The sequence below is a fragment of the Candidatus Neomarinimicrobiota bacterium genome, assembly GCA_016784545.1.
In the GTDB taxonomy this organism is placed as follows: domain Bacteria; phylum Fidelibacterota; class UBA8477; order UBA8477; family JABMPR01; genus JABMPR01.
Map to the genome: position 1 here is coordinate 1 of JADHUM010000029.1, position 47,303 is coordinate 47,303.

Genomic DNA, 47,303 nt, shown 5'->3' on the forward strand with positions numbered 1-47,303 from the left:
TTGGATATTATGCCTTAGGTGATGGTATTTCGGCCATTCTGACCAGAAATCCTGGACAAATCAACCCGATTTACACCAAGAAACACCGATATCGACAACTTGACCTAAATTTTAACTGATATAACGGGGGAACTTCAATTTGGGATTAGGCTTTCACCGCTATGGTTTTTCCTTAATTTTCACGCTATGGCAAATACACAAAAACTCAAAGCCGGTTTAATCGGTGCGGGCCATATCGGCCGCTTTCACACGAGACATCTCAGCCAACATGATGACTGGGACTGTCAGGGTATTTTTGACACGGATGCAGACCGAGCTGCTTTAGTCGGCTCAGAATTTGGGGTTCCTGTAATTGGTGATCATCTCGAGCTGATTGATGCTTGTGATGCTCTCTTTATCACCTGTCCAACCAAATTTCACTTTTCCTATGCTAAATCAGCTCTGGAGGCTGGGAAACATGTTTTTATTGAAAAACCAATTTCTGCCACGCTTGAAGAGGCTGAGGAATTGGTTACTCTGGCTGAAAAACTGGGCCTGAATATTCAAGTTGGACATGTCGAACGTTTTAATCCAGCCCTGGCGGCTTTGGATGACGTGATTCTGGAACCACGCTTCATTGAGGCTCACCGACTGGTGAGTTTTGTCCCCCGGGGAATTGATAATCCTGTGGTTCATGAGAACATGATTCATGATATTGATATCATTCTGTCACTGGTAAAAAGTCCCGTCACTGATATTCAGGCTAATGGCCTGGCCGTTATTTCTAAGTTGGCCGATATAGCCAATGCGCGGCTCACTTTTGAGAATGGATGTGTGGCCAATGTCACCGCCAGTCGGATTTCCCTGAACCCCATGCGTAAAATGCGGATCTTCCAGCCTGAGCACTATATCACCATTGACTTCCAGAAGGGCTCCACAGAGATGTACGCATTGAAGAACCAGGGGTCAGATCTATCTGGAGATCGTGTGATCCCCATGGAGGGTTCTGATAAAGTTATCGTGTACACCAATCAGGAGCTACCCCAGCTGGACGCCATGTATGCTGAGCAGGCTGCTTTCGCCAGGTCCATCAGACTTCAGCAAACACCTGTCGTCAGTGGCCGTGATGGTATGGAAGCCCTGCGAATCGCCGATTTAATTAACGAACAACTCTTGGTTCAAGTATAGCACTCCAGGCCAAAAACTTTCTCCTTGTCGCTGGAGAGATCTCCGGTGACCATCACGCAGCGCCGCTTATGGCTGCCCTGAAATCCCAGAATCCGGACCACATCTTTTGGGGGCTGGGTGGTGATTTAATGGAAACTGAAGGCCTTGAACCCCTGTATCATGCGAAAGATTTATCAGTCACCGGTTTTATTGAGGTATTAAAACATCTCTCTTTTTTTAAGCAGGTAATGGCAGATGTGTTGACTCAGTGCAATATCCGGAAACCTGATGCAGCCATTTTATTGGACTATCCCGGTTTCAACATCCGGCTGGGGATGAAACTAAAAGCCCTTGGTATTCCTGTCTACTACTACATTTCTCCCCAGGTCTGGGCCTGGAAAAAAGGTCGCGTCAAGACCATGCGCAAATTCATCAGGCGTATCTTTGTTATTTTTCCTTTTGAAGAGGATTTCTATAAGGAGCAGGGAATCCCTGTCACTTTTGCTGGTCACCCCGTGGTTGAAAGAGATTTTAATCTACCTGAGCGATCACATTTTTTTAAATCACATGGCCTTGATGAGAGCAAGCCGTTAATCGCCCTCCTCCCTGGCAGCCGGCGTAACGAGATGGAAAAACATGTCAAGCCCCTTCTGGATACTATTAAACTACTCATTAGTCAAGATGGCGAGCTCCAGTTTACCCTTGCCGGACTATCCTCGCTTTCCCAATCCTACTATGAGCCATTTTCACAAATAGAGCATGTTAAAATCATCAATGATGATCCCTATCCCATGATGGCCCATGCTGATGTGGCTATTGTTGCTTCTGGAACTGCGACACTGGAAACGGCTTATCTGGGAACCCCCCTGGTGGTTATTTATAAAATGGCTCCTGTTTCTTACCTCATTGGAAAGCTCCTCATAGACATTGAACACATCGCCATGCCCAACCTGATCCTCGGTGATAGAGCTGTCCCTGAATTGATCCAAAATCAAGCCAGTGGACAAATTATCGCCGCTGAGGTCATGCAGTTGATTTCAGATGCTTCAGTCAGAGAGACCATGTTGACCAAGCTGGGCAAGCTCAAAGAATTGTTGGGTCAACCAGGTTGTGCAAAGATCATTGCTGCATCTATTGAAAAGGATTTGGAATAAGGCATGGGCCTCGATCGAAAAACACAGGTTTGCATCTCGCGGATTGCCCGACGGATCGGTGGGAATATCGTAATTCTCATTGGTAAAACCCTGAGACTGGAAGTCCGGGGTTGGACCCGAATTCAACACCTTGCAAAGAAGGGGTCTCCCCTGGTGTTTCAATTCTGGCATGGCGACATGTTTATCGCCTGGTATTTAACTGCGCCTCTGAAGCCTGCGGCAATCGTCAGCCAGGCTGGTGATGGTGATATCGCCAGTGCCGTTCTGGAGGGATTAAACTATGTTACTTTTAGGGGATCAAGCACAAGGGGTGGGCGAAGAGCTTATCAGGGAATGCTTAGATATTTACGCAAACAGGATATAAAAATTTCTGCCTTTGCATCAGATGGTCCACGAGGACCTCGCCGGGAAATGAAACCAGGAACTTTTGTGGCGGCCCAGCATCTGGATGGATACATCATTCCAACTGCCACGATTTCCAAGTGGGCACTTCGGGCCAAAGGCTGGGACAAATTTGCCATCCCGCTTCCCTTTTCAAAAGCTATTGCCAGTTTTGGTGAACCCATTAAAGTGAATCCAAAACTTCGTGGAAGGGATCTGGATGAGGCCCTCAGGGCTGCCAGCCAGCTATGTAAAAAGCACCAGGATGAACTGGATAATTATTATTAATTGGTCCTGATGAGTCTCTCACATTATCTATATACCGCCCCCTGGTTTTTGCCTGTCCGAATTGTGCTGTCGATTAAATATGGCTTCCTTATTTGGCTTCGAAATCGGGCTTACGATTTTGGTGTTTTTAAAACTCTCTCTGTTAAAACTCCCATCATTTCAGTGGGCAACATTTCTACAGGAGGCAGTGGAAAAACCATCCTGGTTCAAGCGCTGGTTCAGTACTTTTTGGGCATCCAAAAAAAGCCTGCTGTTTTATCCCGGGGCTATGGAAGGTCGTCAAAAGGTCTTGAGGTTGTGGCGGATGAAAATGGTCTCAAGGCGACCTTAACTGACTCAGGAGATGAGCCCTTTTTGATTGCTGAAAATTTTACTGGAGTTCCCGTTGTTGTCTCTGAAAACCGAGTCAAGGGAGCTCAATATATTGAAAATAATTTTGACCCGGATGTCATTATTCTGGATGATGGATTTCAACATCGTCGACTCCACCGTGACCTGGATATTTTGATTGTTGATTTTCAATCTTCTCCAAAACCCCGCCTATTGCCATGGGGTAATTTGAGAGAAGGAATCCAAAATACTTCCCGTGCAGACCTGGTGGTTTTCAGTAAAAATGGCCACCAAAAAGCCCGCGAAAATAACCTTGTTTTTGACATGGATAATTGGGTCCATGACCACCAGAAAAAACGGATCGACCTTTTCCAGTTAAAAGGCAATTATGGGCTCTTCGCTGGCCTGGGTAATCCAGATCATTTTTTTAAGCTGGTGGAAGCGTGTCACCAACCCGCAGGTGTTAAAATCTCGTTCCCTGACCATGCCAGTTACTCCACATTACAGCTCGCTGAAATCAAGGATAATTCCTGTGATTACTGGATCACTACCCAGAAAGATTTTATAAAGCTCAAGCCTGCTTTTTGTAAGGAGCACAGGATTTATTTTATTGGGGTTAAAACAACACTTCCCGCTCCTCTTGCAGCTCACTTAAAGCAACACTTTAACTGAAATACACCTCATTCATGGTGACGTTTAGACTAAGATATATGCATGTTAGACCTCATAAATACCTCCATATTGATTCATATATCTTAATTACATGCCATTTTTATGGATTTTGCAAAAATTCAACCGTTTTTCTTAAACATGCGATATAGATGAAAAAAGCCCTGGTAAAAGTTTGTTGTATAAACTCTTTAACTGAAGCAAAACTGGCGCTGGCAGCAGGTGCCGACCTGCTTGGGCTGGTCTCTGAAATGCCCAGTGGTCCAGGTGTTATTCCTCTTGATAGAATTGCTGAAATTGTCCGTGCGCTTCCCCCTGTAACCAGGACGGTTCTCCTCACCAGCAAACTCAACTGCGGAGATATTTCTGACCAGTTTAATGCGGTCAAAACCTGGGGCATTCAGATCGTCGACAAGCTACCGATAATTGAGCTAAAAAAGCTGCGGAAATTACTCCCGAAAACGCGTCTGCTTCAGGTTGTACACGTGCAGGATAAATCGTCTGTTTCCGAGGCCTTGAGCTATACGAAATTTGTCGACTTCATTCTCTTGGATTCAGGAAAACCCAGGGCAAAACTGAGAACACTTGGCGGGACGGGAGAGACTCATGACTGGAACATCAGTCGAGAGATTTGCCAGCAGAGCACCCTTCCAGTTTTACTTGCTGGTGGATTAAATCCCGATAATATTATTGATGCTAAAAAGGCAGTTCTTCCCTCTGGTTTTGATCTCTGCAGTGGTGTGCGTACTGATGGAAAATTAGACCCAGAGAAACTAAAAAAATTTATGGGACTCGTTCATCACCGCTAAGGATAACAAAATGAAATATGCTGAACTTGAAGCGATTCTGCTCGGGTTCAATGACACATCATTAAGCTTCCCTTTTGATGACAAAACGGCTGTTTTTAAAGTGGCAAAAAAGATGTTCGCCCTGGTTGGTCTGGAGTGGAACCCCCTTGGAATAAATCTTAAATGTGATCCTGATGATGCCCATATTTTAAGGTCTCACTTCGATGCTATTATCCCCGGCTATCACATGAATAAAGACCACTGGAATACGGTTATTCTCGATGGCAGTCTTGACGCTGATCTCGTGAAAAAACTTATTGAAGATTCTTATGTCTTGGTGGTGAAAAGCATGAGTAAAAAAGAGCAGAACCGTCTGGGAGTCATTTAGTTTTCGTGTGGGTTTTTTAAAGCCTATGCTCTACTTTTTTATTGCTTGATTTTCCTTCCACCCATCGGTCCCTTCATTGATTTCTCCAGAATAGATTCTCCTGCTTTTTGCCCCTGGCGCCTCAAGAATCACCATTCTTCAATTGCTTGCCTTTGTCATTTACTGTCTCCATAATATTACATTCCCCAAAAACTCGTCAGATATACTTAACACACTGCTTTAGTTATGGCTAGGATAATCCAGGCTTATCGCCCACATTATTAAACACTTAAGGGATGTGTTTTCTACTGGCACGACCTTTGACATATATAAAGGAACCTATGGAAAGAATATTTAACAAAACTGTTTTTGTTTTTCGCCCTGTCGCGCCAAGCTATACACATGACGCGGTTCACTTGTTACACGACAGTTCTCATCAAAAATACATTCTCAGTAACGAAACTGGATCCTGAATAATATGACTCCTACTCAAGCCATTCATTCAAAAAACGCTGCGCCCTCATTCAGCTCAGTGACCAACTTCACCAGTACCAGATCTTTTTACAGACTGTCTTTTCTGTTCCTGTTTGTCATGTTTGGAACCAGTACTGAAGCATCTGGACAGTGCGCGTCAACAGGTGATGCCACTGACGGTTATTTCACTGGAATTAGACAGGTCGTATTTAATACCCTGGATAATTCAACAATACTTGAAGACAATGATTATTCAGATTTCACAGCCATGTCAACCACGGTCTCCAGAGACTTCACCTATGACCTGAGCGTTTATGTAAATACCGATGGAAACTATACCGTTAACACCATGGCATGGATTGATTGGAACCAGGATCTGGATTTTGCCGATGCTGGCGAGGCCTACACTCTGGGTACAGCAACTAATGTTGTAAGTGGTCTCACGGGAGCATCTCCCTATTCTATAACCATACCTGCAGGAGCAACTCTGGGTACTACCACTATGCGTGTTTCTACCAAGTGGAATGCCTACCCTGGAAGCTGTGACAACGGCTTTGATGGTGAAGTTGAGGATTACAGTGTAACCGTCGTTTTAGCTCCAGAAATAAACATCAAGGGGAATGCTGTTGATATAGCCGATGGCGATACAAGTCCCTCCGTTTCAGATGATACTGATTTCGGTACTGTTTACAATGTCTCTGGCTCTAGCTCCCATACTTTTACCATCTATAATAATGGTGGTGGTGATTTACTCCTGAGCGGAGCTCCCCTGGTTAACATAACCGGAACCCATGCCAGTGATTTTACAGTGACGTCCCAGCCGGGGAATACCATTGCAGGCAGTGGTGGGAACGAGAGCTTTATTGTTTCATTCGATCCCGGCGATCTTGGTCTTCGCAGCGCCACCGTCTCAATTGCCAACAATGATCTGAATGAAAATCCATATACTTTCAATATTCAGGGCACGGGTTCCGGTCCTCCTGAAATGGATATCTCAGGGAAGGGCATATCCATTTTTGATGGGGATACCTCTCCCAGCGTCACAGACAATACGTATTTCGGTACCGCTGATATTGTCACTGGTTTGGTAAATCATACTTTTACTATTTCTAACAGCGGAAGCAGTGCTCTTTCATTAAGTGGTTCTCCAGCTGTGGTTGTTTCAGGTTCCCATGCTGCGGATTTCTCGGTAACAACCCAACCAACAGCAAGCATCAATTCTGGTGGGGGAACCTCTTTCTTTGTGGTCCGCTTTGACCCCAGCGCTTCAGGTAGCAGGACGGCATCCATTTCCATCTCAAATAATGATCCTGATGAAAACCCCTACACTTTCGATATTCAGGGGACTGGTTCTGCAACTCCGGAGATGGATATCACAGGGAATGGCGCTTCCATTCCCGATGGAAGTACAACACCAGCCCCAACCAATGACACAGAATTTGGCAATACGGATATAAACTACGGGTCAGGCATTCATACTTTTTCAATCAACAATTCAGGATCTGGGAATTTAACCCTGAGCGGTTCCCCTCGAGTGACTGTCTTTGGCACCCACGCCTCCGACTTTACGGTTAGCCAGCAACCCGCCTCAGCCACAGTTACGGCACAAGGTGGAACTCAAACTTTTGAAATCACTTTCAACCCTCCGGCGACAGGATTGCGTCAGGCAACAGTTTCTATTACGAATGATGACGCCGATGAAAACCCCTACACCTTCAATATTCAGGGCACAGGAACCATTAATCCCGAAATTGATATACAGGCTACTGGAACATCTATTGCAAGTGGAGATCTAACGCCCTCCCTTAATGACTCTACTGATTTTGGAGCCTCTGTGGTTGGTGGAAGTTCACATATAATCACCTATACTATTTACAATACAGGCCCTGCCACATTAAATCTCACTGGTGCCTGGCCATTGGTAGCCATTAGCGGTGTGCATGCCGGAGACTTCAGTATTTATAGTGCTCCAGCCAGTACGGTTGCATCTGGAGCAAACACCAGCTTTCAGGTTGCCTTTGATCCACTGGCATCCGGGACGCGTTCAGCCACGCTAACGATTAGTAATAATGATCTGGATGAGGGTAGTTACTCCTTTGCCATACAGGGCACGGGGAACCTTGATGGCAGCATCGATTCAGAGATTGAGGTCCAGGGAAAGTTGACCTCTATTACCTCTGGCGACAATACGCCTTCCCCCACTGACGGCACCTATTTGGGTGAGGTTTCGGTTATAGGTGCATCCCGTAGCCAGACATTCATGATAAACAATTTAGGCACGGAGGACCTGGTTTTAGCAAGCACTCCATTGGTTATTATTTCTGGTACTCACGCCTCTGACTTTTCAATAACCCTGCAACCCAGTACACCTGTAGCGCCTGCTGGAAGTGTTCCTTTTAATGTGTCTTTCAACCCTTCTGCTGCCGGCACAAGGACTGCAGTCATCAGCATTGAAAACAATGATAGTGATGAGAACCCCTACACCTTCACAGTAGAAGGCTTTGGTTTAACTTATCCAGAGATTGAAGTTCGAGGTAACGACAACAATATTTCAAACGGCGATGCCACTCCATCTCTCTCTGATAGCACTGACTTTGGTGATGTTCATCCCATATTGGTCACAGCATATGCAACCTACACAATATACAACACTGGTGACTCAACACTGGCTCTGACAGGCAATCCACGGGTAGAACTGAGTGGCGATGCCGCTGGAGAATATTCGGTTACGAGCATGCCATCAGCTTCCATTCCCGCTGGAGGGAGTTCTGATTTTACGGTACTGTTTGATCCCGCCCAAACAGGCGTCCGCAATGTGTCTGTTTCCATTGAGAACAATGATAGCAATGAGTCTCCTTACACCTTCTGGTTGACAGGATATGGCAAGGTGGAGGGAACACCCTTTCCATGTATTTCCCGGTTCTTCCATATCTGGGGCAATGATGGTGATATTGCCGCCATGGACGCCACAGTGAACCCCTATGTATATGATATTGCAAGTACGGTTGGGTATCACATTAATGGCGTAGGATATAACCTTGAAGATGGAATGCTCTATGCCTTTGAACAGGATGGAGATGTAGCTGGGAATAAAATCATCCGAATTGATGGAAATTATACCGTTGAAGTGTTATCTGTAACCGTACCTTTTTTATCCTGGAGAGCAGATTTTGATGTTTTGGGGAACATGTACTTTTGGGATGCTGCCGGTACAACGGTAGGTATTTTTGATGCCAGTACAGGAACCATAACAACCCAGTCAACCAGTGGGACTGCCTTTGTTCCCATTGACATGGCCTATCTGGATGCTGATGGATATTTTTACGGTATCCATGGGTCCACTCTTTATAAATACAACTCTGGTTCACATGTTGTCTCAACAACAGCCATCACCGGAAGATTGACTGATGATTATAACAACAGTATCAATAGTGCTTATTATGGCGCAGCCTGGACTGCAGATGATGGATACATTTTCACCACCAACAGCCAAAGTGGTAAAATGTACAAGATCGAACCTTCTGGTTTAAGCATCTACGTGGGACAGGGTGAAGCTGACTTAAACAAGTCTGATGGTGCGTCGTGTCCTCTGGTTCCCGCGCCTCTTCCTTCAACTGGTTCCATCGGTGATTTTGTCTGGGTTGATGACGATGCAGACGGCATTCAAGATGTTGACGAACCTGGTATGGCCGGTGTGACTGTTGACCTCTACGGTATTGATAACAGCTTGCTTGCATCTACGATCACAGACGCAAACGGTGCATATGCTTTTACCTCTTTAGACCCTTCTGAATATTACCTCCAGTTCTCAAACCCACCTTCAGGTTATATGCTAACCAGCCAGGACCAGGGTGGAGATGATGTTCATGACAGTGATCCAGATCCCATCACAGGCAAAACCGCGAATTTCTTTGTTGGCGTTGGCCTCATTGAAGAAGGTAAAGATGCTGGATATCAAGCAACAGGTGTTGGTGACTTTATCTGGAATGATCTCAACAACAATGGTGATCAGGATTTTGGGGAGCCTGGTGTTCCAGGTGTGACCGTTCAGCTGGTTGATGCCGCTAACACAAACAATATTATTGATGCAACGTCCTCAAATGCGGATGGCGCCTACAGCTTTTCTGCTGTTACGCCAGGTAATTATAGAATCAAAGTTAGCAACCTGCCTGGTGGTTATCAATTTGTCAGTCAAAACGCCGGAGCTAATGATAATGTTGACAGTGATGTAAACACCACGACAGGAATCTCTGATCAATTCACCATAACCACCGCCACCTTCAATAGCTCAGTTGACGCTGGTCTGACACAACAAAGTTCACCTGAGATCAGTATTTCCGGCAATAGTGTTGAAATCGTGGATGGCGACACCTCTCCAGGGACAGCCGACTCCACCAATTTCGGCTCTGTGTCCGCCGCCAGCGGCGATGTGACAGTAACCTACACCGTCGCAAACACCAGTGGAACCACAAGCTTAACCTTAAATGGCTCACCTAGAGTTGTGATTTCTGGAACACATGCTGCTGATTTTACCGTTACTTCGGCACCATCCACAACTATTGCTCCCTCAAGCACCACAACCTTTACCATAACGTTTGACCCAAGTGATAATGGACTCCGTTCAGCCATTGTCTCGATTTCAAACAACGACCCCAATGAAAACCCCTACGATTTCGATATCCAGGGAACAGGTCTTGCTCCAGAAATTGTCGTTCATGGGGGCGAGAAAGATATTCTGGATGGTGATACGACACCATCGACCTCAGATGATACTGACATGGGGAGCCATGACATTGATACTGGCTCAAACAGCTCTGTTTTTAAGATAAAAAATATTGGCGCTGCAGCCCTGCTCTTAACCGGTAGCTCTCCTTATGTGGCCATTAGCGGAACAAACGCTGCAGACTTTTCTATTTCGGCAAATCCATCTGCCTCCATTGCTGCTGGAGACTCAACCAGCTTCACTGTTCTTTTCAATCCAAGTGCCGTGGGATTAAGGGTTGCAACGCTTTCTATTTCAACAAACGATGCGGACGAGAACCCCTTTACTTTTGCCATTCAAGGAACAGGTACCGCCGTTCCGGAAATTGCTGTTCAGGGGAATCTGCTTGACATAGTTGATGGAGATGTCACGCCTTCAACCTCAGACTTTACAGATTTTGGAAGTCGTGATATTTTTGATTCAGCACTTGCTCACTCATTTACCATTCAGAACCCAGGATCTGGTGCTCTCACACTGACAGGTCTACCCTATGTTCAAATATCTGGTGCCAACGCAGGTGACTTTGTTGTATCACAACAACCCTCTGGCTCAACAGTTTCTGCTGGAGGATCGCTCACTTTCCAGGTTGCCTTTAATCCAACAACTACTGGAGTGAGACAGGCCACCGTACTTATCTCAAATAATGATTCTGATGAGAATCCCTTTAGCTTTGCCGTTAAAGGTTTGGGAACGTCCACTCTCGATGAAGAAATTGAAGTTCTTGGAAATGGTCTGGTGATTGAGTCCGGTGATATTTTCCCCACGAGCGGTGACTTTACTGATGTGGGTTCAGCTGAAATCTCAGGTGTACCGGCGACAGCAACTTATGTTATCCGCAACATTGGATATGCCGTGCTGAGTTTGACCGGCCCCCCTCCATATGTGGCTTTCACTGGCGCAAATGCTTCGGAATTTAGCATCTCGTCTACACCATCCAATTCTGTAGCCATCGACAGCGCAACAACCAGCTTTGAAGTCACTTTCACACCTGCTGGTCTAGGAACGCGCCAGGCCACCGTTACTATTCAAAACAATGACTCTGATGAGAACCCCTATACTTTCACTATTCAGGGAATGGGTGTTTATGATCCTACATCCTTATCTGAGATCAATGTAACGGGAAACATGCTTGACATCCTTGATGGGGACACGTCTCCACTTGTAGCCGATGGTACAGACTTCGGTTCTGTTGAGGTTATCGGCGGTCAAACCGCTACCCAGGAGTTTGTCATACACAACACAGGAAGTGATGATCTGGTTCTGGGATCCAATCCTATTATATCTATTTCTGGTACAGAAGCCGCCGACTTTACTATCATTTCCAATCCAGCCACCCTGGTGGCCCCCAGTAGCTCCGTGGCCTTCACCGTTGAGTTTAATCCTTCGGCAACAGGACTTCGTGAAGCGACCATCAGCATTGGAAACAGCGACCTGACTGAGAATCCCTACAACTTTGACATTCTGGGAGTTGGCGTCACAACACCAGAAATGACTGTCTCTGGCAACAGTGTGACCATCACCAATGGTGATACATCACCAGGTTTATCCGATAGTACCCAGTTTGGTGATGTCGACATAACAACAGGCGCCCAACTGGTGACATATACCATTAGCAATAGCGGCAATGCCGGCCTGACTATTGGAACCATTTCGTTTTCTGGAGCCCAGGCGTCAGAATTTTCAGTTACAACATCACCTGCAGCTTCCGTGACTACAGGAAGCAGCACAAGCTTTGTTGTTCAGTTTGATCCCTCCAGTATTGGTCTTCGTACCGCAACTATTTCCATAGCCAATAACGATCCAGATGTGTCACCTTACGTGTTTGATGTTCAGGGTAATGGCACCAGTCCATCAGACGGTGTAATTGGTGATATGGTTTGGCTGGATAATGATGGCGACGGTATTCAGGACGCCGGTGAAGAAGCCATGCCTGGAATAACCGTATCCCTATATGATTCTGGCGACAACCTTCAGGGCTCAGCCGTAAGCGCGGCTGATGGCTCCTATTCATTCGAGGGTCTTGCCTCAGGAAATTACTACCTCACCTTTACTGGTGCTCCTGCCGGTTATAGCTTATCGCCCCTGGACCAGGGCGGAGATGATGCCCTTGATAGTGATGCCGACCCGGCAAACAGCGGAAAGACATCAACCTTCTTTCTAAACATTAGCGGCGTAGATAATACTCGTGATGCAGGGTTCAAAGCAACGGGGGTTGGAGATTTTGTCTGGCTTGATGTGAATGAAGACGGCATTCAGGATGTGGGAGAGACGGGTGTTCCCGGGATTGACGTAGAAATCAAGATTGATGGCGGTACCAGTGTTGCAACCACAACCACGGATGCCAATGGGTATTACTCCTTCACCAGTCTAAGCCCAAACACATATCGACTATACTTTACCAGCTTGCCTGCTGGTTATGTTTTCTCAACTCAGAATGCTGGGGGTGATGATACTGTTGACAGTGATATTAATACTGGCACAGGCGAGTCTGATGCCGTTGTTGTTGGATCGGGTGCCTTTGTTTCCAGTATTGACGCTGGTGTTTATCAGCAGTCTGCACCGGAAATCAGCATTAAAGGCAACACCGTTGACATTGCTGATGGTGATACTTCACCGTCTCCACTGGACCATACCGATTTTGGTTCCGTTAACGCACAAATTGATACGGTAATCTATACTTTCAAAATCTATAATGGCAATGGTGCCACACTCACCTTAAATGGCACCCCAAAGGTTTCACTTTCTGGAACCAATGCAGCTGACTTTTATATTAACGTGCAACCCGCTGCTACAGTGCCCTCAAATGACAGCACCAGTTTTGATATTCGTTTTGTCCCGGCTTCAGAAGGTTTGAGATCGGCAACCGTCAGTATTTCCAATACCGACCCTGACGAAAATCCATTTACCTTTGATATTCGAGGGTTTGGTCTTGCTTCAGAAATTCAGGTCAGTGGAAATGGGAATGTTATTGCTGATGGCGACATTACACCTACTGCTTCCGACTTCACTGATTTTGGTTCAGAGGATATTCTTACAGGAAGCCAGGCCCAAAGCTTTTCTATCCTTAATACTGGAAATGCAAATCTAATTCTCTCAAATCCATCTACTTATGTTGAGATAACGGGAGATCACGCTGCTGATTTTTCTGTCACAAGTGCACCATCCTCACCCGTTGCCACCAATAACTCCACCACGTTTACCATCACTTTTGATCCAAGCGTGGCAGGGTTAAGAGAAGCAACCATTTCAATCGCCAATAACGATCTGGATGAAGATCCCTCTACTTTCTCGATCCAGGGTATTGGTCTGGCAACTCCTGAAGTGACAGTTATGGGAAATGGTGCATCCATTTCTGATGGTGACAGCTCTCCTATTGTTACGGATAATACAGACTTTGGGAGCAGGGACATTCTGGCTGCCACACAAGTAAACACCTTCTATCTGAAAAATATCGGTAGTGGTACGCTCATTCTGACCGGAACTCCGCTGGTAATCCTTACTGGAACCCATGCTGGAGATTTCCTGGTTAGTAGCCAACCCGGCGCATCATCGATAGTCCCGGGTGATTCACTGGCCTTTACGGTCACCTTTAATCCAACGGCGGTGGGCTTGAGGTCAGCCAGTTTGAGTATTGCCAATAATGATGATGATGAAAACCCCTTCAATTTCAGTATTCAGGGTACCGGTATTGCCAGTCCGGAAATAGACATCCTTGGTAATGGCGTGTCTATCGCCAACAGCGATGCAACACCCAGTGTTGCTGACAGTACAATCTTTGAGGATACCATACTTGACTCAACCAGTTGGGTTACCTACTCCATTGAAAATACAGGAAGTGCCATCCTCACGTTGACAGGCGCATCTCCCTATATTGTCATTTCTGGAGCACACGCCAGTGATTTTGCTGTAACCCTCATACCACAATCAACCATTTCAGCTGGAGGTGGAACCACCGACTTTACCATCCGCTTTATTCCAAGTGCTGAGGGTGTACGTACGGCGACCATTAGTGTTGCCTCAAATGATAATGACGAAAACCCCTATACCTTTAGCATTAGCGCAACCGGTCTTCCAATGCCCTTGCCTGAGTTATTCCTGGTTGAAACCGTAGATCTCACGACTGCATTGCCTGGTGATACCCTGACCTATACGGTTACCTATTCCAACGTTGGTGTAGGCGTCGCGAAAAATGTTGTGGTTGATCAGGCGATTCCAGAAAATGCAACCTATGTAGAAAACTCTGCTGCAGGTCTTGGTATGACCATCACCTTTCAGCATGAAGTCGCAGGTGGATATGATGCCTCGCAAGCTGCGCCCGTCACGGATATTAAATATGAAAGGGCTCTTGATTTAGAGCCTGGCGGAAACGGCACCATTACCTTCAGGGTCGTGATTGATTAATTTCCCTGGAAGATTCTAATCGGTTTTGAAAAGGCCAGTGTTTAGCTGGCTTTTTCTTTTTGGGGTCTTTTATCCATTAGGTGTGCTATATCTTGAGGGCGTTTTTCATAGAAACAACCATAACATTCTTTATAAAGGAAATAGACATGCCTAAAATGCCGACTCTGCTTATTGCCATATTGCTAAGTATTACTATTGCGGCACAGCCACAGACTGGAGATACAATGTCAGGATTCAAGCTTGTTGAAAAACGTTTTGTAAAAGAAGTGGATGCTGAATGCCTCTTGTTTCAGCATAAGCAATCTGGTGCTCGATTACTAAAGATTTCAAATGCCGACTTGAACAAGACCTTCTGCATTACCTTTAAAACCGTTACTGAGTCGGATGCCGGAACCCCCCATATTCTAGAACACTCTGTACTGAATGGGTCCAAAAACTTTCCTGTAAAAAGCCCCTTTGATATTTTATCCAAGGGTTCTTTAAACACCTTTCTCAATGCCATGACAGGCAGTGATATCACACTTTATCCTGTTTCCAGCATGAACGAAAAAGATTTCCGCACGCTCATGCATATCTATCTCGATGCCGTTTTCAATCCACTCATTTATGAAGATCCTCGTATTCTGGAACAAGAAGGCTGGCACCACGATCTGGAACATGCCGACTCAAGCCTGACCTACAAGGGTGTGGTTTATAATGAGATGAAGGGGGCGTTTTCAAGTCCAACCCGGGAGCTGGGTTACCTCGTGGACCAACAGCTTTTTCCTGATACCCCCTACCGATTTTCATCAGGAGGATATCCTGCGGCCATCACCACGTTGACCTACGACGATTTTATTGATTTTCATCGTACCTATTATCATCCCTCCAACTCTTATATATTTCTGTATGGAGATGGTGACACAGAATCAGAGCTGGCCTTTATAGATGAACACTATCTTTCAAAATATACATCCTCTGATCAAGTCGTAGATATCCCCTTGCAGCCACCCTTCGAAGCGCTGCGCTCAGCCTCTGGGGTCTACTCAGCCACGGAAGATTCGGAGCTGGAAGGCAATACATATCTCTCGCTTTCTTTTGTCATTGGTTTGAGTACTGATCATCAGCTTGGTCTGGGATTGAACGTTTTAACCCAGGCTCTGTTTAACAATGAGTCTGCCCCTGTTCGTCTGGCACTCCAGGAGGCTGGAATAGGTAAAGATGTGGGTGCGTGGGTTGACGATCTAAAGCAGAATGTTTTGCATATTCAGGTCCAAAATGCCAATCCCGGCGATGGCGAGAGGTTCAAAGAGGTCGTTTTTGAGACCCTGGAAAAAAATGCCCGTCAAGGACTGGACAAAGACGCCATAACTGGAATATTGAACCGCATCGAGTTCAGTCTCCGTGAAGGCAACACGCCCCAGAAGGGACTATACTACAATAGACAAGCCCTGGGCAGTTGGTTCTGGTCAGACGACCCCTTTATTGGCCTTGAATATGAAAAGACCCTGGCGGATTTTAAAAAGGCTCTGCCTCTGGGGTTTCTTGAAGGACTCATCACCAAGTCATTTATCAATAATCCCCATGCCTTGCTGTTTACACTGAACCCACAGCCGGGACTGGAGGGTGAAAATGACGCCCGTACCGATACCGAGCTGTCTGCCTACAAAGAAAGTCTTTCGTCTGAAGAGGTGACACTGCTGGTTGATCACACTGCCATGTTGGTTGATTATCAAAAATCTGAAGATACGCCAGATGCCCTTGCTACTATTCCTCTATTGGATCTTGAGGATATAAATCCAGAGGCTGATTGGTTTATTGCAGACGAATCAAGGGTCTCACGAATTCCGTATTTACATTTCGACACCTTCACCAACGACATCAGCTATATCCGCTTGTTTTTTGATCTCCGGGTATTGACCGAAGAGCAGCTGCCTTATGCCTCTTTATTGGCCACCCTGCTGGGGTCTATCGCTACTGAGAACTACACCTTTGGTGAGCTTGACAAGGCCCTGGATACCCACCTGGGTGGCTTTAGCACCTACCTGACCAGTTATCTTCAAAACCGAGATGATGATCAACTAATACCAAAGTTTGTGTTATCAACCAAAGTGATGTCACCTGACCAGGGAAAGGCTTTTGACTTCGCCGAAGAAATCTTGAGACATTCTCAACTGAACGATATTGAACGAATAAAAGATGTGCTGACTCGACATAATTCACGCTTGTCGGCCAACGTAAAGCGCGATGGTCTGGGATATGCCAGGACGAGACTCTTCTCTTATACAACCAACGCGGGTATGTTTGATGAATTGACTGGCGGTCTTGAGTACTACTGGTTTATCAAAGACCTGGTTGACAATTTTGATGAACGGCAGGCAGGTCTAATGAATGAATTGTCTGTAGTATCCGAGCTCCTGTTTAATAAAAAGAACATGGTCGCCTCCACGACGTGCTCTGATGATGCAATCGGCGTCTTCCGGAAAGAGCTTAAGGGATTCTCCAGGGGTCTAGGGAAGCAGAAACCTGCTTTTCGAGATTTGGCTCTTAAATCCAGTATGAAAAACGAAGGTCTCATGGCTGCGTCAAAAGTTCAGTATGTGCTTCAGGGGACTGACTTTACTGATCTGGGTTATTCTTGGGACGGTAAAATCCGTGTGCTGAATCAGATAATTTCAAGGGAGTGGTTAAAGAATCAGGTCCGTGTCATTGGGGGAGCTTATGGAGGCTTCGCCCGCTTTTCTCCAACGGGTCAGGTATACTTTGGTTCCTACCGTGATCCAAATCTTAGAAGTACTCTTGAGAATTATGCCAAGACACCGGAATTCTTATCAACCCTGGATATTGATCAAATGGAAATGACACGTTTTATTATTGGGACCATCTCAGGTATGGATCGACCAGAGACAGCCTCACAGCGAGGGAATACAGCAGTAGCGCGGTACTTTACCAATCTCACTCAAGAACAACTTCAACGTGAGAGAACGGCAGTTTTAACTACAACCCTGGATGATGTGAAGTCTTATGAGAAAATGGTTTTAACTATTCTTGAAAACAGCCCGATTTGTGTGTATGGAAACGAAGAAAAATTAAAAGAAAATAAAGATCTCTTCGAAAAACTAATCACTCTGGATTAAGAATCATAATGCTTTGGGGTCGGCATCACTACGGGCCCCTTTTTGTGTTCTCGGACACCCCGGTTTCGACAATAACGCCAAACCCGTAGATCCCCACTGCTTGACCTTCTCACGACAATTACAACAAGAAGATATTAACTTGGTTGTATAAGGCATGCTAATAGCTGCGCTAGTGCGTCGCGTCGCCTATAAAAAGCGTACGCCTGTTTTTATACAGAACGATCAAGCCCGTCATGATGATGACCTTTTGAGTCAGCAATCCATACTCATTATCGCCCAGTAATCCACACCCACATTCGGACTGGACTTTAAAAGCAATGAGTGCAACGCTGATTATTATCCCGAATAATGTCAACACGCCGGCAACTACAATAACCGGTCGAAATACTTTATCAATCCACACCCCCACTGCAAAGCAAAACTCTATAATGACGGCCACGATTCCGTAATAACTAAATATTTTGGGAAGACCGGCGGCTCCAGTAATGACAACATACGGATCCAGACCGTGTTTCAGAATTAAGCCAGCTTTGTTAATTGCCAGGAAAAAGAAACCGATGGAAAACAACCACCTCAGCACACCCGCAAGAGCTTTCCTGTCTTTCATCGTTCTGATCCATCGTCATTCAATATTTTTATAGTTTTCAATGCTGGCATCGATACTGGTCTTTGAAACCAATCCCTTCAATAGATCATCGGTGGTAACACCCACCAGAAAATGCAGGTCATCCTCAAACCAGCCGCCCTCCTGCTTCACATAGAAAAACACTTTGTTTCCATCATCCTCACACAGGACAGGATAATCAAGCACTCCTGAGTGCATTGTCTCTCCAGCAACCGTCGAGATATCATAATAGTATGGTGGGTCTATAGGGTCAAAGTACTCTGGAGCCTGAAAAAAACAGGTCATCAAGAATCCATCTTTTTCGTATAACGCATAGGGCACCGAATATGCTCTGTTCTTGGCTCTGAAATCATCCAGATCCTTCATTGTCATAAAGGCCGGTAACTTTTTAAAGCTAGAGTTTTTAATTTCAAAGCTTGAGTCAAACTTTGTGAGGTTGGTATATTTCTCTACAACATAACCCTGGTCATTATCAATAAGATATAAGACATTATCCTTGGCTAAATCCACAGCAATTGTCAAAAACAGCCCTTCAAAAGCCCGGGCATTATCTCCTGTCCGATCTATTACATTTCCAGAATCAATTTCATTTAAATCGTTATCATAAACTGATATGGTGTACGCCTTATGGTTTTCGTAAAGCGGATCGTATTTCTCTTTTGCATTTTTTCTTTGCTCTTCAATTGAACCTTTCATGTATCGATCCAAAAAACCCATTAACTCCGGTCTGTATGCACCGGTAGCCACAAGATTGTTCTTCTCAAGCAAGAACATCCTTTCTGCTACCAATCCATGTCTTAATACAGGACCCTGAATTTCTCCTGTTTTCTTTTTACGCTCAAAGATATACCTGCGACCATCACCACCTAAAACAGAATATGCATATATATTATTGTTGGCTGTGACTTTATATACTATAAAAGAATCGGACTTGTATCGCCTCAAGTCTATCCTCGTGTAATCGTGAGGGGCGGACCTTCCTTGTAAAAACAAGCTACTTTTGTCTGGTATGATCACTTCCGTGTTGTTAATTATAATTGCTCCGCTTTTAAAAACATGCCAGAGGCTACTTCTTGTCTGCCCAGACAATTCCTCTGAAATTCTTATTACTTCAAATTGACCAAAAGCGAGTACTGCCAGGAACATAAAGCACAAACTCTTTTTTATCATGTGAACACCCTGTATGGGGCGGGTTTTACCCCGCCCTGTTGTTTCTTTGTTAATTAAACAGATTCTTCAGCCATTCAAAATCGATGCTGATACCGATCTTTAAACAGTTCGATGCTGTGCTTGAGAGGCATTGAGACGTATTGGCGTCCCATGTTCCAATATAGATATCTATACCACCATCTACGTCCACCGGCCGAGTGCCCTGGTCAACATCACCTGCATTTACAAACCCAACCATCAAAAGCGCCACCAGCCCACTTAAAAGGATGCTTCTAAAACGATTCATAATCGTTCCTTTCTTTTTGGATGAGTTTTAACCTATAGATAAAACTCTACCCTGTTCGCTTTTTGATTGTTTACCCCAACATGATTTATGGGGTTTTGTTTTATGTAAAGAGGCCCTGTGTCTCCTTTTTTGGGAAACAGTTTACCATAAACCAACAACTGGTTTGTAGCTACACAATAACAATGTTCTTCTCATGGTTTGTTTGAAGATGGTTGCCTCTCGACGAAGCTATGTTAATCGAAAATGCTTTGGGATGCAAATAAAAAAAGCCCACCATCAGGCGGGCTTTAAAAACTGTAAGGCCTGTCTATATAAAAGTGTAGTTTACTCCAAAAGCCATGGATTGTTTAATCTGACGCTTCTCGGAAACGTCTTTATCGTAAACCATCTTGAAGTTTACATTCATGTTGATATACTCAGAGACTTTTACCGTGAGTGTATTATCCCAGTTCACATCCATGTTGCTAAAGGATGAGAAGGCGGAAAACAATTCCAGTTTGGAAACGTATTCTGTGTTCTCAGAAACATTGTATGTGAAGTCAGTGACTGACTCTGCACCAATCTCACTTCGCAAGGTTTCAATCTCAGTCGTCTTGGGGTCATCAGCGTAGGGCGCAGGATAGTCAGAGGTAACTGTCTGTTTGAACGACAAGCCAAGACGTGTTCCCAGGTTTTCATTGATGGCATACCCCACACCAATACTCTCTCTGAAATAACCTGGATCCAGGAAGGCAGAGATCTGAAATGATGAATCCGTGCTATAATCATAGCCCGCATCAAATTGTGTTTCTCCCGTGACGGCGACAAAGGGATTAATCTTTGAGCCCAGCTTATAAGTCAAAACGCTTTCCATTTTGATTTCATCAACTGACTTGCGTAGTTCCTTGTTACCCGTTTTTGTGGCCCCATACAAAAACTTGCCCTTGTGGGACCAGGTGGTTTTTTCCAGGTTCTGTACAAAACTGTAATTCAGATTCATTTGCCAGGCAAAGGCATTCTGGCCACCGGCAGACCAGTTGTCAAATCCCGTTTGAGTCAGATTTAGGCCCCCCTTAACAGAGTTTTTCCACGGGGATGGCGCTTCATCCTGTGCTAAGGCCAAGCCAAGCATTAAAATTGTTAGTATTAGTATCGCTTTTATTGGTGTTTTCATATTTCCCTCTTTTTGTTTTCCCCCTCAATTAAGGATGAAAGCCCCTTTTTTCAAGCCAAATTACGCGATCTGGATACACTGCTCCTCAAATCGCTTATTGGTTTGCATTAAATGACCCCCAAGGTGAAATTTGCCCTTCATACTGGAGAACCTTTTTATGTCTGACGACCACCGTTTTATTCACTTACTTCTGGATTTCGACCAGGCCATCTCATGGCCTGATATAAAACGAGTTACCAGCAAAGCCCTATCCTTCTTTGACACCAACTTCAAGCTGGAACGAATTTCCATAACGCTCATAGATCAGACTAACCAACAATTTGAAGTCTTCACCCGTGATACCTCCGTCTTACATCTTTCAACTGGTGACAGGCATCCCCTTTCAGAACTTCACAATGCCCCCGGGTCCAATAAAAACGAGCCAAAATACTACAGCCATATATCATCCCTCCCCAAGCCAAGCTCTGTTATTCTTTCCCTTCTGGAGGCTGGGATTCAATCTTTCTTTGATGTCCCTTTGATAATAGGGGACGAAGCCATTGGCTCCATAAATATTGGATCTCGCCAACCGGGCGGAATCCCCGCAGAGACCCGTGAGATAGTGGTGCTGCTGACATCCAGACTTTCCCTGGCTCTCTTTCATGCCCGGCTTCACGATGAGCTGAAAATGAAAGAGGCGGCCCTGGAGGCCAGCGAGAGAAGCTATCGGGAACTCATCGACCAGGCAGCCGATGTGATTCTAAAAGCCACGTTTCAGGGTGAGATTATTCAGGCAAATGTGGCAGCCACACGCCTGCTTGGATATTCCAACGATGAACTGCTCAAAATGAATTTATCGGCCTTATTTGAACCAGATGTTTTGGTGAGAAAACCCCTGCGCTATGATCTCGTGAATGAGGGACTCACCGTGCTTTCGGAGCGAGCTTTTCGTACTAAAGCTGGCACCCTCATCCCTGTGGAAATGAATTCCAAAAAGCTTTCCGATGGCACCCTGGTAAGTATTGTTCGTGATCTTACGGAACGGAATAAAACCAAAGAACGCCTCCTTGACCAGAAAAACCAGATCACAGCCTTGTTTGATGCCACGCCAATACTCATGTATGCCAAGGACCCTGATGGTCGCTACACCATGCTAAATGATGCCTACTTGACATTCTTTGGAAAAGAGAGGGGTGATATGTTGGGGAAGACGGTGACTGAGGTTTGGAAGACCCCTTCAGCGCGGCAGGTTGAAAAAGATGACCTCAAGCTTTTCCAGAACAATGAACTCCAGGCCCACGCCACTGAATTTAAAAATGCTTCTGGCATCACACGACAAATGCTGTCACGAAAAGCGCCTTACCTGGATGCCCAGGGCGATCCCGCGGGGTTTGTCGGCACTCTGATAGATTATACTGATCTCAAAGAGGCACAGAGTCGTTATCAAACCCTTTTCAACAATTCTCCTGACCCCATCGTTGTTCATGATGGAAAGGTGATCTTGACGGCCAATCGGGCTGCCCTGGACTTTTTCAAGGCAGAAGACCCAGACAAATATGTTAAAAGTCCTGTCTCGGCATTTATACATCCAGACTCTGTGGGCAATTCGAGAAAACGAATAAAAGCGCTGCTCGATTCCAAACAGCCTAACAATATCGTGAGTCAGAAGTTTGTTATTGCCACCGGTGAGGTGCGCGATGTAGAGGTCATGTCAGTACCGATTGAGGATCAGGGACGGATTGTTATCATGTCATCGTTTCGGGATGTTACTGATGAGCTTATCACTCGCAAGGCCCTGCTTAACAGTGAGGAGAGGTATCGCCGGGCATTCAATTATTCACCGACTGCCATGGTACTTCATGACAAGGGGGTCCTTTTGGATGCGAACCAGGCAGCCCTGGATTTTGCAGGAGCTGAAAGCCTTGAGGAAGTGCTGGGAATGGACCTTTTTAAGCTGGTCCATCCAGATTTTCGTCAGGCTGCTCACGAGGGGATTGAAAACCTGCTTAAAACCGGAAAACCTGTCGCAGGTGTTAGAGAGCAAAAATATCTCACCCTGTCTGGCGAAGAGCGTTGGGTCGAAATAAAAGGTGTTCCGGTAGACCAAATCAATAAAACCCTCATCCTGCTCTCTTTTAATGATATTCATGAAAGGGTCTTGGCCCGCGAGCAAATGAGAAAAAGTCGTCAACAACTGGAAGTCATCACAGGCCACTTAACCAGTTATCTTTTTCTGGTCGACACTAACTTGTCACTCCTGTACGTAAATCAGACCACTGCAAAACTTCTGGAGGCCAAAAGTGAAGATGTCCTTGGGGAACCTCTCAAAAAATTTGTTCCAGAAGGAGCCCTGACTGCTGGCTTAGAATACCTGCCCCGCTTATTAAAGGGCGAGGTTTGTAGCTTCCCGTATCACCACAAGTCAAAATCGCGAGGAGCGTTCGTTTATGTCCTGACCCTGATACCTATTGAGGCCGAGGATGGAGATGTTATGGCTTTTTTGGTGCAAATGGATGATGTGACTGAGATAGCCTCTGCTCGAGAAGAGATAGCCGAAAACAAAGAACTCCTGGAGTTGATCGTTGATACGATTCCAGGGCTTTTTTCTTATTCAGATATGAATGAGAAATATCTCTACGTAAACGAAGCCTATGCAAACTGGTATGGCTATAAGAAGGCCGATGTCATCGGAAAATCTTTCAACCAAATCATTCCGGCGCACACGTATTCAGAAATTCAACCCTATCTATCCAGAATCTCTAAAGGGGAGGCGTTCTCCTACTCCAGGACGACTACAGGTCCCGATGGCCGGGCTCACGATTTGGAGATCCGCTATCTTCCACATTTTGACACAAACAAACAGCCCAAGGCCTTTCTGACCTCACTCCAGGATGTGACTGAGCTAAATGAGTATGAGCGGTTTCGTGATTCCCTGCGTCGACTTGCCCGCCAGCTTACCGTTTCCCTCAAACCGCGAGAGGTGGGAATCCTTGCCGCCTCCTTGCTTTATGACCTCTTTGGTTATGATGCCTTTGCTTTATATCGCATCAATCTCGAAAAAAATGAAGCTGCTGGATTGTTTTCCCAGGATACCTTTTCCGGACAGGATACACCGGTTGAGGTCGAGAACGGCTCCTATATTATGGATGTAGAAAATATTGAGAATACCTTTATTCTTCCCTCGCCACTCCTGATCAATCGCAAGAAGTCCTCAAAAGAACAACCCTTGTCTCCTTTTGGTGATGCATCTCGACTTAGCCTGTCGCTAGTGTTTGTACCCATCTTCTGGGAGGGGATCCAGATTGGATTGTTCACCCTGCAAAGTTATATCGCTGAAAAATTCCAGGACGATGATCTGCCCAAACTGAAAATTTTTGCCAACCAGATTGGTGGCGCCCTGGTTCGAGCCCAGGCAGACGAACTCATCCAACTTCAGACCGACGAGCTAAAAGTAAGGGAGCTTGAGCTTCAGGCCAGCGTGAAGGAGAAAGACGTTCTTCTACAAGAGGTCTATCACCGAACCAAAAACAATATGCAGGTTATTATCGGCTTACTGGAAATGCGTGGCCTGAAGGCTAAAAATGACGAGACTCAGATTCTGGTCGAAGAAATGACCAATCAGATATATAGTATGAGTATGGTTCATGATCTTCTGTACAGATCCAAGAGTTTGTCAGAGATCCAACTGGATGAGTATTTGGAAAAGTTGGTTGAGCGGCTCATTCTGGCATATAAAACCTCGCTTGGGAACATCACCCCGGATTGTCTCCCCGAGGCAATTACTGTGAATATTCAGACTGCCATTCCTTTGGGCTTGGTGATAAATGAGATAATCAGTAACGCCTTGAAGTATGCTTTCCCAGATCATCGAGATGGGAAAATTCTAATCAGGACCAGGAAGCTTGGAAAAGGTGGCCTGTCCATAGAAGTCGGGGATGATGGCGTGGGGTTGAAGTCTGGGGTGGATTTAAACACTACAGACACATCTGGGGTGAAGATTATTCACGATATTGTCGAGCTACAGCTTCTGGGTACCTTGAAAATATCTACTGCTAAGGGGGTAAAGTATTTAATTACTATCCCCAGCCTGAAGTTAGATTAGTAGCCTGAGTTCAAAAGATTCTGGGGATATTATGGTAGAACAAACACGCATCCTGCTGGTTGAAGACGAAGTTATCACCGCCTCCTCCCTGAAGCTGGGGCTGGAAGCCGCAGGCTATGGGGTTTGCCCCCTGGCCACCCGTGGCGAAAGGGCCATAAAAATTGCCGCGGAAGAAAAGCCGGATGTCATCTTGATGGATGTTAACCTGCCTGGCAGCCTCAATGGCATTGAAACTGCCCGGGTCATCCTGAAAACACTTGATACCAAAATACTTTTCCTTACTGGCTATCACGATGATGACGTTATTGCTCAAATAAACTCCCTGAATCCTCTGGGCTATGTGATCAAACCTGTCAGCGTCGAACGCATCCGAGACATTCTGGATGCAAATCTTTAAAACACCTCACACCTTTTTATAGAAAAGAGGAACAAATGAAGCGCTTTCTTCTCCTCGCCCTTTTTGTATGCTCTGGCATGGCTCAGCATCTATTCAATCAGGAGCCAGAGGTCAGGGTTAGAATCGTCAATACCCTGGATACACTCAACATCTCCCTCAGGGGTGAGTGGTTTTTTCGAAACACATCAGCTGCAAAAATGACACTACCCGTAAATTCTCAGATTCAACTTATTAATAGTGGCGGACAAATCTCTGTTTTTGACACCTCGGGCACCTTGCTGGCCAAGACCCCATCCTTTATGTTTAGATCAAACAGCGACACCGCTTCAGTTAAAATTAAATCTGTTCCCTATGGGGTTGGTTGGTGGTGGGCTGGTGTGGAAGACCGGATTTATGAAGGTGCCTTCCATATATATATCGGGACACATCAAGAAATGGATGTTGTGGTTCAATTGCCCCTGGAAACCTACCTGAAAGGGGTTGTACCTTATGAAATTGGCGGCACATCCCCCCTGGAAGCCCTCAAGGCTCAGGCAGTAGCTGCCAGATCCGAAGCTGTCATCGCCTTGACCTCCAAACTCTATAGTGATGAGTTCTATGATCTCACATCCGATGTGGAATGCCAGGTCTTTAGTGGTAACAAGCGGCGCACCGCCCGGTCTGACCAGTCAGTCGAGGAAACAGCGGGGTTGATCATCAGCGAGAGCGGGCAACCCATGAATGCCTTTTACGCCTCAAATTGTGGTGGTCGAGCTGAACTTATCCAGAATGTCTGGCCTGGCCGGAATCGGCTGGAAAGCTATGGCGTGTCCCTGCCAGACAACGAGAATCGGAGGGGACCGAACCTGAGGTGCAACTGGAAAGCCAGGCGCTGGATAAAATCCTCGCCGGATGTCTATTGCAATCCGGACCCCAACGCTTTCCTGCCCAGCTGGAGCAGGAACAATTTTCGCTGGTCCCGGGAATTTACGGTTCAAGAATTAACTGACATGCTCACCGACGACCGGGATCTGGGTTTGTTCAGGAGAATCCGTGTTTTAAAGCGGGGACCCTCTGGACGCATTTATAAAGCCCGCATTCTTTTTGAGAAGGGCAAGCTTGATATAAATGGGGAACTCACCCTGCGACAGCTTTTTAGTCCCTCACTGCGGAGTTCGGCTTTTTATGTAAAACGGAGGGGTGACAAGGTGGTTATCCGTGGCTCTGGCTGGGGACATGGTGTGGGCATGTGCCAGAGTGGCGCCGTCGCCCAGGCCACCAGGGGTCGCAGTTTTGAGGAGATTCTTAAACACTACTATTCAAAAGCGGGTTTGTTAAACATCTATGGTAAATAAGGGTTCTGAATATCCCTATCATGCAAAAACAGTGGTCATGCGTTTTGAGGAAGCCGTCCTTTTTTACAAGACCGTATAAACACCGTTTGTCAGACCGATAACAATAAATACAAGAAAGGTAAATTATGTCTAGCATGAATGGATTTTTATCCTACTCGTTGATTTCTGTGTTGGTAATTATTCCTTTTTGGAAGATCCTGCAAAAGGCTGGTTTTAATCCTGCGCTCAGTCTTTTATTTGTGGTTCCCATCATAAATCTAGTGACTTTGTATTACGTAGCATTTACAAAGTGGGCAGCTGGAGATAATTCTCAAAATCCTTGAGCTTAAGTCTGATTTCGGTCTTCTAGCTAAAACATAGAGCTGACTCATCCCGACACTCCGTATTGCCCTACTGCGGGATCAAAGACACGGGGGGGGGCAAAACGACAGTGACGTAGATGGATACAATTATCGAACAAAGCGAGTATGTTTCAGGAAGCAGTTCAGGCTTCAAGCCGTAGAAAGGTAGCAAAAATGCTTAAGTGGATAAGAGAACATTCAATGGTTTTGGCAAATCCATTGCGTTTCGCTGAAGAGCTGACCGGTACTTGGTTCAGATTCTGGTTTTTTGGCACGCTTATGACGAGTTTTGTTATAATGATCTCCATAAAACTGGATGATCCAAGATGGTTTGGAATTACAATATTTATCGTGTGGCAGTTTTTGTTTCTTTACACCATACGACGCCTGTACTTAATGTTAAAAGCGAAGGAAAGCGGGGGCAGCGAAAACAATAATTCTGGGCTGGAGAATTAAGTCATGACAAAATCACCACCTTTAGTAGCAAACATATTTACTGACCCTGTCGGTTGGGGTGGAACCATGGTTGGAACCAGGTTTAGATACCTTTTCACACTCGTATTTCTACCATTTTTTGTTTTGGTTGTACTTGACAAAATTGCAGTGACTGGAATTTGTGACTATTGGAGTTCAGCCCTACTAATCGTGGCATATCATCTCATGTTTGTGCATTCATTAAGAGCTCTATATAAGAAATGTAAAACTGGAAGGATGGGCGGAATAGGAGTGCCTGGTGGTCTATCCAAAACAATATTAATTATTGTGGAGTTATAACTTTCAATGAGAAAATGTAACTGGAATGTACTGATAGTTTTAGTTTTTATCCTTTATGTTAATAATGATACCTGTTTTTCTCAAACCTCAAAAGATACACTTTATGTTCTGTTTGTAGGAAACAGTTTCACTTATTCCAACGATCTTCCCCAAATGGTTTCCATGATTTCCGATAGTGCACATATAAATCTTGTTGCAAAAATGTCTGTTGGTCCGGGAGTCAAGATAAGCGATCATTGGCGGGGAACAGGCGGACTAAAAACTAAAGAAATCATAAAGAAGGAGAAGTTTGATATCGTAATCCTCCAGGGACAAAGCATGGCACCCATGAGCCACCCTGATAGTTTTATTGTATATAGAAAATTGTTTTGTGATTATGTTAAAGAAAATGGAGCTGAGCCATTCATCTTTTCTAGCTGGGCACCACAAAAGTTATATAATTACCAGGAAGAATTAACAAGTGCATATTCAACATTATCCAGAGAAATTAATACTGACGTCCTGCCAATAGGCCCAGCGTGGAACTTGGCCCATAAATTAAAACCACGTATTGAACTCTTCAATTCTGATGGTCGCCATCCTTCAGTTTTAGGTACATTTTTAACAGCATGTGTAATTACAAAAACACTAACTGGAGAGCTTCCTGAAAACCTCCCAACATATTTTACTATGAATAAGTTTAAAGGAGAATCTGGTGAATTGGTGTATTTATCTATATCAGATATAAACTTCTGTCGGGAAATTGCAAATCAGATTGTCAGCAATAAGAATTAATTATCTTTTATGAAGTAAGTCAAAATACTATGCCTATATATCTGACTTCAATATTTGCAGTTAAACATGTTTACACATAGCAAAGTACCAAACCGAACAGAATCGTGTTTTGGATATTGAAACTTTCTCGAGCTGGTCGTTGAAAATTAGATAAAGCATACTGGTCTTGTTTTCCGACGGCTTGGTACAACTGTTCGTGTGACTTTAATTGATTGGTTATATGAGACGACACAATGGAAAATTAGTACTGATTCTTTTAATGCTAAACGCTTGCGTTTCGCATGGGACCTATCAAACGCCTAAACCATTGGGGGTAGATGAAGATTTGATAGGTCTTGGAATAATGCAGGGAATTGGAGATACAAAAGACACTCGAAAACCCTCTGTCGATATCCTCTATCGACGAGGTCTTGTTAAGAATGTTGACGTGGGATTGAGAACCTCGGGAGTGCTTTTCTATGGAGGCGTTTTGACGGTTGACGCCAAATATGGACTGCTAAATGGTCCCTTCCTGGTTTCAGTAGATTTTGGAATGTCATATACATCTTCTCGTAATGTGGATTCTGAATCTTTTGATTTAATGGGATATCACCCAATGTTAATGATTGGTACTGAAAGCATCTATTTAGGGTTTAAACACAACATTTTTCATGGAGAAGGTCGAGCAAGGATGTTGAACTCAGGGGCTGATGAAAACGGTAGACTTCGCGTGCCTTCCATAGTGATTGGTTATTCATTTGGAAAAAGTTTTCGCATTCAACCAGAGCTTAATTGTTTCATACCTGGTTCTGGATCACCAATTTTGTTTCCGAGTATTGGGTTGTACGTAAGAGGTTGAAAAATTCACAACAAACTAGCCTAGGGCAGACCCACATGCAGTGGCGTGCAAGGCGATACTGCTTGATTCTGGGGCACAACTTCGAAAGGCGTCAACGCCACACCTGATCCAGGCCATTAAAAAGAGCAAAAGTCTTTTTGCTCGGGCTTTATGGGGCGGATGTCAACCTGAAGGATTCAACCGGTGATTCTGCCTTGGATCGTGCCGGGCAAAGAAGAAATTATGAGATGCTATCATATTTAAAATCAGTGCAAACCCAGAATTTGAGAAACCACTAAGAATTATGAACAGTTTAACACCAGCCTACACCGGTGTCGGGACAAAAACCCCGGCCTGATACCAACCAGACCAGCGATATGGATTTAACAATAATTCAGATGGACTATTTAATACACTTTATCACAAGAGAGAATTATCTTCCCCATAAGGATTTAAAATAACGCGGGGGAAACAAAAATTGAATAAAACAACAATTCTAATTGTATCCGTTTTTCTACTCATTGGAAGTGTTCACGCAAATCCCGTTCAACTTAAGTTTTTTTCAGAAATCCAGTTCGCTGATTTCAATTCCACTGAGTGGGCAATAGAGCTTAAAGATGACTGGGGACTTTTGTATGAGCTCAGCCTGAACGGTTGGTATCTCGCCACATCCTCTGACACCGCCTATTTTAATCCGGGGCTCAGGGCAGAAGAGAACGGTTTCCTTCTACTTAGATCAGATAGCCTCCAGTCATCTTTTACACCCGGTTCATCAGGAGAAATAATCACGCTCTTTGATAGCACCGATCAATGGGTGGATGAAATAAGGTATGGTGCTGTCGATCATTCTGAAATTTCTTGCCCACTGCCAGGTCAAAGCATCTGTTTGTTTCGCAATGGTGAAGACGCTTCGCCATTCTGGTATATAGATAATACACCAACGCCTGGTGGCGAGAATGATTTAGATGGAGGTGTGGGAACCATTGAAGGGTATGTTTTATATTCTGAGGATATTCCAGTCCCAGGGGTCAGGGTTATATATGAAATTTCATATAACCAAGTCGGTGGTATCGGTGGTCCAGGTTATTGGGATACTCTTGGCGTACGGTCAGATAGTATGGGCTACTATCAATTCAACAGGGTAGCTATCTTGAACGATATTTCGACTTCTATTGAAGGGTTTTACGATCAGGACACGATCATACAAATTTGGCCAGATAGCATCTGCCAGGTGACTTTTTATCTCACCCCAACTGTTGGAATTGAAACGAATCCATCTTTACAATCCCCAAGACAATATGATCTAAAGCAGAATTATCCTAACCCCTTCAATCCTATCACTAGAATAGATTTTGATTTACAAATGGAAAGCAAGGTTGTGCTCAAAATTCTAAGGATTGATGGATCTACGCTGGCAAAGTTGGTTGATCAAGAACTTGCAGCAGGTACTTACTCAATAACCTGGAATGCCATGGACACGCCAAGTGGCATCTACCTATACTCAATTGAAGCAGGCCAATTCAACAAGACCAAGAAAATGATTCTTTTGAAATGAGTGGAGCAAACCCATCTGCGCTCCTGGGAGAACTTCTTCAGTATCGTTTTGGATCTTCCGGTTATTTTCAGGGCATAGCCCTGCGCTTGTGGGACGTTAAATCAGGACATTTAATGCAAACAGTGACTGGCCACGACAATGACGTGAACTTCATGGCTTTCAGTCCTGACGGTCGCCTGGTTGCCAGCGCAAGTGAGGACGTTAGCGTTATACTCTGGCGGGTAAACCAATAAAATCGCCAGGGGTTAAGCGCCCCGGAATATATTTATACTTTTTGTTCTGCTTAATCTTACATTTTTTAATAAATAAATAAAGGGAGTCCAAATGGATAAGAAAATAGTCTCACTCGGGGCATTTATTCTTGGCAGCGCCATCATCTGGGGGGCAGTGATTCTGGGGTGCTCATTCGCTCTCAAGGGAACTGGATGCTATGATCAGATTCAAAATACTCTTGCCGCCGGTGCCGCGACACACCTCATTTTAATATGGGGACCCCTGGCAGGACTTTTCTTAAAACCCAACAAGGCTGAAGACAGTAATTAGAAATATACTGGTCGTTTCTCCAAGGTGACTATTTGGCTGAGTGGCGTTGACTCTAGTTTCAGGGCTACTTATTCAATTCTTCCTGTAAACTTAACTTCAGCTCTCTCACCTTATCGGAAAGTAAGATATCTTCCTGGCGCGTCAGGTTGCCGGCCGTTTTAAAGAGCAGGGCTTCCAGAATGCCAATACTGATTCTTGCTGCTTCAAGATTCTTCTCTGGTTTGCCTGTCAGAGGATTGGGTGTTTTACCCAACTGAGACCAGGCTCCAGTACTTAGCTGGTTCACCAGCAAAGAAAACAGTTCATTGGGGTTAATCTTGGTGTTTGGCATTATCTCTCTCACATTCTCATTTTAAAATATCACTCAGGTCAATACTGTCATCATCACGCTCTACCACCAGAATCCCTGACATGGGCACAATGATATATTTTTCATCCTGATATTTAATATCGATGGCGAATTTTTTCAAATAGAGCGCATAGTCCCCCACTTCAATCTCCAGGGGAATATATTTTACCTTGCTTGCATCTGAAGCCTGCCAGACATCGTCTTCACCCTCTGTGCTGGCCAAGGGGGTTCCCGGCCCTACAGCCACCACATAGCCCCCCTGAACGGACTCCTTCTCTGTAACCGTTGGCGGCAAATACAGACCTGACGAGGTGCGGTCCTGACCTGAATCGGGGTAAATCAGAACCCGATCGCCAATTACTTTGATTTTATCTAAATTTTTTGCCATATGAATTCCATGCTCCTTTGACCCCATAAACTAACAAATCTCTTCTCCATTGGCGTTAAACTTTTCTTTCCTCTTAATTTTAAAGGAATCTCAACCCAACCCTTTCCAGAGAGATATACCTTTAAACTCGAATTTTACTATCAGCAAATGACAGGGGTATAAACCAAACGTGTTTATCCGTGGCAATCTGTGAAATCCGTGGTTCAACAGCTTTCTTGCCCTCCTGAACTTCTCGCAGGTATGTCGAATTTTCTTAACAACAGCACCTGCCTCGCTTAGCTTGAGGCGAAAATAAGAATACATATGATAGGGAGAGATAAATGAGTACACAAGTAACTGGAGCAGAAAACGTTCGCTGGGATTTAAGTGAACTTTTTTCGGGACTGGATGATCCAAAAATTGAAATCGTTTTAAATGAAAGCCGCCAACAGGCTGAACGCTTTGTCGAACAATACCGGAGCAAGTTGGGTGAGCTCACACCTGAAGCGCTGGCCGGTGCCTACAATGAGCTGGAGGCCATAAGTGGTCCCCTCTATCGACTCAGTATGTTTGTCAATCTTGAATATGCTGTTGACACGGCAGACGATAAAATCAAAGCCCTGCTGGGTAAAATTGAACAGTCTTCTTCAACCACCTCGAATCTCCTGGTTTTTTTCTCTCTGGAGTTGGGCAACCTTTCTGATGAGCAGTTTGCCAAGTTTGAAGGCGCAGACGCCCTGAAAGATTTTGAATACAAAATTGCCAAAATGCGTAAGAACGCCAAATACAACCTCTCAGAAAAAGAAGAGCAGGTTATAAACCTCAAAGATTTGAATGGCAGCAATGCCCATCAAAAACTATATGGGGAACTCACGGCTTCATTTTCGTTTGAGTTTGAGCTGGACGGTGAAACCAAAACACTTAACGGAGACCAGCTTCGCGCCATGCGACAGCATCCTGATGCCCTTGTTCGCCAAAGGGCCATGAAGATGTTTTTCACACGCTATGAAGATAATGCACTGGTTATTAACCACCTCTACAACTCATTGGTCAAGGACCATGGTATTGAGGTTGACCTGCGTGGTTTCGATCAACCCATCAGCACCATGAACACCCATAATGATTTGAGTGATGCGGCTATTCAGGCTTTGAATGATGTGACTACCGAGTCCTATTCTCTGGTTAATCGTTACTACAAACTGAAGGCCAAAATGCTAGGCATGGACGAGATGACCCTGGCTGATATTTATGCACCCCTGCCTCAATCATCAAAGGCCTATCCTTTCGAAGACGCCAAGAAGCTGGTTCTTGATGGCTTCAAATCCTTTGATACTGATTTTTATGAAATGGCCAAAGCCATGTTTGACGAAAATCGTATTGATGCTCCTGTGGAACCCAGCAAGCGGGGCGGTGCTTTTTGTGCCAGCTCAACCCCTGACTTGAAACCATATGTCCTCTTGAATTACACGGGCAAGGTTCGTGATGTTTCCACCATGGCCCATGAACTGGGACACGCCATTCACGCCATGCTTTCCAGTAAGCAGAAGTTGATGAATTATCATTCCATCTTACCTCTGGCTGAAACCGCCTCCATTTTTTCAGAGATGGTGCTTACGGATTCTCTGCTAAAGAAAGAGACTGATGTAGAGGTCAAGAAGTCCATGCTCACCGGCAAACTGGAAGATATTTTTGCCAGTTCACATCGTCAAAACATGTTCAGTTCTTTTGAAATTGCTTCACACAAGGCCATCAATGATCAACTCCAGAGCCCTCAGGCACTATGCGAGCTATACACGGCTGAGCTGGAGAAGATGTTTGGTGACAGCGTGACCATCACACCGGAATATGCCTGGGAGTGGTCATCCATCCCCCATATTTTTAATGTGCCCTTTTATGTCTATGCCTACAACTTTGGAAACCTGCTGGTCTTCGCCCTGTATCAGCAATACCTGGAAGAAGGCGACTCCTTTATTCCCAAATATAAAGAGTTCCTGTCCAGGGGAAGCTCAGCCAGTCCGGCTGACTTAACCGCTATTGTTGGTGCAGATATCAACCACCCCGATTTCTGGCGTAAAAGTTTGAGGTATATCGAAACACTGGTGGATCAGCTGGAAGCGCTAGTGGGATAAATACAGATTAACCTTACGAAGGTTTCCGTCTACGTCTTTCAGGCTACGCCGGACAAGTAGATCCTTCGTAAGGTTATGTCTGGTACTTATTCTTGGTCAATCAATTCTTTGTGGTTTTGCTTGAGCCATTCGATGACATCATCTCGAAGTTCTACTGCAAATTCCAGCAGTTCTTCAGCATCCTGGCTAGAAGCAATGCCAGCATTATCATATTCCAGGGTGTTGCGCTTCATGCGGCAGGCATCAAGATATGCCACATCATCATTTCTTACTGACCCCATAATGGCAGACAACGCTTGAAGCGTACGGTAGTGTGCGAGATGTCTTTCTGGTCTATATCCCTCAGCATACAAAAGACAAGTGCAAAGCTTTAGGGTTGCGTTGTATGCAATTCCAAAACGCCAGTCAGAAGAGATTCTTTGCTGGCCGGCATCGTCAATATCTCTATAGGCAATCGCCAGGAGGTTGGTGATTTCCTGCCTGCTAGTTTGATGTGACCGCAGCCACCCATTCTCAAACCAGGCTCGCAAGCTCATTCATGTCACCGATAATCATTAGATGGGGTGATGAAACCACAGAAACAACGAAATGGTCGTTTGCATCCCGGCGATTCACAAATTCAGCTTGAGTCATGCTGTGAACATTGATCTCTCTGCCCACTTTGTTTTTGACCTCCATAAGCCTTTTACTTAAAAAGCGTAAGCCGACATCACCAATGACGAAAAGATCGATATCACTTTTGGGTCCAGCCGTATCTTTTGCAATAGAGCCAAAAACAAAGGCTATCTGGATCTCTGGAATATCCAGGACTGAAACAAAAAGATCTACCAAACCAACGGTTTTCATCACGAGTGAATGTATCTCGGGAAAAATGGCGCTTTGTCTATTGGCGCTATAATACGTGCGATTACCGTCAGTACGTTTGATCATGAGGCCATGCTTGACAAGCTTCGTGGCCTCCTGTCTAACAGACCCGATGGAGAAACCTGATTGCCTCTCGATTTCCCGCAAGTGCATTTCTGGATGATCAAGCCCGAAGAAGAGCCTGAAAAGCTCTGCCCTGACACGGGATGATAATATTTCTACAAGTAAATTCACAAGACCTTTTGTTTGGCTATAGTATACAATTGTATGGTATTAACATACAAACATTTTTTACTTCCTTGTGAAGATTAACCTTACGAAGGTTTCCGTCTACGTCTTTCAGGCTACGCCGGACAAGTAAAACCTTCGTAAGGTTATGTTCTACAAGCTGTTTTGTCATCGTCAGCTCTGGCGACCCCGCTCCTTTACACGCTTTTTCCCTCGTATTCCCCTGCCCTGGTTCTTATTATTGGCGAAACCTATAGAACTGGACCCATATCATGATGATCAAAAATTCAACCAAGACAGAAGCTGTTCTCAATGAAATTGGCGCGCGCTTGACCCAGCAGCGTGGTCTGGCAAAACTCACCCAGGCGGGGTTGGCTGAAAAAGCTGGTGTTTCCAAGCGCACCGTTGAACGGATCGAGGCCGGGAACTCTATCCAACTCTCCACCATGATCCAGGTATTGCGTGTGTTCAATCTGTTGGAGCCTTTTGGCCTGTCATTGACCGCAGAAAAACCCGAAATCCCGGCCGAAAAGAAGTCAAGGCCAGATAAGGCTAAAGAGACACCCCCAGTTGAGTCCTCAGACAAAAGTCATTCTTGGGGATATTAGTACAACATCTGTAGGGGGCTCCAAATGGACAAACATAGAACACATATAGTCATGTTTTCTGCATTACTCTTGTTCTTTTGTGTACAAGGATTGGGGTTTGAGGAGCGATCCACCTCTTTCCGTGATACATCTGTCACGCTTAGTTGGACTCAGGGTCTAACAGTGGATACCAGTCTGGCTGGTTATCAAAGAGACTATTTCTTACAGTACTATATACCTCAAAATGATGGCTTTATTGAGTCAATTGAATTCAATTTTGCAGATCTGCCTATGTTTGAAGGGGTAATATTGGCAATCCAGATAGTGGTCCCAGAGTACACCAGTTGGCCGGAAATCCAGACAGGCGAAATAGCAGACTCCTGTATTGCAGGTCATCTCGGATACTATGATGAGTCCACGGGCTTTGAAGCATTTGGCTCTAATTGGGTCTGGGGTGGAATAAATGATGTAGATGGGGCTCTAGAAGATTATTCATATGATCCATTGGGTGGACAAATATGGCCTGATTCAGGGTTTGCTTCGTTGGCCATTGACCCAAATGATGAAGACCAGGGACCCTATACTTTATTTATGGTCGCGGGTGATGAACCCCCTATTACTGCAAATGAACCATTCGCGGTCCTGGTCAAACTTTCAGGATATGAGGGTGTTACAGATGTACAGGAGGAGACTCAGATAGCTTTCTCTGCGGTCCAGCTTCAAATGGAACCACAACCGGGTTTAAAATTTTATACCACAGAATCTTCTCCGACTGGGAGGTGTGGCCAGGACGACTGGGGCTGGCATATCAGAAATTTTGTCTGGGACTGGAATGTTAATGTTCACTACTATGGAGAGCTGGGTATTAATCCTCCAGGGCTTCCCTCAACGCCCAAAATAGTTTCTGCTTACCCCAACCCCTTCAATCCATCAACAACAATTGAATATGAAATACCAGAGCAGTTGGAGGTTTCACTGATCGTCTACGACGTATCGGGTAGAGAAGTGCAGACGCTTGTCTCGGCATCACAGGAGGCAGGTCGTCATAGTGTCACCTGGGATGGAACAAACCAACATGGTCATCAGGCGGCTGGAGGTATGTACTTTGTAAGATTCCAGGCTGGAGAGTTTAAGCGTGTCATTAAGGTGGTTTATTTGCGATGAACAGAGTGCTGAGAAGAGCAAAGCAAAAATGGGCTGATAAATGAAAGAGTAAGCAGGCAGGAGAAAACGACATGAACGATTCCAACGATCCAACATTTCCAATCAGGGAAAAAGCAGCGCCATTTGAAAATGTCGTTACCGGCACTTCATGTAATCAAAGCTCCTTCAAAACAAAGCGTGGAGCGTTTTTCTTTGCTGGTCCTGGAGCTAAAGGCGTCGGCTTTAAAGCCATGTTCAAGCTAAAGGGATCAATGCCACAAGCCCAAACATTGGCCAGGGAGAATCCCCATCATTTTGAAGTCGGATCAACTGGTTGGGTAACCACCAGATTTTCCGCAGAAGAACCCCTCCCAAAACCGATTTGGGAGAAATGGCTTGATGAATCTTATCTGATTACGGAGAAAAAAATCTAAGTCGAGGATGACCAAGAGTGAAAGCAACTGAAAAGCAGGCTGGCTTATTCTGTTTTCCGGGGTTTTCTGGATTGCTTGAGACCCCTGACACTCTCAGCCTGAAGCATATAGCGCATCATCCGAAAAGCCACAAATTCCGGACTGAATAAGCGAATGCCCCGTGCCAGGAACAAGACAGGTCCGGTAAAAAGAAGATTCATAAATGCCCTGTAGAGCGGTGATGCATCTGGAAAGCCCTTCATTTTTACGAAACGACTGGGTAGAACCGGATAAAGCTCCGGATAGGCTTCCAAAAGCTTGGGTATACCCTCCCTGCCAAAATCATACTTTAACTTCAAGCTCTGGCGTAGAGAATGGTGAATACAATATGCTACCGCTTCTGGTTCATAATGAATCTGGTTTTGCGATTGAGTGCTAATTCTGTGAGCGATATCGATATCTTCTGCTTCAGGGTGGTCTATATGTTCTGCATAACCGTCACAGGCTTCGAATGTCTTTTTTCTGATTGAAAAATTTGCCGTATTTACATAGCGCAGGGGTGGTGATGAATGCGATCCTGTCTGGGCTGCCCAGCGACGGGTACTGCGATAATCACCATCCAGAAATCGAAACCAGCGATTCTTTTTTACAAAAGCCGGTAGATAGATTTCACCCATAACAGCAGCAGTTAGTTGGCTCTCATAAGCTTCGAGGTGGCGGTACAAGAGTTCCGGGGAAACTTCCAGGGAACTCTCCAGAAAAAGGATGATCTCATTGTCGGCAGCGGCCACACCAAAGTTACGACCCCTGGCTCGATTTGTGGAGATGTCTACGGCAACAAACTTCAAATCAAATGAGAATTGATAGTCCTTTAAAACAGCTTCAACTTTTTCAGTTAAGCCCTGTAAAACCATGATGACCTCAAACTCAACATCCTGGTGTTCGAGACGCTCACACCCCGTGAGAACCCGGACACAGGCACCTGGATCTGCATTGGCGAAAATCACAATACTTACTCTAGGCCAGGTCACGAGGTAACTCCTTTGTCCATCCCTGTTTCAGATAAATACCATAGACTGAGCGCATGACAGCTTCAACACTGTGGGTCTTTTCTACCCATGCTCTCCCTGCCTTTTTCTTTTGCACAACCAACTCCTTATCTGAGGTCAATTTCACCAGATCTTCGTAGAGTGAATCCTTGTGGACATTCACGAAGGGGTGTTCTCCCAGAAAGGTTTCATATTCTGGTAGGAGGTTGGTGCAACAGGCCAGGCCCATGGAAAAAGACTCCACGGAATTCATGCCATAGCCCCAGCCCCCCAGGTTGGCAACCTGGTCAATATAGATGTCGCACTCTGCCTTCTTTTTGAGGGTCACTTCATGGGGCTCATTTTCAATCAACACAAACTTCACCCCGTGACTTTTTTCCAGTTTTTGACAGGCCTCAATAATGATATCTGAGCCTTTCCAGTAACGGTCACGGGTCGCATGACAAATTTTCAGGGGTTCGTTGAGCTCATATCGGGGGGCATGATTTTTTACTTCGAAGGGTAGAAACACATATTCCATATTGGGGTGTTTCTGCATGAGATCCAGTTCGCTTGAGGTGTTGATGTCCACCAGTTTGTCGATCCAGGGGAACACGCCACGGGTGCGCATGTCCACACCATGATAATTGGCGATGATGTGCTTGCCCTGCTGTTTTAACTCATCAAAAGGCCAGGCTGAGGTCCTGAGAAAACCGTGTCCGCCCTCAAGATGATAGATATCATAATCAAGAAGACCGTGTGCCTTAAAAAACTTCTTCAACAGGGGTTTCCACAGCTGATCACGCATGCTGAAAAAGAGGGCTCTCTGAAAGGAGGGCTTCCATTCCGGCGGATAGCCCTGAGCATCCTCATAAAGCTTACTCTCGTCGCTTATAAGGCTTTTTGTCTTTTTAAAAATTTCTGTTTTGGGCAGAAGTGGCAGATCCAGACAAATGTCTTCAGGAAAACCTTCTGCCGTGGGAAAGAGGGTCACAAAATTGGCCTGATTCCCCAGTTTTCGATGGGCATCCACAAAGAGCTGGAGCGTCCCTGAGGTATTTTCAGGGCGCAGATATAATATTTTTAGCGGGCGTCCCATGCGTTCCTCATGATCAAATGCAGATACAGACGATACTGTGTCCGGGTCAGTTTTAAATTTTGCTCGATTCGTCTCTTGAACTGTCTTTCCATGCTTTTAGGGAGATCAATTAGTTTTAATAACGACCAGATAAAGGGGTAGAGTAAAATGGTCTTATTTAGCTCGGGGTGTTTCTTCAAGAGGGCAGGCAAACCCACCTTGCCATACTCCTGCAGCCGGGCTCGGATGCGGATATGACTTTCCAGCTTGACCCGCTCCAAAGGCAGGTTGTCCACGATAATCCGGGAAGAATAGCCCTGTTGGTCCAGTCGGTAAGCCAAATCTAATTCATGACCTCCATAGTGATTCATGTTTTCATCAAAACCACCAAGTTTCGAAAACACCTCTTTTTTAAGAATGGCCGCTGTAAACACAGTGTTTTTCACGCGAAGTTTTCCGGCCTTTGCATGGAGCCGCCCACTTTGGTTTGCCAAAAAAACCTGAAAGTGATCGCCTTTGATATCTGCCGCCTTTTTCACCAGGTGCTGAGCTACGTCGAAGCGATGATTCTTGATAAAGTCCGCGACCTGAGAGATATAGTTTTCCGGTAGTTTCAAGAAAACAGAGAGCAGGACAAGAAACTCGCCGCGGGCTTGCTTAACTCCGGCATTTCTTGCGCTGGCAGCACCTCTCTGGGTTTCGTTTCTATAAAGTTTAAAATTGTCCGGAGCCCTGGAGATCAGCTCAAGTGGTTTAGGTGAGCAATCATCAACAACGATAACTTCCCAATTATCCCCAGGTGCATTTGCCAGGAGCTCAGATAGAATTCTATCCAGGTTATCCTGGTCCTCATAAACTGGTAGAACAACGGAGATGTCTATCTGGGCCATGAATCACCCTGGTTTTCTTGAAATCAATTGTCTGGCTGCCGTTTTTATTTGTGAAAGCTCCAGGACCCCCACTATTGGTAACAGGGGAAAATATGCCAGCACGACGACAAAGGAGATGAGCAGGGCCTGGCCCGGAATTAGTTGGGGTAAAAAGAAAAGCACAGCCACCAACAGGGCCAGCTTGATCAGTTTTGTGCCTTCATATGGAATGGGATAGAACCTTTTTGAAACAAACCAGAGCAGGAAGGATTGTCCCATATAGGATGCCAGCGCTGCGATTCCTGCGGCCATAAAACTAAAGTTAAAGACACCCATGAGGATCAGGTTGGTAGACAGGTTTATCACCATACCGGTCCCTGTAAAAAGGGGGGCCAGATAGGTTTTCTTTTTGAGATACATGCCCACAACCAGATTGACATAGACCCCCTGAAACAGATAAGCCAGCAGGATCAATGGAACAATTTTGAGACCATCTGCAAACTGTGGGGTTATAATTGCCCTTCCGTTAAAATCCATGGTCAACACTGATGGAGCCAGCAGGGAGACCAATAGAAAAACAAAGGAGCCCACAACCACAAAGAGGGTCAATATTCTGGCAAAGGTTTCTCTGGCATTTTCCTGGTCAGACAGGGACAGAAAGAAGGGGTGCCAGGCAAAACGAAAGGCTGTTACCATGAGAGCCATGATCATACCTATCTTGTAACCTGCACTATAAATTCCCACGGTGGCCTGATCAAAAAAGTGTTTGATGAGAAAGCGATCTCCCAGGGCGACCACCATAGCAAACAGAACGGCCGGAACTGTTGGCAGGCCAAACTTCAAAAGATCCTTCCAAAGTCGTGTATTCCAGGTGATGTGGAGGTTTTTAAAAATGGCTGGAGAAGCAAAAAGCAGTTTGACCAGTGAGCTTGAGATATTGGCCACCAGAACACCCTTTAGGCCCCATCCCCAAAAGCCCACCAGTAAGACATTCAAGCCCAGGTTTACCACCACCTCAGAAAAAATGATACTCACATAGCGCAGGGGTTTTTGAATGCTTCGGTAATACAGAATTGGCATAAAGGACAGGCCGTCGAGCATGAGAATGATAAAGGCCAATGCAAAAACGTTGGTGGCTGGGTCATCACCCAGAAGGAGGCTGGCAAGCGGTACTTCTGCGAGGAAAAGAGCTGCTGTTATAAGTGCTGTAGTGGCCAGTATACTGAGGTAAACAACGCTGAAGATTTCCTGTCGGCGCTGCTGGTCTTTCTCTGGAATAAAAAAGCGCATAAAAGAGGCATCGAGGCCATACATATAAACCACATTCATCAGAGCCAGGAAGGGGTAGATCAGATTGAGGGCTCCATATTCCACAGGAGTCATCATGTTGATGTAGAGTGGCAGGAGTAAAAATGTGATGGCTCTGTTGAAAATGTTTCCCAAACCGTAAACCAGGGTATTCCCAGCCATTTTCTTTATGTTTGCACCAACCGAACTCATTCTACTGGACCCCAAACTTCAAACAGGGGGCGATACTCAAGAAAATCGACGGGATAGTAGGTCAGCATGTTGAGTTTTTTGAGAAACAACGGTTCTGACTCGGCTTCAAAGCTCATTTTTAATTCATAGTTTCTTGACGTACACAATGAATCAAACCGGGCAGCCATTTCTCTTGAATTTTCAAAACGAACAGAGGTGCCTTCAAACCAGAATCGATTCACAACGGCCCAGTCGTGACCTGTTGACCAGGTTTCTGGAAATTCGAGTGACTTAATTTTGCGTCCGGAATAACGCTTGGACGCCCAGACATCCCAGCCGGCTCTAAGCCAATCCGGGTTTTGCCCGGCATAGTAGGGTTGGGTAATAATTTTATCTTCCGGGCCTGCCATGTGATCACCAGCCCAGCGGAAGGCCTGCTGCATCACGACCTTGTCTTGAAAGTGTCCATGGGCATGGAGCAGAGTACGGACAAACATGGGTGAAAAAAGAATGGTCCCCATGAGCACAAAGGCTACAACAGTTACTCTCGGGGAGACACCGCTAGACAGCAATGAATTTCGCAGTGCGTAAAAAGCCCTGACGATACCCTCGGCACCAATGAGAAACATGGCTGGCATAATGGGCATGAGCAAACGTGGCTTGACGCCAAAATAGACAACTGAAAGTGAACCCAGAACCACCCACGGCATGAGCAGCCAAAATACATCTCGCCTTCTTTCTTTCCACAGCCCTATGATTGCCAGAACACCAAACATGGCCAGCAGGGGTGAGAAGAAGTCCCAGGTGAATAACATGCGGTAAACGATACGAAGAATGTTCTTCAGGTAGACAAAAACACTAAAGACAAACTGCTCGCTATAGTCGAGTTGGCCATATCCGATTTGAAAAGGATTTCCAAAATGAGAGTAGTTGGTTATGAGTTGAATGGAAATGCCTGCCAGAAAACCAAAGAATCCGAGAAGCCAAAAAGAGGGATAGAGGTGAAAAGCCCAGATTCGTCGATCACCGACCAGATAAACAAGAAACAGGGGTAAGAAGAAAACATAGTTCCACCTGAACACAAAAGCCAGGCCCAGCATAAAGAAGGACAGAAACAGATCCCTGGGACTCTGGGTATCCAGAAAGAGCAACATAAGATAAATCGCTCCCAGGAGCATGGCCAGTGACCCTGGATCTGAGGCAGAATTAATACTGTGTATAAAAGGGCTTTCGGCCAGGGAGAGTAAAATGGCAGCAATAAGTCCTGTGGCTGGATTGAATATTCGCTTGCCCAATAAATAGGTAAAAGCCACGGCCATAAAAATAAAGAACACGCCATGCCAAAATGCGCCCGATTCCGTGGAACCACCCAGGCTTTTGGTGACCTGCATGAAGGGTATCAGGGTCAGGCTGGTGCCAATGGGCCAAATGGGAGTTTTTCCGTCGATGAGATATTTGCCCTTCTCCAGAATGCTTTCCGCTCCTGAAAAATAGGCAACGGGATCTCCATTATAGAGATAAGGACCTTGAAAGTGTAGACGCGGGAGTACCGTTATCAAAAACAGTACAAACAGCACGAGATAGTGTTGTTTACGTGTGAATGGTTTTATGGCCAGGGTTTATCTCTTTTCTCACTAAACAAACAGCCTCTCGCAGAGTTGGTAGAGAGCGCAATGTTTTGTGGTTTAGAAGCCAGAGGTTTTCCTTTTATGGAAGTTTTCGTGACCTTTATGGGTGCTCGTCTGTTTAGATCCATGCTGGTTTTATTCCCATGCTTTGACTTTACAGGGTTAAATCAAGCTCAAAGGTATCACGAAATACGCCGCTGGCACCGAAATTTTCTTTAAATCGACCCAGGCCGAAATTGGGTTCCATGTTGACCGTGAAGATGCCAAAATCCAGATATTTGAATGAGTGCCCATGACACCAGGAGATGATCTCATAAAATAATAGGTTTACGGCTCTCAGGTGTTGATAGTCTTCGATATGGCTAATATAAAACGCCAGTACGACATCATCGTTTACGGAAAAGTTCACCACGCCTGCAATGAGTTTGTCCTCCCAGTAGGCCCCAAAGAGTCGGATCTGATCCGGATATAATTTTTTGAGCTGAAGCAATTCTTCCAGGGTGTGGGTTGGCTGAACATTGTGCCGGATTTTCAGGTTTTCCTTCAACAAGGTATAAAAGGCTGCCCAATCGTCCGCTTCCCTGACGGTGACACCCTGTTTGATGGCCTTGCGCACTGCAGTTCTGTGGGAGGGGGCAAATCTTTCCAGGTTCTTTTCAGGAGATGAGTCCATGGTGAGCATGGATGAGACATCACGTTTTTTATAGGTAAAACCGTGTTTGATCAGGGAAAAATCGAGATAATTGCTTACCGTATGCTGATAAATTGCTGGGGGCAGGGTCATCTGAATTCTGTTAAACCCGGCCTGTCTGGCATAATCACAAAGCGTCTCTACAAAATCATAACTTTCCTTAAAGCTCAGGTTCTGTTGAACGATGATGCCACCATAAGATGAGCCCTGATGACTTACAAGGGACCGGCCTTCATCAGTCTGGATGTCAACTGCAGGAAAAAGCGCTTTCAGTTTTCCGCTCTTCTCAATGATCAGGCTGTGGTCTTTAAAGCGACCTTCGGGATGATAGCCCAGGAATTTACGCTGGTGAAACAGGGTGCCATTGTTGGCGGTGGCAACAAATTGTTCCCAGGCGGGGGTATCGGTTGGTGAAAAGACTCTGGCTGAAATTGTCATGCTGATTTAGCTGATTTCCCAGTCTGTTAAAACGTCTTCTGCGTGGGTGGCCACTTTGACCTTTTCATAGATTTTATCTATGGAACCAGATTCATTAATCAGAAATGTTTTTCTAAACGTGCCCATATACTTGCGTCCATACATGGATTTCTCACCCCAGACCTCATAGCTGTTTACCATCTCTTTTTCAACGTCAGCCAGCAGGGGAAAGTTCAGCTCTTGTTTTTTGATAAAATTCTGGTGGGATTTCTCGTTATCAATACTGACACCGAGGACTGCGATATTGCGTTTTTTATAGGCATTGATATTATCGCGAAAGCTGCAGGCCTCCTTGATACAACCAGGAGTCTGATCTTTGGGGTAAAAATAGATGACCAGTTTCTGTCCTTTAAAATCGGACAGTTGTACAAGATTTCCATCCTGGTCGTTGAGTTTGAATTGAGGGGCTTTATCTCCAACGCTTAACATGTGTAATCTCCTTGTTTGGGTCAGGAACGCATTGCAGGGCCAGAGAGGCGACGTAACAGCGCTTTGATCTCGGCATTAAAAATGTCGTCCTCATCCATTTTTATCTTAATGGTTTTGCAGGCATGAATCACCGTGGAGTGGTCACGGCCCCCATAAAACAGACCAATGGATTTTAGTGAATTGTGTGTGAGTTCTTTTGAAAGATACATGGCTGCCTGACGAGCCAGGGCAACTTCCTGTTTGCGCCCTTTGCCATAAATATCATCTTTCTTAACACCAAAAGTTTCTGAGCAGTTGTTAAGAACATCTTCCATGCTCACGATGGGTTTGGCCCTTTTGCCAGTAAGATCCATAAGCACCTTGTGGGCCAGGTTCAGGTTGATATCACTTTTCGCCAGAGATGAGTAGGCCAGCAGGCGAATGAGTGCACCCTGGAGCTCGCGGATATTGCTTTCAATATTTGTGGCGAGATACTCAATCACATCATAGGGCATCTCAATACCGCTTTCTTCAGACTTCTGGCGGAGAATGGCTACCCGGGTTTCAAAATCTGGAGAGGTGATATCTACCATGAGGCCGGCTAGAAATCTGGAGGTCAGTCTTTTTTGGAGACCAATCTCGCCTGGTGGGCGGTCTGTGGAAAGAATGATGCGCTTTCCATTCATATGTAGATCATTAAAGGTGTGGAAAAATTCTTCCTGGGTTCGCTCTTTCTTTTTAAAGAACTGAACATCGTCTACAATGAGTAAATCGGTTTTTCGATATCGCTGGCTGAAGAGGCCGGCTTTGTTCTCGCGAATAGCGCTGATAAAATCCATTGTGAACTTTTCGGAGGAAATATACAAGACCCGTTTGTTGGGGTTGTACTGATGGTAGGCATTACCGATGGCGTGGATAAGGTGGGTTTTACCCAGGCCCACACCGCCATAGATAACCAGCGGGTTATACAGATTATTGTCGTTGGAATTGACTACCGCCTCTGCAGCGGCTTTGGCAAACTGGTTATTGGGACCTTCAACAAAATTTGAAAAGGTGAATTGTTCATTCAGGTTGGTTTCAAAACCCTGGTTTCTGATGACCGGCTCTTCTGGCTCATAGAAGGGCTCAGGCATGTGCGTGTCAGCGTTGTCATCCATAACAATGGTGTATTCAACGCGCATGGGTCGACCACTGACCTCAGCCAAGGTAGATTGTATAATTTCGCCATAATGGGATTTCATCCAGTCATAGAAAAACTGGTTGGGGACCTTGAGGGTTAAGACCTCTTGGTCTTCTGCTAATTGTTTCATCGGTTGGAACCAGGTCTGGAATGTTTGATTCGCTACCCGGGTTTCCAGTACAGTCTTTACATTACCCCAAAGCTCGTGGCCCAAAGCTCACCCCAAGATATATTAACAAGTTATCAACATTTATTTGGCAAGGGTTTATTCTATAACCGCTGTTAAAGTAAGCGCCGATTTTCCAGTGTAAATAACTATTTACTTAAGATGTAAAGAAGCTGGTGGATTGCTGTGGCCTAAAGCTTCCTGCCTCGGGTTTCGGTCTGGGATGTTCCTGGGGGCTGGCTCTCTGGTCCTCTTGGGGCACTCGTTTCATACGGTTTCATCTTGTTTTTAGTCAACATTTATTTTTTTTAAAAGAACTTGTCGTAAATGCTTTGAAAAATTGATTTTGCTGGACTCTTTGTTATATTGGTCGGCTTTTAAAAAACATGTTATTTATTGGAGTAATGATTTACAATGAAAAGAACTTATCAACCCAGCCGGCGCAAACGTCGCAACAAGCACGGTTTCCGCGCTCGCATGAAAACGAAGAATG

The 47,303-nt window shown here is 45.2% G+C and carries 40 protein-coding genes; 24 read left to right on the forward strand and 16 right to left on the reverse strand.

The window, feature by feature from the left end; all coding sequences use genetic code 11:
* Window positions 1–186: 186 nt before the first annotated feature.
* From ISR87_08065 to ISR87_08100, 8 genes are all read left to right on the forward strand, one after another.
* Window positions 187–1,167: a Gfo/Idh/MocA family oxidoreductase gene (locus ISR87_08065; protein ID MBL7025398.1), complete on the forward strand. Its 981-nt coding sequence runs from the start codon at window positions 187–189 to the stop codon at window positions 1,165–1,167.
* Window positions 1,164–2,300: a lipid-A-disaccharide synthase gene (gene lpxB, locus ISR87_08070; GenBank protein ID MBL7025399.1), complete on the forward strand. Its 1,137-nt coding sequence runs from the start codon at window positions 1,164–1,166 to the stop codon at window positions 2,298–2,300. The genes ISR87_08065 and lpxB overlap by 4 nt, the downstream gene beginning before the upstream one ends.
* Before the next feature lie 3 nt (window positions 2,301–2,303).
* On the forward strand, window positions 2,304–2,969 hold the full coding sequence (locus ISR87_08075) for a lysophospholipid acyltransferase family protein (protein MBL7025400.1): 666 nt from the start codon (window positions 2,304–2,306) through the stop codon (window positions 2,967–2,969).
* 9 nt (window positions 2,970–2,978) lie between these two features.
* A complete protein-coding gene (lpxK, locus tag ISR87_08080; GenBank protein MBL7025401.1) occupies window positions 2,979–3,971 on the forward strand; it encodes a tetraacyldisaccharide 4'-kinase in 993 nt (330 codons plus the stop codon).
* A 149-nt stretch (window positions 3,972–4,120) separates the two neighbouring features.
* Window positions 4,121–4,777, forward strand: coding sequence for a phosphoribosylanthranilate isomerase (locus tag ISR87_08085; GenBank protein MBL7025402.1), 657 nt, complete (start codon window positions 4,121–4,123; stop codon window positions 4,775–4,777).
* A 10-nt stretch (window positions 4,778–4,787) separates the two neighbouring features.
* Complete coding sequence (locus ISR87_08090; GenBank protein ID MBL7025403.1) at window positions 4,788–5,144, forward strand: MmcQ/YjbR family DNA-binding protein; 357 nt, start codon at window positions 4,788–4,790, stop codon at window positions 5,142–5,144.
* Between the two features lie 457 nt (window positions 5,145–5,601).
* Complete coding sequence (locus ISR87_08095; GenBank protein ID MBL7025404.1) at window positions 5,602–14,760, forward strand: choice-of-anchor D domain-containing protein; 9,159 nt, start codon at window positions 5,602–5,604, stop codon at window positions 14,758–14,760.
* 146 nt (window positions 14,761–14,906) lie between these two features.
* The gene (locus ISR87_08100) at window positions 14,907–17,876 is read left to right on the forward strand and encodes an insulinase family protein (protein ID MBL7025405.1); all 2,970 of its coding nucleotides are present in this window, start codon (window positions 14,907–14,909) and stop codon (window positions 17,874–17,876) included.
* A gap of 169 nt (window positions 17,877–18,045) precedes the next feature.
* On the opposite strand, the gene ISR87_08105 is transcribed toward ISR87_08100, so the two are convergent.
* The 4 genes from ISR87_08105 to ISR87_08120 all read right to left on the reverse strand — a co-directional run bounded on the left by ISR87_08105 (window position 18,046) and on the right by ISR87_08120 (window position 21,110).
* Window positions 18,046–18,483, reverse strand: coding sequence for a hypothetical protein (locus ISR87_08105; protein MBL7025406.1), 438 nt, complete (start codon window positions 18,481–18,483; stop codon window positions 18,046–18,048).
* Between the two features lie 15 nt (window positions 18,484–18,498).
* Window positions 18,499–19,671 carry a hypothetical protein gene (locus tag ISR87_08110; protein MBL7025407.1) on the reverse strand — a complete coding sequence of 391 codons (1,173 nt, stop codon included), beginning with the start codon at window positions 19,669–19,671 and terminating at the stop codon, window positions 18,499–18,501.
* 49 nt (window positions 19,672–19,720) lie between these two features.
* Window positions 19,721–19,957 (reverse strand): hypothetical protein, encoded by a 237-nt coding sequence (locus tag ISR87_08115; GenBank protein MBL7025408.1) that lies wholly within the window; start codon window positions 19,955–19,957, stop codon window positions 19,721–19,723.
* Between the two features lie 307 nt (window positions 19,958–20,264).
* Window positions 20,265–21,110 carry a DUF3078 domain-containing protein gene (locus tag ISR87_08120; GenBank protein MBL7025409.1) on the reverse strand — a complete coding sequence of 282 codons (846 nt, stop codon included), beginning with the start codon at window positions 21,108–21,110 and terminating at the stop codon, window positions 20,265–20,267.
* 157 nt (window positions 21,111–21,267) lie between these two features.
* Here ISR87_08120 and ISR87_08125 point away from each other — a divergent pair, with 157 nt between their 5' ends.
* From ISR87_08125 to ISR87_08175, 11 genes are all read left to right on the forward strand, one after another.
* Window positions 21,268–25,191 carry a PAS domain S-box protein gene (locus ISR87_08125; GenBank protein ID MBL7025410.1) on the forward strand — a complete coding sequence of 1,308 codons (3,924 nt, stop codon included), beginning with the start codon at window positions 21,268–21,270 and terminating at the stop codon, window positions 25,189–25,191.
* Between the two features lie 31 nt (window positions 25,192–25,222).
* A complete protein-coding gene (locus tag ISR87_08130; protein ID MBL7025411.1) occupies window positions 25,223–25,588 on the forward strand; it encodes a response regulator in 366 nt (121 codons plus the stop codon).
* Window positions 25,589–25,623: 35 nt separating this feature from the next.
* The gene (locus tag ISR87_08135) at window positions 25,624–26,922 is read left to right on the forward strand and encodes a SpoIID/LytB domain-containing protein (protein MBL7025412.1); all 1,299 of its coding nucleotides are present in this window, start codon (window positions 25,624–25,626) and stop codon (window positions 26,920–26,922) included.
* 515 nt (window positions 26,923–27,437) lie between these two features.
* A complete protein-coding gene (locus tag ISR87_08140) occupies window positions 27,438–27,719 on the forward strand; it encodes a hypothetical protein (GenBank protein ID MBL7025413.1) in 282 nt (93 codons plus the stop codon).
* Between the two features lie 3 nt (window positions 27,720–27,722).
* Complete coding sequence (locus ISR87_08145; GenBank protein ID MBL7025414.1) at window positions 27,723–28,037, forward strand: hypothetical protein; 315 nt, start codon at window positions 27,723–27,725, stop codon at window positions 28,035–28,037.
* A gap of 6 nt (window positions 28,038–28,043) precedes the next feature.
* Entirely contained in the window at window positions 28,044–28,811 is a 768-nt protein-coding gene (locus tag ISR87_08150; GenBank protein MBL7025415.1) for a hypothetical protein, read from the forward strand.
* Window positions 28,812–29,031: 220 nt separating this feature from the next.
* Entirely contained in the window at window positions 29,032–29,649 is a 618-nt protein-coding gene (locus tag ISR87_08155) for a hypothetical protein (protein MBL7025416.1), read from the forward strand.
* Window positions 29,650–29,786: 137 nt separating this feature from the next.
* Window positions 29,787–29,927 (forward strand): ankyrin repeat domain-containing protein, encoded by a 141-nt coding sequence (locus tag ISR87_08160; protein ID MBL7025417.1) that lies wholly within the window; start codon window positions 29,787–29,789, stop codon window positions 29,925–29,927.
* A 179-nt stretch (window positions 29,928–30,106) separates the two neighbouring features.
* Complete coding sequence (locus tag ISR87_08165; protein MBL7025418.1) at window positions 30,107–31,183, forward strand: T9SS type A sorting domain-containing protein; 1,077 nt, start codon at window positions 30,107–30,109, stop codon at window positions 31,181–31,183.
* Complete coding sequence (locus tag ISR87_08170) at window positions 31,180–31,416, forward strand: hypothetical protein (GenBank protein MBL7025419.1); 237 nt, start codon at window positions 31,180–31,182, stop codon at window positions 31,414–31,416. The genes ISR87_08165 and ISR87_08170 overlap by 4 nt, the downstream gene beginning before the upstream one ends.
* 91 nt (window positions 31,417–31,507) lie before the next feature.
* Entirely contained in the window at window positions 31,508–31,726 is a 219-nt protein-coding gene (locus ISR87_08175; protein ID MBL7025420.1) for a hypothetical protein, read from the forward strand.
* Between the two features lie 64 nt (window positions 31,727–31,790).
* Here ISR87_08175 and ISR87_08180 read toward each other — a convergent pair whose 3' ends face one another.
* Together ISR87_08180 and ISR87_08185 are read right to left on the reverse strand one after the other, a co-directional pair.
* Window positions 31,791–32,057: a DUF1844 domain-containing protein gene (locus ISR87_08180; protein MBL7025421.1), complete on the reverse strand. Its 267-nt coding sequence runs from the start codon at window positions 32,055–32,057 to the stop codon at window positions 31,791–31,793.
* 16 nt (window positions 32,058–32,073) lie between these two features.
* The gene (locus ISR87_08185) at window positions 32,074–32,463 is read right to left on the reverse strand and encodes a co-chaperone GroES (GenBank protein ID MBL7025422.1); all 390 of its coding nucleotides are present in this window, start codon (window positions 32,461–32,463) and stop codon (window positions 32,074–32,076) included.
* 320 nt (window positions 32,464–32,783) lie between these two features.
* On the opposite strand from ISR87_08185, the gene ISR87_08190 reads away from it, so the two are divergent.
* Complete coding sequence (locus ISR87_08190; protein MBL7025423.1) at window positions 32,784–34,571, forward strand: M3 family oligoendopeptidase; 1,788 nt, start codon at window positions 32,784–32,786, stop codon at window positions 34,569–34,571.
* Between the two features lie 86 nt (window positions 34,572–34,657).
* On the opposite strand, the gene ISR87_08195 is transcribed toward ISR87_08190, so the two are convergent.
* Both ISR87_08195 and ISR87_08200 read right to left on the reverse strand, forming a co-directional pair.
* Window positions 34,658–35,101 carry a hypothetical protein gene (locus ISR87_08195; protein MBL7025424.1) on the reverse strand — a complete coding sequence of 148 codons (444 nt, stop codon included), beginning with the start codon at window positions 35,099–35,101 and terminating at the stop codon, window positions 34,658–34,660.
* Complete coding sequence (locus ISR87_08200) at window positions 35,085–35,669, reverse strand: nucleotidyltransferase domain-containing protein (protein ID MBL7025425.1); 585 nt, start codon at window positions 35,667–35,669, stop codon at window positions 35,085–35,087. Before ISR87_08200 ends, ISR87_08195 begins: the two co-directional genes overlap by 17 nt.
* 266 nt (window positions 35,670–35,935) lie before the next feature.
* Here ISR87_08200 and ISR87_08205 point away from each other — a divergent pair, with 266 nt between their 5' ends.
* The 3 genes from ISR87_08205 to ISR87_08215 all read left to right on the forward strand — a co-directional run bounded on the left by ISR87_08205 (window position 35,936) and on the right by ISR87_08215 (window position 37,827).
* Window positions 35,936–36,271: a helix-turn-helix domain-containing protein gene (locus ISR87_08205; protein MBL7025426.1), complete on the forward strand. Its 336-nt coding sequence runs from the start codon at window positions 35,936–35,938 to the stop codon at window positions 36,269–36,271.
* 24 nt (window positions 36,272–36,295) lie between these two features.
* A complete protein-coding gene (locus ISR87_08210) occupies window positions 36,296–37,414 on the forward strand; it encodes a T9SS type A sorting domain-containing protein (GenBank protein ID MBL7025427.1) in 1,119 nt (372 codons plus the stop codon).
* Between the two features lie 71 nt (window positions 37,415–37,485).
* Window positions 37,486–37,827: a hypothetical protein gene (locus tag ISR87_08215; GenBank protein MBL7025428.1), complete on the forward strand. Its 342-nt coding sequence runs from the start codon at window positions 37,486–37,488 to the stop codon at window positions 37,825–37,827.
* A 44-nt stretch (window positions 37,828–37,871) separates the two neighbouring features.
* Here ISR87_08215 and ISR87_08220 read toward each other — a convergent pair whose 3' ends face one another.
* The 8 genes from ISR87_08220 to dnaA all read right to left on the reverse strand — a co-directional run bounded on the left by ISR87_08220 (window position 37,872) and on the right by dnaA (window position 46,858).
* The gene (locus ISR87_08220; GenBank protein MBL7025429.1) at window positions 37,872–38,837 is read right to left on the reverse strand and encodes a glycosyltransferase family 2 protein; all 966 of its coding nucleotides are present in this window, start codon (window positions 38,835–38,837) and stop codon (window positions 37,872–37,874) included.
* A complete protein-coding gene (locus ISR87_08225) occupies window positions 38,824–39,933 on the reverse strand; it encodes a glycosyltransferase (protein MBL7025430.1) in 1,110 nt (369 codons plus the stop codon). The genes ISR87_08220 and ISR87_08225 overlap by 14 nt, the downstream gene beginning before the upstream one ends.
* A complete protein-coding gene (locus ISR87_08230; GenBank protein MBL7025431.1) occupies window positions 39,918–40,802 on the reverse strand; it encodes a glycosyltransferase in 885 nt (294 codons plus the stop codon). The genes ISR87_08225 and ISR87_08230 overlap by 16 nt, the downstream gene beginning before the upstream one ends.
* A gap of 3 nt (window positions 40,803–40,805) precedes the next feature.
* Window positions 40,806–42,281 carry an oligosaccharide flippase family protein gene (locus ISR87_08235; GenBank protein MBL7025432.1) on the reverse strand — a complete coding sequence of 492 codons (1,476 nt, stop codon included), beginning with the start codon at window positions 42,279–42,281 and terminating at the stop codon, window positions 40,806–40,808.
* A complete protein-coding gene (locus ISR87_08240) occupies window positions 42,278–43,819 on the reverse strand; it encodes a glycosyltransferase family 39 protein (GenBank protein ID MBL7025433.1) in 1,542 nt (513 codons plus the stop codon). The genes ISR87_08235 and ISR87_08240 overlap by 4 nt, the downstream gene beginning before the upstream one ends.
* A gap of 223 nt (window positions 43,820–44,042) precedes the next feature.
* Window positions 44,043–45,017, reverse strand: a complete 975-nt coding sequence (locus ISR87_08245) for a GNAT family N-acetyltransferase (protein ID MBL7025434.1) — start codon at window positions 45,015–45,017, stop codon at window positions 44,043–44,045.
* Between the two features lie 6 nt (window positions 45,018–45,023).
* The gene (gene bcp / locus ISR87_08250) at window positions 45,024–45,485 is read right to left on the reverse strand and encodes a thioredoxin-dependent thiol peroxidase (GenBank protein MBL7025435.1); all 462 of its coding nucleotides are present in this window, start codon (window positions 45,483–45,485) and stop codon (window positions 45,024–45,026) included.
* Window positions 45,486–45,505: 20 nt separating this feature from the next.
* The gene (gene dnaA, locus ISR87_08255) at window positions 45,506–46,858 is read right to left on the reverse strand and encodes a chromosomal replication initiator protein DnaA (GenBank protein MBL7025436.1); all 1,353 of its coding nucleotides are present in this window, start codon (window positions 46,856–46,858) and stop codon (window positions 45,506–45,508) included.
* Between the two features lie 366 nt (window positions 46,859–47,224).
* On the opposite strand from dnaA, the gene rpmH reads away from it, so the two are divergent.
* On the forward strand, window positions 47,225–47,303 hold a 79-nt coding region (gene rpmH, locus ISR87_08260; GenBank protein ID MBL7025437.1), incomplete at its 3' end, for a 50S ribosomal protein L34.

Coding starts and splice junctions, on each gene's coding strand:
- ISR87_08125 (MBL7025410.1), top strand. CDS start 21,268: ATGTCTGACGACCACCGTTTTATTCACTTACTTCTGGATTTCGACCAG.
- ISR87_08100 (MBL7025405.1), top strand. CDS start 14,907: ATGCCTAAAATGCCGACTCTGCTTATTGCCATATTGCTAAGTATTACT.
- ISR87_08170 (MBL7025419.1), top strand. CDS start 31,180: ATGAGTGGAGCAAACCCATCTGCGCTCCTGGGAGAACTTCTTCAGTAT.
- ISR87_08175 (MBL7025420.1), top strand. CDS start 31,508: ATGGATAAGAAAATAGTCTCACTCGGGGCATTTATTCTTGGCAGCGCC.
- ISR87_08110 (MBL7025407.1), bottom strand. CDS start 19,671: ATGATAAAAAAGAGTTTGTGCTTTATGTTCCTGGCAGTACTCGCTTTT.
- ISR87_08105 (MBL7025406.1), bottom strand. CDS start 18,483: ATGAAAGACAGGAAAGCTCTTGCGGGTGTGCTGAGGTGGTTGTTTTCC.
- ISR87_08150 (MBL7025415.1), top strand. CDS start 28,044: ATGAGAAAATGTAACTGGAATGTACTGATAGTTTTAGTTTTTATCCTT.
- ISR87_08190 (MBL7025423.1), top strand. CDS start 32,784: ATGAGTACACAAGTAACTGGAGCAGAAAACGTTCGCTGGGATTTAAGT.
- ISR87_08085 (MBL7025402.1), top strand. CDS start 4,121: ATGAAAAAAGCCCTGGTAAAAGTTTGTTGTATAAACTCTTTAACTGAA.
- ISR87_08140 (MBL7025413.1), top strand. CDS start 27,438: ATGCTTAAGTGGATAAGAGAACATTCAATGGTTTTGGCAAATCCATTG.
- ISR87_08135 (MBL7025412.1), top strand. CDS start 25,624: ATGAAGCGCTTTCTTCTCCTCGCCCTTTTTGTATGCTCTGGCATGGCT.
- ISR87_08145 (MBL7025414.1), top strand. CDS start 27,723: ATGACAAAATCACCACCTTTAGTAGCAAACATATTTACTGACCCTGTC.
- ISR87_08090 (MBL7025403.1), top strand. CDS start 4,788: ATGAAATATGCTGAACTTGAAGCGATTCTGCTCGGGTTCAATGACACA.
- ISR87_08120 (MBL7025409.1), bottom strand. CDS start 21,110: ATGAAAACACCAATAAAAGCGATACTAATACTAACAATTTTAATGCTT.
- bcp (MBL7025435.1), bottom strand. CDS start 45,485: ATGTTAAGCGTTGGAGATAAAGCCCCTCAATTCAAACTCAACGACCAG.
- ISR87_08230 (MBL7025431.1), bottom strand. CDS start 40,802: ATGGCCCAGATAGACATCTCCGTTGTTCTACCAGTTTATGAGGACCAG.
- ISR87_08210 (MBL7025427.1), top strand. CDS start 36,296: ATGGACAAACATAGAACACATATAGTCATGTTTTCTGCATTACTCTTG.
- ISR87_08075 (MBL7025400.1), top strand. CDS start 2,304: ATGGGCCTCGATCGAAAAACACAGGTTTGCATCTCGCGGATTGCCCGA.
- ISR87_08065 (MBL7025398.1), top strand. CDS start 187: ATGGCAAATACACAAAAACTCAAAGCCGGTTTAATCGGTGCGGGCCAT.
- ISR87_08235 (MBL7025432.1), bottom strand. CDS start 42,281: ATGAGTTCGGTTGGTGCAAACATAAAGAAAATGGCTGGGAATACCCTG.
- ISR87_08225 (MBL7025430.1), bottom strand. CDS start 39,933: ATGGGACGCCCGCTAAAAATATTATATCTGCGCCCTGAAAATACCTCA.
- ISR87_08215 (MBL7025428.1), top strand. CDS start 37,486: ATGAACGATTCCAACGATCCAACATTTCCAATCAGGGAAAAAGCAGCG.
- ISR87_08205 (MBL7025426.1), top strand. CDS start 35,936: ATGATGATCAAAAATTCAACCAAGACAGAAGCTGTTCTCAATGAAATT.
- ISR87_08185 (MBL7025422.1), bottom strand. CDS start 32,463: ATGGCAAAAAATTTAGATAAAATCAAAGTAATTGGCGATCGGGTTCTG.
- ISR87_08115 (MBL7025408.1), bottom strand. CDS start 19,957: ATGAATCGTTTTAGAAGCATCCTTTTAAGTGGGCTGGTGGCGCTTTTG.
- ISR87_08180 (MBL7025421.1), bottom strand. CDS start 32,057: ATGCCAAACACCAAGATTAACCCCAATGAACTGTTTTCTTTGCTGGTG.
- ISR87_08155 (MBL7025416.1), top strand. CDS start 29,032: ATGAGACGACACAATGGAAAATTAGTACTGATTCTTTTAATGCTAAAC.
- ISR87_08245 (MBL7025434.1), bottom strand. CDS start 45,017: ATGACAATTTCAGCCAGAGTCTTTTCACCAACCGATACCCCCGCCTGG.
- ISR87_08095 (MBL7025404.1), top strand. CDS start 5,602: ATGACTCCTACTCAAGCCATTCATTCAAAAAACGCTGCGCCCTCATTC.
- ISR87_08130 (MBL7025411.1), top strand. CDS start 25,223: ATGGTAGAACAAACACGCATCCTGCTGGTTGAAGACGAAGTTATCACC.
- lpxK (MBL7025401.1), top strand. CDS start 2,979: ATGAGTCTCTCACATTATCTATATACCGCCCCCTGGTTTTTGCCTGTC.